General features: G+C 42.8%; 55 protein-coding genes (1 of these 55 running past the window's edge). 47 read left to right on the top strand and 8 right to left on the bottom strand.

The genetic code is table 11. The features are described from left to right. The 7 genes in view from phoB to phoU are tightly spaced (at most 60 nt apart) and all read left to right on the top strand, a layout consistent with a single transcriptional unit that may run on beyond the window. Positions 1-129, top strand: the final stretch of a protein-coding gene (phoB, locus tag HC723_RS09650) for a phosphate regulon transcriptional regulator PhoB (protein WP_153447666.1). 561 nt of this gene lie to the left of the window's left edge; 129 of the gene's 690 nt are visible here — the last part of the coding sequence; its start codon lies beyond the left edge, outside the window; its stop codon occupies positions 127-129. Between the two features lie 29 nt (positions 130-158). Further along, positions 159-1,478: a phosphate regulon sensor histidine kinase PhoR gene (gene phoR / locus HC723_RS09645; protein ID WP_153447665.1), complete on the top strand. Its 1,320-nt coding sequence runs from the start codon at positions 159-161 to the stop codon at positions 1,476-1,478. Beyond that, entirely contained in the window at positions 1,475-2,455 is a 981-nt protein-coding gene (locus HC723_RS09640) for a PstS family phosphate ABC transporter substrate-binding protein (RefSeq protein ID WP_190338918.1), read from the top strand. Before phoR ends, HC723_RS09640 begins: the two co-directional genes overlap by 4 nt. A 60-nt stretch (positions 2,456-2,515) precedes the next feature. Then, positions 2,516-4,786 carry an ABC transporter permease subunit gene (locus HC723_RS09635; protein WP_190338917.1) on the top strand — a complete coding sequence of 757 codons (2,271 nt, stop codon included), beginning with the start codon at positions 2,516-2,518 and terminating at the stop codon, positions 4,784-4,786. A gap of 45 nt (positions 4,787-4,831) precedes the next feature. Next, entirely contained in the window at positions 4,832-6,535 is a 1,704-nt protein-coding gene (gene pstA / locus HC723_RS09630) for a phosphate ABC transporter permease PstA (protein WP_190338916.1), read from the top strand. Between the two features lies 1 nt (position 6,536). Then, the gene (pstB, locus tag HC723_RS09625; RefSeq protein ID WP_153447661.1) at positions 6,537-7,355 is read left to right on the top strand and encodes a phosphate ABC transporter ATP-binding protein PstB; all 819 of its coding nucleotides are present in this window, start codon (positions 6,537-6,539) and stop codon (positions 7,353-7,355) included. 10 nt (positions 7,356-7,365) lie between these two features. Further along, positions 7,366-8,067, top strand: coding sequence for a phosphate signaling complex protein PhoU (gene phoU / locus HC723_RS09620; protein WP_153447660.1), 702 nt, complete (start codon positions 7,366-7,368; stop codon positions 8,065-8,067). A gap of 139 nt (positions 8,068-8,206) precedes the next feature. On the opposite strand, the gene HC723_RS09615 is transcribed toward phoU, so the two are convergent. Then, complete coding sequence (locus tag HC723_RS09615) at positions 8,207-8,944, bottom strand: copper homeostasis protein CutC (protein WP_190338915.1); 738 nt, start codon at positions 8,942-8,944, stop codon at positions 8,207-8,209. Between the two features lie 149 nt (positions 8,945-9,093). Next, positions 9,094-9,705, bottom strand: a complete 612-nt coding sequence (locus HC723_RS09610) for a peroxiredoxin (RefSeq protein ID WP_153447658.1) — start codon at positions 9,703-9,705, stop codon at positions 9,094-9,096. Between the two features lie 198 nt (positions 9,706-9,903). On the opposite strand from HC723_RS09610, the gene HC723_RS09605 reads away from it, so the two are divergent. Continuing rightward, complete coding sequence (locus HC723_RS09605; RefSeq protein WP_153447657.1) at positions 9,904-10,809, top strand: hydrogen peroxide-inducible genes activator; 906 nt, start codon at positions 9,904-9,906, stop codon at positions 10,807-10,809. A gap of 19 nt (positions 10,810-10,828) precedes the next feature. Here HC723_RS09605 and HC723_RS09600 read toward each other — a convergent pair whose 3' ends face one another. Beyond that, complete coding sequence (locus HC723_RS09600) at positions 10,829-11,284, bottom strand: CBS domain-containing protein (RefSeq protein WP_190338914.1); 456 nt, start codon at positions 11,282-11,284, stop codon at positions 10,829-10,831. A gap of 304 nt (positions 11,285-11,588) precedes the next feature. On the opposite strand from HC723_RS09600, the gene queA reads away from it, so the two are divergent. The 5 genes from queA (at position 11,589) to secF (ending at position 17,261) form a co-directional block, all read left to right on the top strand. Further along, on the top strand, positions 11,589-12,641 hold the full coding sequence (gene queA / locus HC723_RS09595) for a tRNA preQ1(34) S-adenosylmethionine ribosyltransferase-isomerase QueA (protein ID WP_190338913.1): 1,053 nt from the start codon (positions 11,589-11,591) through the stop codon (positions 12,639-12,641). Positions 12,642-12,729: 88 nt separating this feature from the next. Next, positions 12,730-13,875: a tRNA guanosine(34) transglycosylase Tgt gene (gene tgt / locus HC723_RS09590; RefSeq protein ID WP_153447655.1), complete on the top strand. Its 1,146-nt coding sequence runs from the start codon at positions 12,730-12,732 to the stop codon at positions 13,873-13,875. 135 nt (positions 13,876-14,010) lie between these two features. Then, a complete protein-coding gene (gene yajC, locus HC723_RS09585; RefSeq protein ID WP_153447654.1) occupies positions 14,011-14,346 on the top strand; it encodes a preprotein translocase subunit YajC in 336 nt (111 codons plus the stop codon). Positions 14,347-14,450: 104 nt separating this feature from the next. Further along, the gene (secD, locus tag HC723_RS09580; RefSeq protein WP_190338912.1) at positions 14,451-16,301 is read left to right on the top strand and encodes a protein translocase subunit SecD; all 1,851 of its coding nucleotides are present in this window, start codon (positions 14,451-14,453) and stop codon (positions 16,299-16,301) included. A gap of 9 nt (positions 16,302-16,310) precedes the next feature. Then, positions 16,311-17,261 carry a protein translocase subunit SecF gene (gene secF / locus HC723_RS09575; RefSeq protein ID WP_190338911.1) on the top strand — a complete coding sequence of 317 codons (951 nt, stop codon included), beginning with the start codon at positions 16,311-16,313 and terminating at the stop codon, positions 17,259-17,261. A gap of 283 nt (positions 17,262-17,544) precedes the next feature. On the opposite strand, the gene suhB is transcribed toward secF, so the two are convergent. After that, positions 17,545-18,348 (bottom strand): inositol-1-monophosphatase, encoded by an 804-nt coding sequence (gene suhB / locus HC723_RS09570; RefSeq protein ID WP_153447651.1) that lies wholly within the window; start codon positions 18,346-18,348, stop codon positions 17,545-17,547. 195 nt (positions 18,349-18,543) lie between these two features. Between suhB and trmJ the strand changes: the two genes are divergently transcribed. The 20 genes from trmJ (at position 18,544) to HC723_RS09470 (ending at position 36,992) form a co-directional block, all read left to right on the top strand. Continuing rightward, a complete protein-coding gene (gene trmJ, locus HC723_RS09565) occupies positions 18,544-19,284 on the top strand; it encodes a tRNA (cytosine(32)/uridine(32)-2'-O)-methyltransferase TrmJ (RefSeq protein WP_190338910.1) in 741 nt (246 codons plus the stop codon). Between the two features lie 104 nt (positions 19,285-19,388). Then, positions 19,389-19,913 (top strand): Fe-S cluster assembly transcriptional regulator IscR, encoded by a 525-nt coding sequence (gene iscR, locus HC723_RS09560; RefSeq protein WP_190338909.1) that lies wholly within the window; start codon positions 19,389-19,391, stop codon positions 19,911-19,913. A 32-nt stretch (positions 19,914-19,945) separates the two neighbouring features. Beyond that, entirely contained in the window at positions 19,946-21,160 is a 1,215-nt protein-coding gene (locus HC723_RS09555; RefSeq protein WP_190338908.1) for an IscS subfamily cysteine desulfurase, read from the top strand. A 74-nt stretch (positions 21,161-21,234) separates the two neighbouring features. Next, a complete protein-coding gene (iscU, locus tag HC723_RS09550) occupies positions 21,235-21,615 on the top strand; it encodes a Fe-S cluster assembly scaffold IscU (protein WP_153447647.1) in 381 nt (126 codons plus the stop codon). A 92-nt stretch (positions 21,616-21,707) separates the two neighbouring features. Then, a complete protein-coding gene (iscA, locus tag HC723_RS09545; RefSeq protein WP_153447646.1) occupies positions 21,708-22,031 on the top strand; it encodes an iron-sulfur cluster assembly protein IscA in 324 nt (107 codons plus the stop codon). Between the two features lie 126 nt (positions 22,032-22,157). Next, on the top strand, positions 22,158-22,673 hold the full coding sequence (hscB, locus tag HC723_RS09540) for a co-chaperone HscB (RefSeq protein WP_153447645.1): 516 nt from the start codon (positions 22,158-22,160) through the stop codon (positions 22,671-22,673). Between the two features lie 30 nt (positions 22,674-22,703). Further along, positions 22,704-24,554, top strand: a complete 1,851-nt coding sequence (gene hscA / locus HC723_RS09535; RefSeq protein WP_190338907.1) for a Fe-S protein assembly chaperone HscA — start codon at positions 22,704-22,706, stop codon at positions 24,552-24,554. Between the two features lie 49 nt (positions 24,555-24,603). Continuing rightward, the gene (gene fdx / locus HC723_RS09530; RefSeq protein ID WP_153447643.1) at positions 24,604-24,942 is read left to right on the top strand and encodes an ISC system 2Fe-2S type ferredoxin; all 339 of its coding nucleotides are present in this window, start codon (positions 24,604-24,606) and stop codon (positions 24,940-24,942) included. Between the two features lie 17 nt (positions 24,943-24,959). After that, positions 24,960-25,157 (top strand): Fe-S cluster assembly protein IscX, encoded by a 198-nt coding sequence (gene iscX, locus HC723_RS09525; RefSeq protein WP_153447642.1) that lies wholly within the window; start codon positions 24,960-24,962, stop codon positions 25,155-25,157. A 309-nt stretch (positions 25,158-25,466) separates the two neighbouring features. Next, positions 25,467-26,762 (top strand): aminopeptidase PepB, encoded by a 1,296-nt coding sequence (pepB, locus tag HC723_RS09520; RefSeq protein ID WP_190338906.1) that lies wholly within the window; start codon positions 25,467-25,469, stop codon positions 26,760-26,762. Positions 26,763-26,824: 62 nt separating this feature from the next. Continuing rightward, positions 26,825-27,256: a nucleoside-diphosphate kinase gene (gene ndk / locus HC723_RS09515; protein WP_153447640.1), complete on the top strand. Its 432-nt coding sequence runs from the start codon at positions 26,825-26,827 to the stop codon at positions 27,254-27,256. 192 nt (positions 27,257-27,448) lie between these two features. After that, the gene (locus tag HC723_RS09510) at positions 27,449-28,567 is read left to right on the top strand and encodes a bifunctional tRNA (adenosine(37)-C2)-methyltransferase TrmG/ribosomal RNA large subunit methyltransferase RlmN (protein ID WP_153447639.1); all 1,119 of its coding nucleotides are present in this window, start codon (positions 27,449-27,451) and stop codon (positions 28,565-28,567) included. Positions 28,568-28,621: 54 nt separating this feature from the next. Then, complete coding sequence (gene pilW / locus HC723_RS09505) at positions 28,622-29,383, top strand: type IV pilus biogenesis/stability protein PilW (protein ID WP_190338905.1); 762 nt, start codon at positions 28,622-28,624, stop codon at positions 29,381-29,383. Further along, positions 29,373-30,386 (top strand): cytoskeleton protein RodZ, encoded by a 1,014-nt coding sequence (gene rodZ, locus HC723_RS09500; RefSeq protein WP_190338904.1) that lies wholly within the window; start codon positions 29,373-29,375, stop codon positions 30,384-30,386. Before pilW ends, rodZ begins: the two co-directional genes overlap by 11 nt. 7 nt (positions 30,387-30,393) lie before the next feature. After that, entirely contained in the window at positions 30,394-31,530 is a 1,137-nt protein-coding gene (ispG, locus tag HC723_RS09495; protein WP_190338903.1) for a flavodoxin-dependent (E)-4-hydroxy-3-methylbut-2-enyl-diphosphate synthase, read from the top strand. A 33-nt stretch (positions 31,531-31,563) separates the two neighbouring features. Then, positions 31,564-32,832 (top strand): histidine--tRNA ligase, encoded by a 1,269-nt coding sequence (gene hisS / locus HC723_RS09490; protein WP_153447635.1) that lies wholly within the window; start codon positions 31,564-31,566, stop codon positions 32,830-32,832. A 35-nt stretch (positions 32,833-32,867) separates the two neighbouring features. Further along, positions 32,868-33,485, top strand: coding sequence for a tetratricopeptide repeat protein (locus tag HC723_RS09485; RefSeq protein ID WP_190338902.1), 618 nt, complete (start codon positions 32,868-32,870; stop codon positions 33,483-33,485). A gap of 11 nt (positions 33,486-33,496) precedes the next feature. Further along, complete coding sequence (bamB, locus tag HC723_RS09480) at positions 33,497-34,669, top strand: outer membrane protein assembly factor BamB (protein WP_190338901.1); 1,173 nt, start codon at positions 33,497-33,499, stop codon at positions 34,667-34,669. Positions 34,670-34,852: 183 nt separating this feature from the next. Further along, positions 34,853-36,355: a ribosome biogenesis GTPase Der gene (der, locus tag HC723_RS09475; protein WP_190338900.1), complete on the top strand. Its 1,503-nt coding sequence runs from the start codon at positions 34,853-34,855 to the stop codon at positions 36,353-36,355. 397 nt (positions 36,356-36,752) lie between these two features. Beyond that, on the top strand, positions 36,753-36,992 hold the full coding sequence (locus tag HC723_RS09470; protein WP_190338899.1) for a YfgJ family double zinc ribbon protein: 240 nt from the start codon (positions 36,753-36,755) through the stop codon (positions 36,990-36,992). 24 nt (positions 36,993-37,016) lie between these two features. Here the strand turns inward: HC723_RS09470 and HC723_RS09465 are convergent, their stop codons facing one another. The 3 genes from HC723_RS09465 to xseA all read right to left on the bottom strand — a co-directional run bounded on the left by HC723_RS09465 (position 37,017) and on the right by xseA (position 40,245). After that, entirely contained in the window at positions 37,017-38,639 is a 1,623-nt protein-coding gene (locus HC723_RS09465; protein WP_190338898.1) for a sensor domain-containing phosphodiesterase, read from the bottom strand. 14 nt (positions 38,640-38,653) lie between these two features. Continuing rightward, positions 38,654-38,845, bottom strand: coding sequence for a hypothetical protein (locus tag HC723_RS09460; protein ID WP_190338897.1), 192 nt, complete (start codon positions 38,843-38,845; stop codon positions 38,654-38,656). Between the two features lie 68 nt (positions 38,846-38,913). Then, positions 38,914-40,245, bottom strand: coding sequence for an exodeoxyribonuclease VII large subunit (xseA, locus tag HC723_RS09455; RefSeq protein WP_190338922.1), 1,332 nt, complete (start codon positions 40,243-40,245; stop codon positions 38,914-38,916). A 362-nt stretch (positions 40,246-40,607) separates the two neighbouring features. On the opposite strand from xseA, the gene guaB reads away from it, so the two are divergent. The 3 genes from guaB (at position 40,608) to HC723_RS09440 (ending at position 44,917) form a co-directional block, all read left to right on the top strand. Then, positions 40,608-42,071, top strand: a complete 1,464-nt coding sequence (guaB, locus tag HC723_RS09450; RefSeq protein WP_153447628.1) for an IMP dehydrogenase — start codon at positions 40,608-40,610, stop codon at positions 42,069-42,071. A 219-nt stretch (positions 42,072-42,290) separates the two neighbouring features. Further along, entirely contained in the window at positions 42,291-43,868 is a 1,578-nt protein-coding gene (gene guaA / locus HC723_RS09445) for a glutamine-hydrolyzing GMP synthase (RefSeq protein WP_190338896.1), read from the top strand. Positions 43,869-44,074: 206 nt separating this feature from the next. After that, positions 44,075-44,917: an ion transporter gene (locus HC723_RS09440; RefSeq protein ID WP_342365708.1), complete on the top strand. Its 843-nt coding sequence runs from the start codon at positions 44,075-44,077 to the stop codon at positions 44,915-44,917. On the opposite strand, the gene HC723_RS09435 is transcribed toward HC723_RS09440, so the two are convergent. After that, positions 44,914-45,768 carry a LysR substrate-binding domain-containing protein gene (locus tag HC723_RS09435; RefSeq protein ID WP_190338894.1) on the bottom strand — a complete coding sequence of 285 codons (855 nt, stop codon included), beginning with the start codon at positions 45,766-45,768 and terminating at the stop codon, positions 44,914-44,916. The genes HC723_RS09440 and HC723_RS09435 overlap by 4 nt on opposite strands. A 178-nt stretch (positions 45,769-45,946) precedes the next feature. Here HC723_RS09435 and HC723_RS09430 point away from each other — a divergent pair, with 178 nt between their 5' ends. The 11 genes from HC723_RS09430 to cyoE all read left to right on the top strand — a co-directional run bounded on the left by HC723_RS09430 (position 45,947) and on the right by cyoE (position 57,103). Beyond that, the gene (locus tag HC723_RS09430) at positions 45,947-47,071 is read left to right on the top strand and encodes an S-(hydroxymethyl)glutathione dehydrogenase/class III alcohol dehydrogenase (protein WP_194704525.1); all 1,125 of its coding nucleotides are present in this window, start codon (positions 45,947-45,949) and stop codon (positions 47,069-47,071) included. A gap of 14 nt (positions 47,072-47,085) precedes the next feature. Further along, positions 47,086-47,946, top strand: a complete 861-nt coding sequence (fghA, locus tag HC723_RS09425) for an S-formylglutathione hydrolase (RefSeq protein WP_153447623.1) — start codon at positions 47,086-47,088, stop codon at positions 47,944-47,946. 552 nt (positions 47,947-48,498) lie between these two features. Next, positions 48,499-49,245 carry an amino acid ABC transporter ATP-binding protein gene (locus HC723_RS09420; RefSeq protein ID WP_342365706.1) on the top strand — a complete coding sequence of 249 codons (747 nt, stop codon included), beginning with the start codon at positions 48,499-48,501 and terminating at the stop codon, positions 49,243-49,245. Between the two features lie 7 nt (positions 49,246-49,252). Next, on the top strand, positions 49,253-50,041 hold the full coding sequence (locus tag HC723_RS09415) for an amino acid ABC transporter permease (RefSeq protein ID WP_446751401.1): 789 nt from the start codon (positions 49,253-49,255) through the stop codon (positions 50,039-50,041). A gap of 8 nt (positions 50,042-50,049) precedes the next feature. After that, positions 50,050-50,868: a transporter substrate-binding domain-containing protein gene (locus HC723_RS09410; RefSeq protein ID WP_190338891.1), complete on the top strand. Its 819-nt coding sequence runs from the start codon at positions 50,050-50,052 to the stop codon at positions 50,866-50,868. After that, positions 50,868-51,749, top strand: coding sequence for an amino acid ABC transporter permease (locus HC723_RS09405; protein WP_153447619.1), 882 nt, complete (start codon positions 50,868-50,870; stop codon positions 51,747-51,749). The genes HC723_RS09410 and HC723_RS09405 overlap by 1 nt, the downstream gene beginning before the upstream one ends. A gap of 516 nt (positions 51,750-52,265) precedes the next feature. Further along, positions 52,266-53,210, top strand: a complete 945-nt coding sequence (gene cyoA, locus HC723_RS09400; RefSeq protein ID WP_190338890.1) for a ubiquinol oxidase subunit II — start codon at positions 52,266-52,268, stop codon at positions 53,208-53,210. Positions 53,211-53,212: 2 nt separating this feature from the next. Continuing rightward, positions 53,213-55,255 carry a cytochrome o ubiquinol oxidase subunit I gene (cyoB, locus tag HC723_RS09395; RefSeq protein WP_190338920.1) on the top strand — a complete coding sequence of 681 codons (2,043 nt, stop codon included), beginning with the start codon at positions 53,213-53,215 and terminating at the stop codon, positions 55,253-55,255. Further along, positions 55,245-55,859 carry a cytochrome o ubiquinol oxidase subunit III gene (cyoC, locus tag HC723_RS09390; RefSeq protein WP_190338889.1) on the top strand — a complete coding sequence of 205 codons (615 nt, stop codon included), beginning with the start codon at positions 55,245-55,247 and terminating at the stop codon, positions 55,857-55,859. Before cyoB ends, cyoC begins: the two co-directional genes overlap by 11 nt. After that, entirely contained in the window at positions 55,859-56,203 is a 345-nt protein-coding gene (gene cyoD, locus HC723_RS09385; RefSeq protein ID WP_190338888.1) for a cytochrome o ubiquinol oxidase subunit IV, read from the top strand. Before cyoC ends, cyoD begins: the two co-directional genes overlap by 1 nt. A 9-nt stretch (positions 56,204-56,212) precedes the next feature. Continuing rightward, complete coding sequence (gene cyoE / locus HC723_RS09380; RefSeq protein WP_190338887.1) at positions 56,213-57,103, top strand: heme o synthase; 891 nt, start codon at positions 56,213-56,215, stop codon at positions 57,101-57,103. Positions 57,104-57,671 lie beyond the last annotated feature (568 nt).

Here is a 57,671-nt window from a genome sequence, read left to right as displayed (position 1 = left end):
GTTTATGTCGAGGACCGCACGGTTGATGTGCATATTCGCCGCTTAAGAAAAGCATTAGAAAGCGCTGGGCACGATAAATTAGTTCAAACAGTACGTGGAGCGGGTTACCGTTTTTCTACTCGAGCTTAATAATATTAATGAGTGGAGCATGTGTTTGAATGGTTGAAAAATTAAGCTGGAAAAAGCTCGCTTGGTCGCTGGCTTTTTTTTACCTTCCTTGGATTGTGATTGGCTGGTTTTTTGGTTATATGAGCTGGCTATTGCTGGCTGCGACCGCTATGCAACTGGTGTGGCAATTCTATAATCAAATTCGTTTATCAGAATGGTTATGGGATGAAAAACGCTTAAATCCTCCAGCGGGAACGAATAGTTGGGAGCCTTTATTTAACGGTATTTATCGACTGCAGAAAAAGCAACGCCAGCGTCGTAAAGAACTGGGTAGCTTGATCCGCCGTTTTCGTCATGGCGCTGAAGCTTTGCCCGATGCGGTGGTGGTATTTCGTCGTGAAGGCAATATCGTTTGGTGTAATAAACTGGCGCAATCTTTATTAGGCTTTCGCTGGCCTGATGATTCTGGTCAACCTATATCTAATTTGCTACGCACCCCTGATTTTATTAAATATCTCACCAAAAATGATTTCTCTGAACCGCTTGAGATGCTTTCTCCGTTAACGCCGGAAAATATTTTAGAGTTGCGTATTGTGCCTTACTCGCAAGGTGAGCACTTGATGGTGGTGCGCGATGTGACTCAATTGAAGCAACTCGAAGGTATGCGTCGCAATTTCTTTGCCAATGTATCGCATGAATTAAGAACCCCAATGACGGTACTGCAAGGTTATTTAGAAATGACCGAAGATCCCGATGTTTTGGTTGGACCTATGTGGCCCAAAGCGCATGGGGTGATGACTGAGCAGTTATCTCGTATGAACGCTTTGGTTGAGCAGTTACTGACACTGTCTAAAATTGAAGCGTCCACCACCAATCAATTAGTGGATGTGACTAATATTCCATTAATGTTGGAGGCATTGGAAAAAGAAGCTCAAGCACTGAGTGGCGATGATCAACATAAATTGGTTTTCGATGTGGATAAAACCCTGCATGTTTATGGCGATCACGATCAACTGCGCAGTGCGATTTCGAATCTGGTTTATAACGCGGTTAAGTACACCCCAGCTGGCGCCGATGTGGTGGTGGCATGGCATGAAACCGCCAACGGAGGGGCGAGTTTATCGGTTAAAGACAGTGGTGATGGGATTGAAGCGCAACATATTCACCGCTTAACCGAACGTTTTTATCGGGTCGATAAAGCGCGCTCTCGTGAAACCGGTGGTAGTGGCTTAGGTCTTGCGATCACTAAGCATGCGTTAAGTCATCATGAGTCGCATCTTGAGATCGCCAGTGAAGTCGGCGTGGGCAGTTGTTTTTCTTTTGTCTTACCGGCGAAACTTGTTTGCCGAATAGATGAGGATGCACAATGAGTTGGCTTAAGTATGGGGTGTCATTAGTGGCATTATTTAGTTCACTTGGCCAAGCTTCAAGTGATGTAAATTCAAATGGTACAAAAGCTTTGCCTGACTACCATAAAGTGTCTGGCGTGGCGGGGAACTTAACTTCGGCAGGCTCTGATACTTTAACTACATTAATGAGTATGTGGGCGGAAGACTTCCAACATATTTATCCTAATATCAATATGCAGGTGCAAGCGTCTGGATCATCGACTGCACCCACCGCATTAACTGAAGCGACTTCTCAGCTCGGCCCAATGAGTCGGCTGATGAAAGTGAAAGAAGTTGAATCCTTTGAACAACAATATGGCTATCCGCCAGTACGCTTAAAAATTGCGATTGATGCGATTGGCATTTTTGTGCATCAAGACAATCCGATCAAAGGGTTGAATTTCGAGCAGATAGATGCGATTTTTTCATCCACACTACAATGTGGTGCCACTCAAAGATTACACAGTTGGCAACAGTTGGGAGTACAAGCGGATTGGGCTAAACTGGGCTTTCAGTTATTTGGACGAAATTCAGCTTCCGGCACCTATGGCTACTTTAAGCAAAATGCCTTGTGCGGAGGCGATTTTAAGCGAGAAGTGAATGAGCAACCTGGCTCGGCAGCGGTGGTGCAATCGGTGGCTTCTTCGGTCAATAGTATTGGATACTCAGGCATTAGTTATCAAGTGTCTAAAGCGCGTTTGATGCCGATCGCGATACAGGGTGATCACTATATTGAGGCTACGAGAAATAATATTCTATCGGGTCAATATCCATTATCCCGTTACTTATATTTGTATGTGAATAAGAACCCATTAAAACCATTGCCGCATAATCAAGCTGAATTCTTAAAGTTTATTTTTTCTCAGCAAGGTCAGAAAAGTGTCGAGAAAGATGGTTATGTTTCGTTATCAACCCAGTTAGCGGAACAACAACTAAAAAAGGTTGGATTAACGCCTTAATTGAGTCAGGATCTTTTCGGCAACTTCAACTAGACAACACAATAAGGATAATGATCGTACATGACTCAAATCGCTCACTCACTTAAACCTCGAGATAAACGACGCTGGGCGATGGATCGTCTCGTTCGTGGTTTGATCAAGGTTGGCGGAGTCAGTGTATTAATAACGTTAGTGTTGCTGATTGTTTATCTCATTTGGGTGATTGTGCCTATTTTTTCCTCCGCTAGTCTTAAACTGGTTAACACCTTTGAGGTTAGCCATTCTTCACAACATCAAGCTAACGCGATTGGAATTGATGATAAAGGCAGTAGTGCTTTTGTTTTTCGTCGCAATGGTGAGTTTCAATTCTATTCACAAGGCAATACTCCTCCGGCTAATAAACGGGTTTCAACACAAACTCTTCTCCCATCATCACAACAAACTATATTGGCCGATCCTACTGCATTTCGAGCAACGATGGCGGAAAGTGGTTGGTATGGTTACGCCAATGGACAAGGGCAAGTGGTGGTGGTTAAGCCCAGCTTTACTACTCATTATGAGCGTAATGGCAATCAAGTCGCGGCCAAGTTAACTTACTTCCATCCTCAACAGATCACTTTGTCGAAGCAGCAACAAGCGATCGTATCATTCGATTTTGCGATTAATCAGCATCAAGCGTTATTTATTGGGCAAGATAAGCAACATCAATGGCAAGCGATCGGTTTTGATAAGAAAATCTCGCTGCTTGATGCGGATTCAGAAGCGGATGAGAAGGCGCAATGGCAGGCTTATCGGCTTTCTATCCCTGAGGTTGGTGCCAAGATAAACGATTATCGCTTAAGCCCAGATGGTCGGACATTATATGTTCTTTCCGATACCCAACTCTCTGTTTTTAAACGTCACGCGCATCAATTTAGCCTACGTGAGAGCGCTGATCTCTCTGCATCATCGAACTCACCCGCTAAGCATTTATCGTTTCTCGCTGGTGGTAAATCCTTATTGATCAGTTACCAAAACGGTCAAGTGTCACAATGGTTTGATGTATTAAAAGATCAGCAACGCACTCTTACTCATATTCGAGATTTCCAGTTAGGAAATGTACCAAGTGTATTGTTGCCCGATTATTTTCGTAAAGGCTTTTATAGCTTTCAAGCTGATGGGGTAATTCAGAATTTTTATACCACCACCAATAAAAAGGTATTATCCGAACCATTATTGGCCCAAGCACCACAAGCGGCTGGGGTTTCTCGCAATGAGCGCTACCTTGCCACTATTTCAGATTCTTCTTTACGCACCTTTGAAATCAGCAATTACCATCCTGAAATTTCGCTATCTTCATTATGGAGTAAGATCTGGTATGAAGGTTATGACCAACCTAAATATGTGTGGCAATCCACCTCGGCCAGTAATGATTTTGAAGCTAAGTTTAGCTTGGCACCGATCGCTTTTGGTACTTTAAAGGCGGCGTTATTTGCGATGTTGTTTGCGGTGCCGATTGCCATTTGTGGCGCGATTTATACCGCTTATTTTATGACGCCAACCATGCGTCAATATGTTAAACCGACCATCGAATTGATGGAGGCTTTACCCACCGTCATTATCGGTTTTATCGCTGGACTTTGGCTGGCGCCTTGGGTGGAGATGAATTTATTTAGTGTCTTATTGTTATTTGTCACCTTGCCTGTGGTGATTATTGGCATAGCGCTGGTTTGGCATGGATTGGCCAAAATCCAAAATAGAGCCTCAAGAAATGATTGGTTAGCATTAGTGCTGATCCCGATATTATTAGCCAACAGTTACTTAGCGATACATTTTGGCCATACGATTGAATCGGCATTATTTGACGGAGATGTGCGTTTATTTTTAATTCAGTACGGGATCGGTTTCGACCAACGTAACGCCTTAATTGTTGGTTTTGCTATGGGGTTCGCAGTGATCCCGACCATCTTCACTATCGCAGAAGATGCGATTTTCTCGGTGCCAAAGCATTTATCCGACGGCGCTAGCGCTTTAGGGGCGACACCTTGGCAGTGTTTGACCTCTGTGGTATTAGTGACCGCAAGCCCTGGGATTTTCTCTGCGGTGATGATGGGGCTAGGGCGAGCGGTGGGCGAAACCATGATTGTATTAATGGCAACGGGAAATACCCCAATCATGGATTGGAACGTATTAGAAGGAATGCGCACTTTGTCGGCTAATATCGCGATAGAAATGTCGGAATCTCAAGTGGGTGGTTCACATTTCAGATTACTGTTTTTATCGGCCTTTTTACTGTTTGCCTTTACCTTTGTAGTCAACTCGATTGCGGAAGTGATCCGCTTGCGATTAAGGGAGAAATATCGTGCCATGTAAGGTTTATGACGGTGCTGATAATGCCTTTCTTTATCGAGGCATCACATGTTAGGTCAAGCGAAGCGTTGGCTAAAAGCTGGCAACCCATGGGTGTGGCTGACGGCTGGCGCGGTGAGTATCTGTTTAATTTCAGTACTGGGATTATTGTTATTGATTGGTTGGAAAGGAATGGTCTATTTTTGGCCGACGCCTGTTTATCAATGGCAGGACGCACAAGGAAATCGCTTAATTGGACAAGTGTATCAACGTGATTGGGTATCGTTAGATCAACTCTCATCCTCCCATAAGGTTTCTTCAAAGCTTTCTCCGCACGAGCGGTGGCCAGCTAAAACGTTGGCAAAAGGTGAAGCTGAGCGTTTATCAATTAAGGTCGCTAATCGCGATATTTATCCCAAAGATTTCATTTCTGTTTTGACACTAGAGTTAAAACATCAAACTCAACCACACGATGTAGCGGTATTTGAACGCAACCGTAACGGCGCTTTTTTTGCCACCCCGATCGGTTATCAAATTGGCTCTGATATTAAGCAAGATGACCTGCCGCAACGCATTCAGACTGGGATAGAAAAAGCCAAGCAAATCCGTGCTGAAATTGCCGATATTCGAGCGGATAAACTAAGTTCATTAAGCCAAGATATTGCTAATATTAATCGTAAACTAAAATCGTCATCGTTACAGAAAACGCACTCTGATCGCACTCAAGCACCCTCTGGGTTAGACACTTCGTTACTCACCGAGAAGAAAAAGCTACAACAGAAATTTAACCAACAAGAGCAAGCGATAGTCGAGCGACAAGCGCTGCTCACCAATCAACAAATCATCGTACAAGACATGCAAGGGAAAACCTATCACTTGCCATTAGAGTCGGTGCTTGATATGTGGTATCCCAATGCCATGAGTCCCATGCAAAAGGTGCAGCATTGGTTTGTTCAAGTCGGTAAATTTTTAACCGATAGTCCGCGTGATGCCAATTCTGAAGGTGGCGTTTTTCCGGCTATTTTTGGTACGGTATTATTGGTGATCATTATGTCGATTGTGGTGATGCCATTAGGGGTGATCGCAGCGGTGTACTTACACGAATACGCCCCCAATACTTTATTGACCAAATTGATCCGCGTCTCGGTGGTGAACTTAGCGGGTGTTCCGTCCATTGTTTATGGCGTGTTTGGTTTGGGGTTTTTTGTCTATACCATAGGTGGCACCATAGATAGCTTGTTTTATTCGGCTAGCCTACCAACCCCTACTTTTGGTACCCCCGGCTTATTATGGTCGGCATTAACATTGGCCATTTTGACGCTGCCAGTGGTGATAGTGGCAACCGAAGAAGGGCTATCGCGGATACCGAGTTCTTTGCGTAATGGTTCTTATGCACTGGGGGCGACTAAGTTTGAAACCCTATGGCGGATCGTTTTGCCTATGGTGAGCCCTGCCATTATGACCGGTCTTATTTTAGCGGTCGCAAGGGCTGCGGGGGAGGTCGCGCCATTAATGCTAGTCGGGGTAGTGAAGCTCGCGCCAAGTTTGCCGATCGATGGCAGCTTTCCTTATTTACACTTAGATCGTAAATTTATGCATCTTGGATTTCATATTTACGATCTTGGTTTTCAAACACCGAATATTGAAGCCGCAAGACCTTTAGTTTATGCCACTTCATTTTTATTGATTACCGTCGTGATAGGGCTCAATATAACCGCCATAATGATCCGTAATAACTTACGTGAAAAATTCAAAATTCTAGGAAGTGATTAACATGTTTTCGATGCACGCGGCGCTAGGTTATGCCGAGCCTTTAGATGTGAATCAACTGAGCGACAGTCAAACCGCGATCAGTATTGAGAACTTGGATCTGTATTATCAGCAAACCCAAGCGTTAAAATCGATCAATATGAAGATCCCTAAAGGGCATGTAACGTCATTTATTGGACCGTCTGGTTGCGGTAAATCGACCTTATTGCGTTGTATTAATCGGATGAATGATCTGGTAGATGGTTGCCGAGTTGAAGGTCGTGTGTGGTTAGATGGACAAGATATTTACCAACCTAATGTTGATGTTGCTCGTTTACGTCGCCGAGTGGGTATGGTATTTCAAAGGCCGAATCCATTCCCGAAATCGATTTATGAAAACGTGGTGTATGGGTTACGGTTGCAAGGAGTAAAAGATTCACGCACTTTAGATGATTCCGTCGAACGTTCATTACGAGCGGCTGCGCTATGGACTGAAGTGAAAGATCGCCTGCATGATAATGCTTTTGGTTTATCCGGCGGGCAACAACAACGCTTAGTGATCGCCAGAGCCATCGCCATTGAACCGGAAGTGCTATTGCTCGACGAACCCACCTCGGCGTTAGATCCACTCTCCACTTTAACCATTGAAGAATTGATCAGTGAATTAAAGCAACACTATACCGTGGTGGTGGTGACACATAATATGCAACAAGCCGCTCGAGTGAGTGATTACACCGCGTTCGTGCATATGGGGCAATTAGTCGAATATGGCGATACAGATTCGATGTTTACCTCGCCGAAAAACAAGCAAACAGAAGATTATATAACCGGACGCTACGGTTGAGGGAAAAAAGATGAAAACGCAATTGGGGCGTCATATATCAGAACAATTTAATCTTGAGCTTGAATCCCTTCGAACCCACGTTTTGGCAATGGGCGGGCTGGTGGAAGAGCAGTTCTCATTGTCACTACAAGCTTTGTTAAAGCAAGATATGCAACTGGCAAAAAAAGTCCATCAAGACGATCAAAAAGTGAATCAAATGGAAATGGCGATTGATGAGGCTTGCACTCGAGTCATCGCTAAACGTCAGCCAACCGCGCGTGATTTACGTTTGGTGCTCGCCATTATTAAAACCATTTCAGATTTAGAACGAGTAGGTGACGCGGCTAAAAGAATCGCTCGGGTGGCGCAAGATGCGTTTTCACACCAACAATCGGAATTATTAATTGCAGTAGAAGCCTTAGGCCGGATTGCGGTTAATATGCTGCACCAAGTATTAGATGCCTTTGCGCGCATGGATATCAAAGCCGCTGCTCAAGTTTATCAAATGGATCAACATATCGAGCAGCAATATAAAATGTTGCGCCAACAACTGATCGAATTTATGCAGCAAGATGCTGAATCAATTTCTAAAGTGATGTTAATTATGTCAGGTGTCCATACCATTCAAAGAGTGGGGGATCGTTGTCAAAATATCTGCGAATACATTGTGTATTTTGTCGAAGGTAAAGATGTCAGACATGATCCGCACTACCTGATGTCTCTTTTGGATTGATAGTATGAATCTCGAACCATAATGGTTAATGACGAAAAGCCGTTTAAACCATCGATGGGCACTTGGAAAAGAACATCCATGTTCTTTGACACTTTTCGCCATCAACAATATGAATAGAGTGATACTTTTGGGTGGTAGCCTAACTAACTATGCTTTTGACTGCTTTAATCGCTTGTGAACTGGTGACTGGAATCGCAAAGTCATCGACATTATCTGCGCCCATTTTGGCCGCGTCTGCCATTAATTGCATGTGACTGGCACGAGTGGTTTTACCCGAAAGATGTATTTCATTAATGCCGGTTACTTGAATCATTTTTGCTGCATTATCGGCGTTCATCCCAGCGCCTGCCATAATTGAAAATCTGCCATTGGCTAATCTCACCATCTCGGCAATCACATCCATACCTTGTGGCGCAGTGGTAGCCAATCCTGACGTTAAAATCCGTTCACAACCTAATGTTGCTATGGCTTCAATTGCCGCTTTATAATCTTGGCATTGATCGATGGCGCGATGGAAAGTGGTTCCCATACCTTGGGCTGCGGTCATTAATTGTTGCGCTATTGCGATATCGACATCGCCTTGCGCGGTAAGAACCCCAAACACCACACCATCAAGCCCCGCCTGCTTTGCGCTGGCAATATCATCAAGCATAATCTCAAGATCTTGTTGGCTATATAGAAAGTCTCCTTGGCGTGGCCTTATCATGGCATAAACGGGGACGCTGGATAATTGAGCGGCGGCTTTCATAAAACCAACGCTTGGGGTGAGGCCGCCTAAAGCCAGAGAAGAGCACAATTCAATCCGAGTGGCGCCGCCTTGAATGGCATTATGCAGAGATTCAATATTGTCGATACAAACTTCAAGTTGGATGGTCATGGGAATACTTAATCAAGAAACAAGGTTGGGGATTATAAATCAATTAAAGCGGAGAAAAGAGGGGCGAGTTAAAAGTGTGAAAAAAAAAACCTCGCACTGGGCGAGGTTTAGGATAAAATTAATCTTAGGTTAAATAACGTTAGATTTAATTATTTTTTACCTAGATCTTCTGAGTGCTCAGAAAGGTATGCAGCAACACCTTCGGTAGAACCCGTCATGCCTGCTTTACCTTCTTCCCATTGCGCTGGGCAAACTTCACCGTTTTTCTGGTGGAAGTTTAGAGCATCAACCATACGTAGCATTTCATCAATGTTACGGCCAAGTGGAAGATCGTTCACAACTTGGTGACGTACAGTGCCGTCTTCGTCAATTAGGAAAGAACCACGGAAAGCCACGCCAGCTTCTGGATGCTCAACATCGTAAGCTTTTACGATTTCGTGCTTAACATCAGCAACTAGTGGGTATTTTACTTCACCGATACCGCCATCAGCGATAGCTGTTTTACGCCATGCGTTATGTGAGAATTGTGAATCGATAGAAACACCGATCACTTCAACGCCTTTCGCTTTAAAATCTTCAAAACGCTTATCAAAAGCAATCAGCTCAGATGGGCAAACGAATGTGAAATCTAGAGGGTAGAAGAACACAACCGCTTTTTTACCTTTAGTGAAATCTGCAAAGTTGAATGCATCAACAATCTCACCGTTACCTAGAACTGCTGCTGCTGTAAAGTCTGGGGCTTGACGACCTACTAGTACCATTATATTGCTCCTAAATTTTGCTTAATTTAAACATCCACATTAAACGTCAGTGTTTGAATGTGTTTCAACGAGACAAACTATAGTACAAGTTGTAGTATGAAAAAAAGCGAATTAAACCGATTAACTTAATCGAAAAAAACGATGATTGAAAATTTGTGATCATCGTTCAACTTATCCTCATTATGATTGAAATTTACTATGACGAAATGGCCAAGTTTAAAACAATTACATTATTTAATTACTCTGCATGAGACCCATCATTTTAGTGAGGCGGCTGAACGCTGCTTTGTCAGTCAATCAACCTTAAGTAAAGGTATTCAAAATATTGAAGAATTAATTGGCTGCCCTTTGTTTGAAAAAAAAGATAAAAAAAGTCCGTTGATTTTTACTCTCGCGGGAGAAAAAGTCGTGCGCCAAGGGCGTGAATTACTCGCCAAAAGCCAAGACTTACTTGAAATTGGATCGCTGTGCCAAAGTGGCAATATGCAAGGGCAGTTAAGAGTCGGTTGTATTCCGACCATCGCGCCTTTTTTACTCGGAGACTTAGTTCAAGAGATCAACCAAGGTTTTCAACAGCTCACCTTGTTGCTGCGTGAAGATACCACCACCAACTTATTAAAAGCGCTGCGTAATGGAGAGTTGGATGTGCTAATACTGGCGATGCCGGTCGATATTGCGGAAATGGAATGTCAGATTGTTGGGCAAGATCCGTTTCGGATGATCATGAGTCGCCAACAAGCCGATGTGATAAGAGCGCCTATTCGTTATGACGATTTGCCCGATGAATCGGTATTCTTATTAGAAAATGAGCATTGCTTAACCGAGCACGCAGTTTCAGCGTGTAAACTTACTAAAAGAGAAAAAATAAACCCGTTTTCAGCTACCAGTTTGCACACGTTGGTACAAATGGTCGCCAATGGTTTAGGGACCACTTTCATTCCACAAATGGCGATTGAGCATGGTTTATTAAACAACCAAAATTTAGTGGTGATAGAGCCGCCGGGCCGCAGTGCCTACCGTGAAATTGGCCTAGTATGGCGTCCGAGTTCCAATCGTATTGAAACCTTTAAAGCACTTGCAACCGTGGTTGAAGGCTTATTATAAAGGCCGTAATCAAAAGACGTTATAAATCGTCAAACTCTTCTATCGGTTCTAAGATGCTGTCTTCTTGGATTTCGAGCAAATGAATCGCCACCGTCACAAAGTCGGTGTCGGTAATAATGCCAATTAATTTATGGTTCAGCGTGACCGGTAAACAGCCGTATTTTTGCGTTTGCATATAACGGGCGGACTCTTTAAGTCCTGCAGTGGCACTGATGGAAGTGACTTTTTTATTCATGATCCGCTCAAGAGGGGTGGATAATGTATAAGAAATCTGTCCGGTGGATTTTTTCAAATTTGAGTCTTGCGCGGCAAGGATATCTCTTTGGGTGATGAGGCCTAGTAAGCGCATATCGTTATCAACAATAGGAAGGTGCCTAATATCGTGCTCTTTCATCAAGTTTTTTGCATCTTGTAATGTGTTCGAGCGCTTTAAATTATAAGGCTTTTCGGTCATAACATCGGCGACAGTAAACATACCAGACTCCTTTTGTTTCAGTCGATAATTCATCATAAGTGAACCATTAAACAAAAACTGCGAGCAAGGTGACCTTTTGTATAAAGTAACCTTTCAAAAGTTATGGTTTTATTGGGGTTAATATATTGAAATGATAAAAGGTAAATACATTGAGTGTTTAACCTTATGTTATATCGTTAGATGCTGACTTGTTTTCAAAGGATAGCACCGAACAAACCTTGATATTACTGGTGGTAAGCCTATACTAGCGCTTTATTTTTAAGCCCCTCGTTTGTTTAATAAACTGCCTTCATAAGTGATCACCATGCAAGTATCTGATTTTGATTTTGACCTTCCGAATGAGTTAATCGCTCGTTATCCTCAGCCGCAACGTACTGCTAGTCGTTTATTGCAATTAAATGGTGATAGCGGGCAACTGATCGATGGACAATTTACCGATGTACTGGATCTGGTCAATGAAGGTGATTTGATTGTGTTTAACAACACGCGCGTGATCCCGGCTCGAGTGTTCGGTCGTAAACAATCTGGTGGTAAATTTGAGTTGTTAGTTGAGCGCGTGGTGGATGAAAAAACCATCCTTGCTCATGTGCGTGCGTCTAAATCGCCTAAACCGGGTAATATCCTTTTTTTAGGTGAGAATGAACAATACCAAGCTGAAATGATCGCCCGTCATGATGCCTTATTCGAAATTCGTTTTGATGGTGATAAAGGGGTGTTGGAAGTATTAAATGAGGTGGGGCACATGCCACTGCCACCTTATATTGACCGTCCCGATGAAGACTCTGATAAAGAACGTTATCAAACCGTCTATAATAAAAAACCTGGCGCGGTCGCCGCTCCTACTGCGGGTTTGCATTTTGATAATCAACTTTTAGACAAAATTGCTGCCAAAGGGGTGGAGTTTGCTTATGTCACCTTGCATGTTGGCGCTGGCACATTCCAGCCGGTGCGAGTGGATGATATTAACGATCACCACATGCATTCTGAATACGTTGAAGTGCCGCAAGAGGTGGTTGATGCTATCGCCGCCACTAAAGCGTGCGGTGGACGAGTGATAGCAGTCGGGACTACATCGGTGCGCTCACTTGAAAGCGCGGCTCAAGATGCCAAACAAAAAGGCACCGAGCTGGTACCATTTTTTGGTGATACCGAAATTTTTATTTTCCCAGGTTATGAATATCAATTAGTCGATGTCTTAATCACCAATTTTCATTTACCTGAATCAACTTTGATCATGCTCGTTAGTGCTTTTGCCAATTATGATAATGTAATGGCCGCCTATCAGCATGCTGTGCAACAACAATATCGCTTCTTCAGTTATGGTGATGCGATGTTTGTCACTAAGCGAAATTCGTAATTCTTGCTGAATCGTCACTTGAATGGCGAAACAAATGAACATGTAATGAGTATCCGTTGGACTGTTTTTCCGACATTTTGGAGGTTTCGTGAAATACGAACTAATTAAAAAAGACGGTGTTGCCCGCCGTGGACGTTTAACGTTTGAACGTGGCTCTGTAGAAACCCCTGCTTTTATGCCGGTTGGCACTTATGGCACCGTAAAAGGGATGACACCGGAAGAAGTGAAAGATACCGGCGCTGAAATCCTACTGGGTAATACTTTTCACCTTTGGTTACGTCCTGGTCAAGAAATCATGAAATTGCATGGCGACTTGCATGACTTTATGAATTGGCAAGGCCCGATCTTAACCGATTCAGGCGGCTTCCAAGTATTTAGCTTAGGTAAAACACGCAAAATCACCGAAGAGGGCGTGCATTTTCGTAACCCTGTAAATGGTGACCGCATTTTCATGGACGCTGAAAAGTCGATGGAAATTCAAAAAGATTTAGGGTCTGACATCGTGATGATTTTCGATGAATGTACCCCATATCCAGCCACTCACGATGAAGCTAAAAAATCGATGGAAATGTCATTGCGCTGGGCACAACGCAGCCGCGATCATTTCGATAAACAAGCTAATCCGAATGCTTTATTTGGCATTGTGCAAGGTAGCGTGTATGGCGATTTACGCGATGCATCTGTTAAAGGCTTAACCGATATTGGCTTTGATGGTTACGCCGTCGGTGGTTTAGCGGTTGGTGAGCCGAAAGATGATATGCACCACATGCTGGAGCATACTTGCCCACAACTTCCACAAGACAAACCTCGTTACTTAATGGGAGTTGGCAAACCAGAAGATTTAGTGGAAGGTGTACGCCGCGGTATTGATATGTTTGATTGTGTAATGCCAACTCGTAACGCGCGTAACGGGCATCTGTTTGTCACAGGTGGCGTGGTTAAAATCCGAAATGCATTCCACAAAACAGACACTTCGCCGCTTGACCCAGAATGTGACTGTTACACTTGTAAGAATTACTCTAAATCATATTTGCATCATCTCGATCGTTGTAATGAGATCTTAGGCGCTCGCTTAAATACCATTCACAACCTGCGTTATTATCAACGTTTAATGGCAAGTATTCGCTTAGCGATTGATGAAAACCGTTTTGATGAATTTGTGGAAGCATTTTATGCACGACGTGATCGTGAAGTGCCACCGATGCAAAAAGAAGTAAGAGAAAATCAAAAATAAGTGAGATTGTTCGCTTTTTTAGTCACTTAGTTACTTTAAATGTCACTAAGTTTGCCCTTTGTATTGAAAAACACTTAGGGCAACCCAATTACTGATTCAATTATCTAATATCTATCTATAAGAAGGAAAATTTTAATGAGCTTATTTATTTCTCAAGCACATGCAGCCGGCGGCGCAGCACCAGCTGGTGGTGGTATGGAAATGTTTATCATGCTAGGCATGTTTGCCGTGATCTTCTACTTTATGATTTACCGTCCACAAGCAAAACGTGCGAAAGCCCATAAAACACTGATGGCATCAATGTCTAAAGGTGATGAAGTGCTTACCAATGGTGGTTTAATTGGTAAAATCGTAAAAGTTTCTGATGAAAATGACTACATCCTATTAGCATTAAACGAGAACAATGAAGTGACGATTAAAAAAGACTTCATTACTGCGGTACTGCCTAAAGGTACGCTTAAGTCTCTTTAATTGATCATTCTATAGCATCGATGATTATAACCAACAATAATGGTTATCTTGATCGATGCTTTATGATATTGATTATTCTTTATAACAGCTAAAGGATACCTGCTGTGTTAAACCGTTACCCGTTATGGAAGTATTTGATGGTGGTCGCTGCCATCCTCATTTGTGCATTATATGCCCTTCCAAATATTTACGGTGAAGATCCTGCAGTACAAGTCACAGGGGCGCGTGGTGCCTCGGTTGACATGTCAACGCTAGACTCTTTAAATACCGTATTAAAAGAAAATAAGCTCGAAACCAAATCAATTGGTCTAGAAAATGGCTCAGTTTTGATCCGTTTTAAAAGTACCGATACTCAAATTAGTGCTCGTGACTTGATCTCTCAAGCCATGGGTAAAGATTTTATTGTGGCTTTAAACCTTGCACCGGCAACTCCGGGATGGCTTGATTCTATTGGTGCGACTCCAATGAAACTCGGCCTTGATTTGCGTGGTGGTGTTCACTTCTTAATGGAAGTGGATATGGACGCGGCAATGGAGAAACTGGTTGGGCAACAAGAAGAATCTTTCCGTAGTGAATTACGTGAAGATCGCATTCGTTACCGTGCTATTCGTCCTGCTGGTAAAGATGGCGTTGAAATTGTTCTACGTAATGAAGAACAACGCGATCAAGCCAAAACATTATTAACAACAAAACATCGTGATATGCAATTTGCTGAAGGGGACAACAATGCGTTAGTCGCGACCTTCACCGAAGCGCGTATGACTGAAATTCGTAACTACGCCGTTGAGCAAAATATCACTATCTTGCGTAACCGTGTAAATGAATTAGGTGTTGCTGAACCATTAGTTCAACGTCAAGGTGCAAGTCGCATCGTGGTGGAATTGCCAGGTGTGCAAGATACCGCTCGTGCTAAAGAAATTTTAGGCGCGACCGCAACACTTGAGTTCCGCGAAGTGGACGACAAAGCCGATTTAGCCTCAGCAGCCGAAGGTCGTGTGCCACCAGGCAGTGAAGTTAAATTCGACAAAAATGGTCGCCCTGCCGTAGTGAAAAAACGCGTTATTCTTGGCGGTTCAAGCATCACTGATGCAAGTTCAAGCACCGATGAATATGGTCGTCCTCAAGTGAATATTTCTTTAGATAGTGAAGGGGGCAGTAAAATGTCTGACTTCTCTAAAAAGAATATTGGCAAGTTGATGGCAACCATCTTTACCGAATACAAAGATAGCGGACGCCGCACGCCGGAAGGCAAAGTGGTATTAGCGAAACATGAAGAAGTGATCAACCAAGCGACGATTCAATCTGCGTTAGGCCGAAGCTTCCGTATTACCGGTATTGATTCACCTGCAGAAGCGCACAACTTAGCCTTGCTACTTCGTGCTGGTGCTTTGATTGCGCCAATCTCGATTGTTGAGGAACGCACCATTGGTCCATCTATGGGTCAACAGAATATCGATATGGGTATTCAAGCGTGTGTTTGGGGTATGGTTGCAGTAATGCTATTTACGCTGCTTTACTACCGCGCATTTGGTCTGATTGCCAATATGGCATTGATGGCAAACTTAGTACTTATCATTGGTATTATGTCATTAATCCCAGGAGCAACTATGACCTTGCCAGGTATAGCAGGTATTGTCTTAACGGTGGGGATGGCGGTTGATGCCAACGTTCTGATCTTTGAGAGGATACGTGAAGAGCTAAAAGAAGGACGCAGTCCTCAACAAGCGATTCACCAAGGTTACGCTAATGCATTTAGCACCATTGCCGATGCCAATATCACCACCTTAATCACCGCAATCATCTTGTTTGCTGTGGGTACCGGTGCGATTAAAGGTTTCGCGGTTACGCTATCGATTGGTATTTTGACTTCAATGTTTACTGCCATTATCGGTACTCGTTGTGTGGTTAATTTGCTGTACGGACGTAAACGTAATCTTAAGAAACTGTCGATCTAAGGAAAAGTTATGTTTCAAATATTGAAAGCAAACAAAGCGATCGACTTTATGCGTTGGTCAAAGTTTGCCTTTGCATTCTCAGGATTAATGATCGCCGCGTCGTTATACTCGATTGCAACTAATTGGTTCAACTGGGGTTTAGACTTTACTGGCGGGACTCTGATTGAAGTGACCTTCCAACATCCAGCGGATTTACCTAAAATTCGTGAAGCTTTGACCAATGATGGTTTTGCCGATGCTACGGTGCAAAATTTTGGTTCGGCGCGCGATGTAATGGTTCGTTTACGTCCGCGTGAAGGTACTAAAGGCGAAGTGATTGGTAATCAAGTTCTTGCTTCTGTTAAAAAAGGCAGCGGTGATGAAGTTGAATTAAAACGTATCGAATTCGTAGGACCTAATGTCGGTGGTGAATTAGCAGAAGCGGGTGGTTTAGCGATTTTAATCTCATTACTTTGTATCTTGATGTATGTTTCTATGCGTTTTGAATGGCGTTTATCAGCGGGTGCGGTATTAGCATTGGCGCACGATGTCACCATCACGTTAGGGATATTCTCAGCGTTGCAAATTGAAATTGATTTAACCATCGTGGCAGCGTTGCTGACCGTGGTCGGTTACTCACTCAATGATACCATCGTAGTATTTGACCGGATCCGTGAAAACTTCCGTAAAATGCGAAATGGTATTCCGGGTGACATCATGAACCATTCCATCACTCAAACATTAAGCCGTACCTTAATTACTTCTGGTACCACTTTGTTTGTGGTTATCGCCTTGTTTACTAAAGGCGGCGCTAATATTCATGGTTTCGCACTGGCGTTACTATTGGGTATTACCGTTGGTACTTACTCTTCTATCTATGTTGCCTCGTCTCTTGCATTGAAACTGGGTCTAACGCGTGAGCATTTAATGCCAACGCAAATAGAGAAAGAAGGTGCCGATCAAGATGAGATCATGCGTTAAGCATTGACTTAGCTAGATTGAGACTTGATGAAAAAAGGCTTTGAGAGCGATCTCAAAGCCTTTTTTATAGCCATTCCATAAATTTAATGATCGTTCAAAATTGAGTACAGAGAAAAGTGTCAAAGGCCATGGATGGCCTTTTCTCAAGCGACCAAGGACGGATCAGCGTCTTTTCGGCGTATTCAAATAGATCAAATATTAATTATTACCTGATATTAAGCATAAAAAACGCCGAGGCTTCTAATTGAAGTCTCGGCGTTATGATGTTTATTTTAGAAGTTGATTACTTCTGCATGCCTTCGTTAGCATGTTCACGGATGTGCTTAAGAATGCTCTTCACTCCGCGTGGGCTTGAAGCAACAATGTTACCCGTTGCAAGGTAGTTAGTGCCGCCAGCAAAATCAGTTAAGATTGCGCCAGATTCGCGAGCGATCAACTCAGCAGCAGCCATATTCCAAGGCTTAAGACCTAGCTCGAAGTAACCGTCAACACGGCCAGCGGCTAAGTAACATAAATCAAGAGCAGGAGAGCCTGTACGACGGAAATCAGAACACTCATTAAATAGAGCGCCAACGATTTTAATGTAGCTTTCAGCGTGTTGTTTTTGTTTAAACGGGAAACCTGTTGCAAGAACAGCACCATTTAAATCTTTAATTGGATTGATACGTAGACGAGCGTTGTTTAATTGTGCGCCAGAACCTCGTTGAGCTGTGAATAGCTCATTACGAATTGGATCGTAAACACAAGCGACTTCTGTTCTGCCGCGCATACGAACTGCGATAGAAACTGCAAAGTGTGGTAAACCTTTTACAAAGTTATTGGTGCCATCCAGTGGGTCGATAATCCATTGTACATCAGTGTCTTTACCTTCGATAGAACCCGTTTCTTCACCCACGATGCAATGATCTGGGTAAGATTTTTTAATGGTATCGATGATCAGTTGCTCTGCTTCTTGATCGATATTGGTGACGTAGTCGTGTTGACCTTTTTGAGTCGCCTCAATTTTATCGGTGTTTTCTGCAGATTTAGCAATATGATTGCCAGCTATTCGTGCAGCACGAATCGCAATGTTTAGCATAGGATGCATAAGATTTTCCCAACGGATGTTAAAGAACGAAAAAGCGGCGTGAAGTATACCAGAGTTTTTACAAATAGAAAGTGTCTATTTTTTGCGCTGCCAGAGTGAATCCTTAGATTCAGCAATCACAATGTAATGCAAGCGAGTATATTTCAGACCGAGTGTGGTATGATTTGCACAAAATTTTAAAGGGTGAATAGAGTCATGTTAGAGAACGTTAAAGTCATTTTAGTTGGTACTTCCCATCCAGGCAATATTGGTTCAGCTGCTCGTGCAATGAAAGTCATGGGGCTAACAGAAATGGTTTTAGTCGCGCCGCAATGCCAGGTGGATGAACAAACCCGTTCGCTGGCTTCTGGCGCCGCCGATGTGGCTCAAAATGCCGTAGTGGTAGAAACACTAGAAGAAGCGATCGAAGATTGTGTGCTGGTGGTAGGGTCAAGTGCCCGTTCTCGCACCCTGGAATGGCCAATGCTTGAACCACGAGAGTGTGGTAAGAAATTTGTCGAAGAAGGCCAAAAAGGCAAAGTGGCGATTGTGTTTGGCCGTGAACGTACTGGGCTAACCAATGAAGAGCTACAAATGTGTCATTTCCATGTTTGTATTCCAGCTAACCCTGAGTACAGTTCGCTTAATCTTGCGATGGCGGTGCAAACCATCAGCTATGAAATTCGAGTTGCATTTTTAGATTGGCAAGCGTCGGCTTACCCGCAATCAGAACAGGAAGCCTACCCGCGTAATAAAGAATTAGAAATGTTTTATCAGCACCTTGAAAAAGTGTTGTATAGCACCCAATTTATATCTAAAGATAAGCCTAATTTAGTAATGAATAAATTCCGTCGCTTATTTAGCCGTGCTCGCCCAGAGCAACAAGAGTTAAATATGTTGCGAGGAGTATTAACCGCGATCGAAAAATCGACCTCAAATGATGATAAATCTAATTAAATCATAGCGCCAATACCTGAGTGAATTAGTCAAATAAATAGTTGACTGATTTACTCGGGTATGTGACTATATTATCCACATGCTTACTGTGGGTACGAGGCAATATGAGACTGACATCAAAAGGAAGATATGCGGTAACGGCAATGCTGGATGTAGCATTACATTCTAGCGATGGACCGGTTCCGCTGGCTGATATTTCAGAGCGACAAGGGATTTCATTATCTTATTTAGAGCAACTATTCTCTCGCTTGCGTAAAGCCGGATTAGTAGCCAGTGTTCGTGGCCCCGGTGGCGGTTACCGACTTGGGATCAATGCTGACGATATTGCGGTTGGCGCAGTGATTGCCGCGGTTGACGAATCGGTCGATGCGACTAAGTGTCACGGTAAGGGCGATTGCCAAGGTGGTGTGCGCTGTCTTACTCATACGTTATGGCATGATTTAAGTGCCCGTATTAGTGACTTCCTTGATGGGATCACCTTAGGCGAATTAATGAAGAATAATGAAATTCAAGATATTACAGAACGCCAAAACATAGAGCTGGTAGTCAATAATGGCTTTGGTAATAAGAATATTAATGCCAAAGAACAGATAAAATCTAAAACTATCGGTATGAATGCTCGCGTCTAAGTGAGCAATACGTTTTTACATTGGAGTAAAGAATGAAACTGCCTATTTATTTTGACTATTCAGCAACTTGTCCAGTTGATCCTCGCGTCGCCGACAAAATGGTTCAATGTATGACGATGGATGGCAATTTTGGTAATCCAGCCTCTCGCTCGCACCGTTTTGGTTGGCAAGCAGAAGAAGCTGTCGATCATGCGCGTGACCAAATCGCCGAGCTTATCAATGCAGACCCGCGTGAAATTGTCTTTACCTCGGGCGCAACTGAATCAGACAACTTAGCGATTAAAGGTGCGGCGCACTTTTACGGTAAGAAAGGCAAGCACATCATTACCTGCAAAACCGAGCACAAAGCCGTGCTTGATCCATGCCGCCAACTAGAGCGTGAAGGTTTTGACGTGACGTATCTTGAGCCTGAAACCAATGGCTTAATTGATCTGAAAAAACTGCAAGCGGCACTGCGTGAAGATACGGTATTAGTGTCTATCATGCATGTGAATAATGAAATCGGTGTGGTGCAAGATGTTAACGCGATTGGCGACATGTGTCGTGAACGCAAAATCATCTTCCACATGGATGCAGCACAATCTGCGGGTAAATTACCCATCGACGTACAGCAGTTGAAAGTGGATTTGATCTCATTCTCAGCACACAAAATTTATGGCCCGAAAGGCATTGGCGCATTATATGTTAGCCGCAAGCCTCGCGTTCGCCTTGAAGCGCAAATGCACGGTGGTGGTCATGAGCGTGGTTTCCGTTCAGGCACTCTTCCTACTCACCAAATCGTGGGTATGGGCGAAGCCTTTGCGATTGCTAAACAAGAAATGCAACAAGATTACGATCACGCATTAATGCTGCGTACCCGTTTGCTTAATGGCTTGAAAGACATGGAGGCGTTAACCATTAATGGTGATTTAGAACAGCGCTTACCAAACAACCTCAACATTAGCTTTGCTTTCGTTGAAGGTGAATCATTGTTGATGGCATTAAAAGACTTAGCAGTATCATCGGGCTCTGCTTGTACTTCAGCTAGCCTAGAGCCATCGTATGTTTTACGTGCACTTGGTTTAGAAGATGAATTAGCGCATAGCTCAGTTCGTTTCTCATTTGGTCGCTTCACTACCGCAGAAGAAATTGATTACGCGGTTGAGCAGATCATTGTTGCCGTAACAAAGCTCCGTGATATGTCCCCACTTTGGGATATGTACAAGGAAGGGGTTGATTTGAACACGGTTGAGTGGGCACATCACTAATACTAATTATCGACTTAGGTTGGATATGGTATCGATCATTCCAACCTCAGTAGCAAGGATTTGAGGACAATATTATGGCGTATAGCGAAAAAGTAATTGAACATTATGAGAACCCACGTAACGTCGGTTCTTTTGATAAAGAAGATCCATCTATCGGTAGCGGTATGGTTGGTGCTCCAGCTTGTGGTGACGTAATGAAACTGCAAATTAAAGTATCACCAGAAGGCATTATCGAAGATGCGAAATTCAAAACTTATGGTTGTGGTTCTGCTATTGCATCAAGCTCACTGGTCACTGAATGGGTGAAAGGTAAAAGTTTAGATGAAGCAGCATCAATCAAAAACTCTGAAATTGCTGAAGAATTGGCACTACCACCAGTGAAAGTACACTGCTCAATTTTAGCAGAAGATGCGATCAAAGCAGCGGTATCCGATTACAAAAAGAAACATCAGTAAGACTGGTTTAGTGAGGGAAGGTGATTATCTTCCCTTATTCTTTACTCGTTTTATTTTTACTTATATTGATTGAAACTACACAAGGTTGAAGTATGGCCATTACCATGACAGATGCGGCAGCAGGTCGCGTAAGAACATTTTTAGAAAACCGCGGGAAAGGTCTAGGTTTACGCTTAGGAGTAAGAACCACGGGATGTTCTGGTATGGCGTATGTACTTGAGTTTGTCGATGCACTCAATGAAGAAGATCAAGTATTTGAACATGATGGTGTTAAAATCATTATTGATCCAAAAAGCTTAGTTTATCTTGATGGTACTGAACTCGATTTTGCCAAAGAAGGCTTAAATGAGGGCTTTAAGTTTAATAACCCGAATGTAAAAGGTGAGTGTGGTTGTGGCGAAAGCTTTAATGTCTAGCAGCTTCTAACATCTAAAAGCTTGAACATTTAACTGTTTTTATCCATCTTATTATGACAGCCGGTAGTTTATGATGACAACGAGCGGCGGTTTGGTTTTATCTCTCAGTTCAAAAGAAGCCGCATTATGAATCACTTTGAATTATTTGGCCTATCTAATCAGTTCGATTTAGATAAAAATCAGCTATCGGATAAGTTTAGAGATCTGCAACGCCAATTCCACCCTGATAAATTCGCGTCTGCCTCCGAGCGCGATCGTCTGATGTCAGTGCAAAAAGCAACTGAAATAAATGATGCTTATCAAACCTTAAAACACCCTTTAAATCGCGCCGAATACATACTCGCTTTACAAGGCGTAGATATTCGTGGCGAACAACAAACGATGAGTGATCCCGCTTTTCTAATGGAGCAAATGGAATTACGCGAAACACTTGAAGATATTTCGCATTCTCGTGATCCTGATAGCGCATTAGTTGATTTTGATAGTAAAATTCAAGCCATGTATCAGCAGCAAATCGAACAATTACAACAACAATTAATTAATCAAGATTGGAATGTTGCGGCTGATAGCGTAAGAAAACTTAAGTTTGTCAATAAATTACGCCTCGAAATTGAGCAGTTAGAAGATAAGCTGCTGGGTTAATAGGCCAAGATAAAAGGACCGAGTAATACCATGTTACTTCAAATTGCCGAACCAGGACAAAGCGCTGCACCTCATCAACATAAATTTGCTGTCGGTATCGATCTAGGTACCACCAATTCATTAGTTGCCGCTGTGCGCAGTGGAAGTTGCACCCCTTTAGCCGATGAAAATCAGCAAACCATTCTTCCTTCTGTTGTCCATTACGGTGAGCAAAATATTGTAGTGGGCCATGCGGCTAAAGCATTGGCGCAAAGCAACCCTATTCATACTATTAGCTCGGCAAAACGTTTAATCGGTCGTTCTTTGGCGGATATTCAAACACGCTACACCACCTTACCTTACCAATTTAAAGCCAGCGACAATGGCTTGCCTTTAATTGAAGTACCAACTGGTCAGGTAAATCCTATCCAAATCTCGAGTGAAATATTAAAGTCATTAGCAGCGCGAGCAGAGAAAGTCTTAGCTCATGAATTAGAAGGCGTGGTGATTACTGTTCCCGCTTATTTTGATGATGCCCAACGTGCCGGTACCAAAGATGCGGCTGAATTAGCGGGTCTCAAAGTTTTACGCTTACTCAACGAGCCGACAGCGGCGGCAATCGCTTATGGTTTAGATTCAGGTCAAGAAGGTGTCATTGCAGTCTACGATCTTGGCGGTGGTACCTTTGATATTTCATTATTGCGTTTATCTAAAGGCGTATTTGAAGTGCTAGCCACAGGTGGTGACTCTGCGCTTGGTGGTGATGATTTTGATGATCTTATTGTCGATTTTTTCAAGCAACAGGCTGATATTAAACAGCAGTTAAGCGCCGAGCAACATCGAGTTCTACTGGATGCGGCGACCCAAGCCAAAGTTGAATTATCACAACAAGCCCAAGTTCAAGTTGATGTGCTTGGTACTTTCATTACCTTGACTCGTGAGCAATTTGAACACTTGATCCAACCGTTAGTGAAAAAAACACTTTTATCATGTCGCCGCGCTTTAAAAGATGCTGAAGTTAGCGCCGATGAAGTTGCCGAAGTGGTGATGGTCGGCGGTTCGACTCGCACATTATTGGTGCGGAATATGGTCGGTGACTTCTTTGGTCAAACGCCATTAACCAGCATTAATCCAGATGAAGTGGTCGCGATTGGCGCCGGTATTCAAGCGGATATCTTAATCGGTAATAAGCCCGATTCTGACATGCTATTATTGGATGTGATCCCATTGTCACTTGGGATCGAAACCATGGGCGGTTTAGTGGAGAAAATCATTCCACGTAACACCACTATTCCGGTTGCCAAAGCACAAGAATTTACCACTTTTAAAGACGGTCAAACCGCAATGTTGGTGCATGTAGCTCAAGGTGAACGTGAAATGGTCGGGGATTGTCGCTCTTTAGCGCAGTTTACTTTGCGTGGTATTCCGCCAATGAAAGCGGGCGCAGCGCATATTCGCGTAACTTATCAAGTCGATGCCGATGGCTTACTATCGGTCACCGCGATGGAAAAAAGTACCGGCGTGCAAGCGGATATTCAAGTTAAACCATCGTATGGTTTAAGCGACAATGAAATCGCCGACATGCTTAAAGCATCAATGACTCATGCTAAACAAGATATGCAGACTCGAGCGCTAGCGGAACAAAAAGTCGAAGCAGACCGCGTGATTGAAGGCTTGCTGGTGGCATTACAAGAAAACGGCGAGCAATTACTCAGTGTTGAAGAATATCAAGCGATTGAAGGCTCATTGAAAGTGTTGATTGGTTTGCGTAATGGCACCGATGCGGATGCGATTGAACAAGGTATTAAAGATACCGATAAAGCGAGCCAAGATTTTGCTTCTCGTCGTATGGATGTATCAATTCGAGCGGCGCTGTCTGGCCAATCAGTGAATAACCTATAACACCAATTGAATAATAAATACCAATTAAATAATTAGAGTAGGATGGATTATGCCTAAGATTGTTGTACTACCACATGAAGAATTATGCCCAGAAGGCGCGGTATTAGAAGCGAAAAAAGGCGAGTCAGTACTGGATGTGGCGTTAAAAAATGGAATTGGTATTGAGCATGCGTGTGAAAAATCTTGTGCCTGTACCACTTGTCACATCATTATTCGTGAAGGTTTTGATTCATTAGAAGAAAGCGAAGAACTTGAAGACGACATGCTAGATAAAGCATGGGGTTTAGAGCCTGAGTCTCGTTTAGGTTGCCAAGCATTAGTCGAAGATCAAGATCTGGTGGTTGAGATCCCTCGTTACACCATCAACCTAGCATCAGAAAAACATTAAACCAAAAGGATAGGGTTATGGGATTAAAATGGTCTGATTCACAAGATATCGCGATCGAACTGTATGAGAAGTTTCCGGATTTAGATCCAACCACAGTTCGTTTTACCGATATGCATCAATGGATCACCGAACTTGAAGAGTTTGATGATCAGCCTAATAAGTCAAATGAGAAAATTCTCGAAGCGATTTTATTGTGCTGGTTGGATGAAGTTTAAGTTTTATTCGCTGGATAGTCACTTCAATGACTTTGATTGTCGTTGATTGCTGATTTTGCTGGTCATTGATTAGTTGTCGTTGAAAGGTAATCCATTTTGATGGCACTTTAATCAATCATTGCATGAGTCAATATCTTGTTACGCCAATTAAAGCCTCTTCGGAGGCTTTTATGCTATTTAGTGCACAAGTCTCTTGCCGTTTTCATGTTAAATCAGTAAAAATCCATTATGATAGTTCTCAGTTTTTTTACATTCACCTATTAATTCTCTTGGCTACTCAAGCCACATTAAAGTGAGAAAGGAGTCGAAATGTCTACATCTATGTTGGTTTCAATTACACAACAAGCCGCTTTGCCACAATGGGGTGAAAAAGCGCTGCTATCTTTTGATGAAAATGGCGCAGTTATTCACATAACTTCTGCAACCGATATCGATGCGGTGCAGCGTGCAGCACGTAAATTAGACGCTCAAGGTCTTAAGCACATTGAACTTAGCGGTGAAGGTTGGGATTTAGAGAAAATCTGGGCATTTGTACAAGGTTACCGTTCATCGAAACAAGGTAACCCAATTACTTGGCCTGCATTAGACGCTGCTCAACAAACCGAGCTTGAAGCGCGGATCAAAACTACCGATTGGGTGCGCGATATTATCAATAAAAGCGCTGAAGAAGTGGCGCCACGTCAATTGGCGACCATGGCTGGCGAGTTGATTAAGTCTATTGCACCACAAGGCAGTGTAAGCTACCGCATCGTGAAAGATAAAGATCTGCTGACCGAAGGTTGGAATGGAATTTATGCTGTAGGTCGTGGCTCTGAGCGCACCTCTGCCATGTTGCAACTGGACTTTAACCCAACCGGTGATGACAACGCACCAGTGTTTGCTTGTTTAGTCGGTAAAGGGATCACGTTTGATTCCGGTGGTTACAGCATCAAAGGCTCTGGCTTTATGGATTCAATGAAAGCCGATATGGGCGGAGCGGGCACCATTGCGGGCGGTTTAGCGTTAGCGATTACTCGCGGCTTAAACAAGCGTGTCAAACTGATCTTATGCTGCGCAGAAAACATGATCTCTGGTCGCGCGTTAAAGCTGGGTGATGTGATCACATATAAGAATGGTAAGACGGTTGAAGTGATGAATACCGATGCCGAAGGTCGCTTGGTGTTAGCCGATGGTCTCATGTACGCCAGCGAGCAAAACCCTAAGCTTATTATTGATTGCGCCACCTTAACCGGCGCAGCTAAAAATGCACTTGGCAATGACTATCACGCTTTATTATCGTTTGATGATAAATTGGCGCAAAAAGCACTGAAACAAGCCAAAGTAGAATCAGAAGGTCTATGGCAATTACCGGTGGAAGACTTTCACCGCAAGATGCTGCCGTCTAATTTCGCCGATATGTCTAACATCTCAGCGGGAGGTTATTCTCCAGGCGCTAGTACGGCAGCCGCTTTCTTGTCGTATTTTGTTGAGGATTATAAAAAAGGCTGGTTGCACTTTGATTGCGCGGGTACTTACCGTAAAACCAGCAGTGACAAATGGTCGGCAGGCGCAACCGGTATGGGCGTAAGAACCTTAGCTGGGCTGTTAATTGAACAAGCGAAATAATTTTCTGACAAGGAGAGGAGCGATCCTCTCTTAACGATAATAAATTAAATAGGACATAAATTATGGCTACGGAAAGAACGTTTTCAATTATTAAGCCCGATGCGGTCGAGCGCAATTTAATTGGTGAGATTTATCATCGTTTTGAAAAAGCGGGTCTGTCGATTGTGGCGGCTAAAATGCTGCATTTGACCGATGCTCAAGCAAGCGGTTTTTATGCTGAACATGAAGGTAAACCCTTCTTTGATGGTTTAAAAGAGTTTATGACATCAGGGCCGGTTATGGTTCAAGTGTTGGAAGGCGAAAATGCGATCATACGTTACCGCGAACTAATGGGAAAAACTAATCCTGAAGAAGCGGCTTGTGGCACCATTCGTGCTGATTATGCACTTAGCATGCGTTATAATTCGGTGCATGGTTCCGATAGTCAGGAGTCAGCGGCGCGTGAAATTGAGTTCTTTTTTCCGCAAGCTGAAATTTGCCCGCGCACAAAGTAGTCACTCAAACATGCACTATACTTAAAGAGGCCAATGGGTCTCTTTTTGTTTTTTAAGCGGTACTCGACCTGCTTTAAAGTTGCAAACCAACCGTTTTTAAGTTGCAAGCAAAGAGTACAACAAGCCTTGTTGTTAATGGCTAAAGCCTGTACAATTCGCGCCCTAATTTATTGTTCCATTAGTGAGAAAAACATGACCATCACAAAAGTAAATCTTATGGATTTTGATCGTAAAGGTCTACGCAAATATTTTGCCGAAGAGCTGAATGAAAAAGCCTTCCGCGCCGATCAGATCATGAAATGGATCTATCACTTTGGTTGTGATGATTTCGCACAAATGAACAATATCAATAAAGTGCTACGCGCTAAGCTAGAGCAACGCTGTGAGATCCGCGCTCCTTATGTATCAGAAGCGCTACACTCAAAAGATGGCACCATCAAGTGGGCGATGCGTGTTGGCGATCAAGACGTAGAAACTGTCTATATTCCAGAAGATGATCGCGCGACGTTGTGTGTCTCATCTCAAGTCGGTTGTGCTTTAGAGTGTAAATTTTGCTCAACCGGTCAGCAAGGCTTTAATCGTAATTTGAAAGTGTCGGAAATTATCGGTCAAGTATGGCGCGCAGCACGCGAAATTGGCTTACAAAAAGAAACCGGACGCCGTCCAATTACCAATGTCGTGATGATGGGTATGGGCGAGCCTCTACTTAATATGAAAAACTTGATCCCATCACTTGAGATCATGCTTGATGATTTAGGTTTTGGTTTATCAAAGCGTCGTATTACGGTATCGACTTCTGGCGTGGTATCAGGACTGGATCAAATGACCGGAACCATCGATGTTGCTCTTGCTATTTCATTGCATGCACCAACCGATGAATTGCGTAGCCAAATCATGCCGATTAATGATCGTTGGAATATCGAAGCCTTTTTAGCTTCAGTTCAACGCTATATTGCCTCATCAAATGCTAACCGAGGTCGTGTCACCATTGAGTATGTTTTACTCGATCACGTCAATGATGATATGCAACATGCAAGACAGCTCGCAGAGTTACTAAAAGATACCCCTGCAAAAATTAATTTGATTCCCTTTAACCCTTATCCTGGGTCACCATATAAAAAACCAAGCAACTCGCGTATCGATCGCTTCCAGAAAACATTAATGGAATACGATTACACCGTGACGGTTCGAAAAACTCGTGGTGATGATATAGATGCAGCGTGCGGGCAATTAGTTGGCGATGTGATCGACCGAACAAAACGCACAAAGCAGAAACAACAAGGGGAACCAATCCCAATTAAAGCTATCTGATAATAGCAAGATAGATAACAGATTGGCCCTTGTTTTGAAAAAGGATGAGTGTCAATGTTATCAATTAAGAAGTTGGTCTTTATTTCGGTAGTTAGTTTCCTAACCGGTTGTGTTACAGTGACAGATAACCCCAAGATGGGGAAGTTTGACAATATTAAAGCCTCAGAAGGTCGAATTTCGCTCGGACTGGGGTATTTAGAAGATAACCACATGGTCAAAGCAAGGGAAAACCTTGAAATGGCGGTGCAATATGCCCCAACCTATTATCGAGCGTTAAACTCACTGGCGTATTATTACCAAAGAGTTGGGGAACCAGAATTAGCGGAAGATGCTTACGAGAAAGCGTTAAAGAGCTCACCTAAAAATGGTGATGTACTCAATAACTATGGTGCATTTTTATGTCGCCAAGGTGATTACAAAAAAGCCGATGAATACTTTAATCGCGCGATAGAACAGCCTTATTATTATCTGGTTGCGGCCAGTTATGAAAACGCGGGACTCTGTGCATTAAAAAGCGGTGGTAAAGATAAGGCAAGTAATTACTTCTCTCGGGCGCTTGCCCATGATCCAGACAGAGCAAAATCAGCGTTACACTTAACTGAATTGGAAATTGAAAAGGGTGAATTTTCCGATGCAAGGCTCCGTTTGTTTAAATTTAACAAGAGATATGGATATCACCCCGTCAGTTTAGGGCTGCTCATAAAATTAGAACATAAAGCAGACAACCCTGAAATGGTGTCTAAATATGGCAACATATTAAAGGCTAAATATCCAACCTCTGACCAATATCAGAAGTACGTGCAGAATGAGTACTGAAAATAAGATTGAAGTAGAAGAAATAACACAACATAAACTCAACACGTCACTCGATACGGAAACGTTATCTGCGGGTGAAATATTACGCCTTCGACGTGAAGAGCTCGGACTGACTCAACAAGATATTGCAAAACGATTGCGACTTAAAATAGCCGTAATTGAAAGCATTGAAAGTCACGAGTTTGAATCGCATCAAGTAGCCACTTTTATTCGTGGCTATTTTCGATCTTACGCCAAAGTGGTGGGAGTCAATGAGAAAGATATCTTGAAGGCATTAGAACTTTCAGGTGAAGGGCAACACCAGCATAAAGAACACAGCATGCAAAGCTTTTCTCAACAGACTAAAAAGCAAAAACATGACAATCATATTATGCGTCTCACTTGGGGGATCTTGGTAGTTATTCTCGGTATTTCGTCTATCTGGTGGTGGCAAAATCATCAACAAGATACGCTTTCTGCCATTTCTATTCAGCATGAACAGGCAGAACAAGCTAAGTTAGCGCTAGAACACCCATCGACACAAGAAAATACCGCTCAAACTGATGGTCAATTACAAGAGCCAACGTTAGCGGTGTCAGCAAGTGAAGATGCCCAAACCTCGACAACACCGCAACCGACGGATACAACGACGACAACTGGTGAGAATGCCAGTCAGCATGAGGCTACCCCTGTAGGCACAGAGCAAGCTCCACAAATATCAGATGCCAAAGAATCGGTAAGCACAGAACAAACTCAAATTAAAAACCTATCGCATGATGAAACGGCAAATAAGCCATTAGCGATGACGTTTAAACAAGATTGTTGGATCCAAGTAAAAGATAGCACCGGTACGATTTTAGCCACAGGGCTGAAAACATCCGGTCAATCAATCACTTTAACTGGCAAAACGCCTTACTCTATAATATTAGGTGCTCCGGAAGGGGTTTCTATTACATTAGCCGATGAACCTGTCGACCTTTCTCGCTATACTGCTGGGAAAGCCGCTAGACTGACATTACTGTAGATAAATTATGCATCACGAATCCCCTATAAAACGTCGAGCTTCGACCCGTATTTATGTTGGCAACGTTCCAATTGGTGACGGTGCTCCGATTGCTGTCCAATCCATGACCAATACCCGCACCACTGATGTGGCGGCGACGGTCGCTCAAATTAAAGCACTTGAAAATGTCGGTGCCGATTTGGTTCGCGTCTCTGTGCCTACTATGGATGCGGCCGAAGCGTTTAAACAGATCAAGCAACAAGTTAATGTACCGTTAATTGCCGATATTCACTTTGATTACCGTATTGCATTAAAAGTGGCAGAATACGGAGTAGATTGTTTACGTATTAATCCAGGCAATATTGGTAATGAAGCCAGAATTCGTTCGGTGGTTGATTGCGCCCGTGATAAAAATATTCCGATCCGTATTGGGGTCAATGGCGGTTCGCTTGAGAAAGAAATTCAATTGAAATATGGCGAGCCAACGGCGCAAGCATTAGTCGAATCGGCAATGCGCCATGTTGATATCCTTGATCGCTTAAACTTCGATCAATTCAAAGTCAGCGTGAAAGCGTCCGATGTTTTCCTCGCGGTCGACTCTTATCGTTTACTAGCCAAACAAATCGCACAACCTTTGCATCTTGGTATTACCGAGGCTGGTGGCGCACGTGCAGGTTCGGTAAAATCGGCGGTTGGTTTAGGCATGTTATTATCCGAAGGCATTGGTGATACCTTACGTATTTCTCTAGCCGCCAATCCGGTAGAAGAGATTAAAGTCGGATTTGATATCTTAAAATCACTACGTATTCGATCTCGTGGAATCAACTTTATCGCTTGCCCGACGTGTTCTCGCCAAGAGTTTGATGTGATTGCTACTGTCAATGCATTAGAAGAGCGTTTAGAAGATATAATCACCCCAATGGATGTTTCCATTATTGGTTGTGTCGTCAATGGCCCAGGTGAAGCAGAAGCTAGCCATATGGGTATTGCTGGCGGTAGTAACAAAAGTGCATTTTATGAAGATGGAAAACGCCAAAAAGAACGTTTTGATAACGACAATGTGATTGAACAGCTTGAAGCTAAGATCCGCGCCAAAGCCGCGATGTTAGATAGCGCTAATCGCATTGCGATCGATAACATTGACCCGGATAACGCTAATAAGTAGTCATCCCCTAGATAATATTGAATGGTAGAAACTGTGAGTAAAACAATTCAAGCAATTCGAGGCATGAACGACTGCCTACCGACTCAATCTCCTTTGTGGCACAAAGTGGAAGATGCAGTTAAGAATGTCGTCAGTTCTTATGGTTACAGCGAAATTCGCATGCCAATCGTTGAAGTGACCAATTTATTCAAACGCGCAATCGGTGAAGTGACCGATGTGGTTGAAAAAGAAATGTACACTTTTGAAGATCGTAATGGAGATAGTCTTACTTTACGTCCAGAAGGCACAGCTGGTTGTGTGCGCGCTGGAATTGAAAATGGCTTGATCTACAATCAAGAGCAACGTTTATGGTACATGGGACCAATGTTCCGCCATGAGCGCCCACAAAAAGGTCGTTACCGTCAATTTCATCAAGTTGGTGTCGAAACATTTGGTATAAATGGTCCAGATGTGGATGCAGAACTTATCATGATGACCGCGCGTTTATGGCGTGAACTCGGTATTGATAAGCATGTTCGTTTGGAATTAAATTCGATTGGTTCGATTGAATCGCGTGCTAATTACCGTACTGTTTTAATTGAGTTTCTTGAGCAGCATATCGACGTATTAGATGAAGATTGTAAGCGCCGTATGTACACCAATCCATTGCGTGTGCTCGATACTAAAAACCCGGCAGTGCAAGCTATTTTAGGTGATGCACCGCAATTAGCCGATTATCTTGATGATGATTCGCGTGAGCACTTTGCTGGTTTATGTGAATTATTGGATGCGGCGGGAATTGAATATCAAGTCAACCAACGTTTAGTACGGGGTCTTGATTATTATAACAAAACTGTCTTTGAATGGATCACCGAAAGCCTAGGCGCACAAGGTACCGTTTGTGCTGGAGGCCGTTATGACGGTTTAGTTGAGCAACTTGGTGGCAAACCTGCGCCTGCGGTTGGTTTTGCTATGGGGCTGGAACGTTTAGTTCTGATGATGGAAACCTTAGAGCTGAACGATGTTCGTAAACCGGTGGATGTTTACCTCGTTACTGCGGGTGAAGGGACATTGATCAACGGCATGAAATTAGCAGAAGAACTGCGTGAAAAGGTGTCAGGCTTACGCTTAATGACGCATTTTGGTGGTGGCAACTTTAAAAAACAATTTAAACGTGCAGATAAAGTCGGTGCTTCAATTGCATTGGTGCTGGGCGAGAATGAAGTCGCAGAGAAAACAGTGGTAGTGAAAGATCTAACCGGTGGTGAGCAACAAACGCTCGCTCAGTCTGAACTGGCCGCTTATTTAGCCAATGCTATTTAATTAATTATTTTTAGAATTTAAACAGAGGGCAGCACGTGAGTATCTACGACGCAGATGAAGAACAACAAGTAGAAGCAATTAAAGATTGGTGGGCAGCCAACGGTAAAGCGGTGATCATTGGTGTAGTTATCGGTATCGGTGGCATTATTGGCTGGCGTTATTACCAAGACAGCATTACTGCTGAGCAAGAAGCTGCTTCTCATGGTTACAATGCATTGATTTCAAATCTTGAAGCAAAAGGTTTATCAGCAGAGAAAACCACTCAAGAGTTTATTACCGCCAATGATAAAACTTCTTATGCGGTTTTAGCTTCTCTACAGCTAGCCAAAGCTCAAATTGACGCCAATAAATTGGATGACGCACTCACCCAATTAAAATGGGCTAAGTTGCATGCCAAAGATGAAACGTTACTGCCAATTATTTCTTACCGCATTGCTCGTGTCTTAGCGGCTCAAGCGCAATATGATGCTGCAATCAAAGAAGTATCAACTGTGAAATCAGAAGCATGGAAAGCGCGTAATCAAGAGTTGCTAGGTGATATTAACTTGCTAAAAGGCGATAAAGAAGCAGCCCAAAAAGCGTATATCCAAGCGCAGCAAGATGGTAGCCAGAACCAAGCTTTACAAATGAAAATTGATGATCTTGCCAAGTAGGGAATGCTTGAATGAAAAAATTGCTTAAACGTGGTCTTGCGCTTACTTTTATTACCTTAGGGTTACTTGGGTGTTCGAGTGAGGAAGATACGATAGTGATGTCGCCACTGCCTGTGGTGAAGAGTCAATTTACGCCGAAAACAATATGGACTGCGTCTATCGATGATGGCGTTGGGCATTATTTCTCTAAGCTTGCTCCAACCTATGCATACGATAAAGTGTTTGTTGCCAGCCGTGACGGTGATGTTAAAGCGCTTGACCCTAAAACAGGTAAAACCCTGTGGGAAAAAGACTTAGGCAAAGATGAACCGGCGCGTTTATCTGGTGGTGTTACCGCATTGTACGACAAAGTATTTATTGGCTCTGAAAATGGTCAAGTATACGCATTATCGGTCGATGATGGTTCCTTGGTATGGCAAAAAGATATTGAAGGTGAAGTACTCGCTAAGCCGCTTGCCGATCAAAATTTTGTGATGCTCAACACCGCCAAAGGCTCATTAATTGCACTAGACCAAGATACTGGTGAACAAGAGTGGGATATTAGTAATGAAGTGCCGAACTTAACCTTACGTGGTGATAGCTCCCCTGCCTCTGTTTCTGGTGGTGTTTTTTGGGGAATGTCGAATGGTCGCCTAGCTGCTGCTTTGATCCAAAAAGGTCAATTATTGTGGCAACAGCCGATTGGTACACCGAAAGGATCAACCGAGATTGATCGCTTAGTCGATGTCGATGCTTCGCCACTTATTATCGGTGCAAACCTTTATACTGTCGGAATTAATGGCCAATTAGTGGCAGTCGATTTACGCTCCGGTACACCAATGTGGAAACGTACTTATTCTTCCGCCACTGACTTAGCCACCGATGGAAGCAAGCTGTTCGTGGTAACAGATAAAGATCATCTCATTGGCGTTGATGTCCGTAGTGGTACTAAGTTGTGGGAAAATAATGATCTTCAATATCGTCAACTATCAGATCCAACGGTGATTGGTGATTATTTGGTGGTCGGTGATAACGAAGGTTACTTACATTGGATTGACCGTGATACAGGCGCATTTGTGGCGCAACAATTAATCGGTGATGATGATGATGGCATTGCGGTTGCTCCAATCGCGTTGGACGATGGCTTTGTAGTCATAACACGTGAAGGGGAAATAAAGAAAATGCAGATCCCCGACGGATCGTGATATAATCCGCCACCCTGATTTATCAGAACTAAAAACGGCTCCTATTGCAGGGGCCTTTATTCATTCTTAATGAGGGAAATTTTTCCGTCATTTTGTTTTTAAATCAGTAGTTATAGGTAATGGTAATAATGATATTCATTACCTATAACTACTCTGGTTATTTTAAGATTTGTTGAGGTATATATGATTCCTGTAGTGGCTTTGGTTGGACGCCCAAACGTTGGTAAATCAACGTTATTTAACCGTCTTACACGTACACGCGATGCACTGGTTGCTGACTTTCCAGGCCTAACCCGCGATCGTAAATACGGTCAAGCGAAATCCGGTGAGCATGAATTCATCGTGATCGATACTGGCGGTATTGATGGCACTGAAGATGGTGTTGAAACCAAAATGGCAGAGCAGTCATTAGCCGCAATTGAAGAGGCTGACGTGGTTTTGTTTATGGTTGATGGCCGTGCCGGATTAACCGTTTCAGATGAAGCAATTGCCCGTCACTTGCGTATGCGTGAGAAGCCAACCATGTTGGTAGTCAACAAAGTTGATGGTGTTGACGCCGACGCTGCTAGTGCGGAATTCTGGCAATTAGGTATGGATAAGATCTATCAAATTGCAGCAGCCCATGGTCGCGGCGTAATGAGCCTAATTGATAAAGCCTTAAAACCTTTCTCTGACCAATTAGCGGAAGAAGAAGCAAGACTGCAAGCCGAAATCGAAGACCTAACCGGTCAGGTTGACGCAGAAGACGAGCAATTAGAATACACAGAAGAAGAAGCGGAAGCCGAATTTAAACGTCTGCAAGATCAACCGATCAAACTGGCTATTATCGGTCGCCCAAATGTCGGTAAATCAACCCTGACTAATCGTATTTTAGGTGAAGAACGTGTTGTGGTTTACGATATGCCTGGCACCACGCGTGATTCGATTTATATACCGATGAAACGTGATGAGCGTGAATACGTCTTAATTGATACTGCGGGTGTTCGTCGCCGTAAGCGTGTTAATGAAGTGGTCGAAAAATTTTCAGTGATAAAAACCTTGAAAGCAATTGAAGATGCTAACGTGGTATTGCTGATCATTGATGCGCGTGAAAGTATCTCGGATCAAGATCTAAGCTTATTAGGCTTTGCGCTGAATGCGGGTCGCTCGATTGTTATCGCGGTTAATAAGTGGGATGGACTGGACACTGACGTTAAAGAACACGTGAAGAAAGAACTCGATCGCCGTTTAGGTTTTGTTGATTTTGCACGAATTCACTTTATCTCAGCTTTGCATGGTACAGGTGTTGGTCACTTGTTTGAATCGGTGCAAGAAGCGTATAAATCGGCCACTACGCGTGTTGGTACTTCTGTTCTGACTCGTATTATGAAAATGGCACAAGACGATCACCAACCACCATTGGTACGTGGCCGTCGTGTTAAGATGAAATATGCGCATGCGGGTGGCTATAACCCACCAATTATTGTGGTGCATGGCAATCAGGTAAAAGAACTGCCAGATTCATACAAACGTTACTTAATGAACTATTTCCGTCGTTCATTAGAGATCATGGGTACCCCAATCCGGATCCAATTCCAAAACAGTGAAAACCCATTTGAAGGTCATGTGAATAAAGCCAGTGTTACTGAAGCTCAAAAGCGTAAACGTATGGTTAGCTTGATTAAACGTGGTCGTAAGAAGCAATAATTACATAGTGTAATTGAATAAATAAAAACAAAAATACCACTCTTGCAGTGGTATTTTTTTGTCTATTGATCTGCATAGCTCAGATCGTAATATATCGGATCGGGTCGTTTATTAATGATTGAGTGGATTATTATGTCGATTTAAATTGAAATGCAGCATATGTAACTTATGCTTTCGGGTTGTGGTGATATAAATATTCTTAATGGGGTAGATCGCTGATCAAAATGGATAAAGCAGGAGATCATCAAAGATCATACTATATCACCCACGAACTATTAGTTTTGATTTTTTGCCATTTAAGTATATAGCTATATCAGAAAGTGAATGGTATTGGTATAAGGGTAAAGTTAGCGCTAAAATATAGCAGTAACCCTCAGTACCGATTAAAAAGGAACTTATGTCTACCGATTGCCCTCAATGCCAGAGCCTAATGCAATGGCAAAAAAAAACTGACAAAAATCAGCCTGTTTATCAGTGTGATTATTGTCAGCTTAGCTTTGTAAAACTCGCGATTTGTCCAACTTGTGACAGTGAGCTTACTTATTTAAATGCGTGCGGTTCAAGCAGCTTGTTTTGCCCGCAGTGTAACGAGCTTAAATCTAAATCAACGGCAATGACAAAACTCGCTCAACGTTGAAGCGAGTTTAGACGAGCATTGAATCTATTTCTCTATGTTGTTTTGCTTAACCGAAGGTAAGTATTGAATTTCAAAGTCTTGTTGTAGCATTGGGCGGTTCCAATAATCACAACGCAGATGCTGCAGCTGCTCACATACGTCTTGATTTTCGACCCCTTCCGCCACAATAGTCAGATCGAGTAATTTACCTAAAGATAAAATACCTTTGACCAATTGATTTGAGCGTTCAGATTTATCTAAATTTAAGATAAAGCTCTTATCAATTTTTACCACATTGATTGGGAAATCATGTAAATGACTGAGTGATGAGAAACCAGTACCAAAATCATCCAACGCCATACGGATACCAGCCTCGGCTAATTTCTGACAATGTTTAAGTACTAAAGGCCCGTGGCCTAAAAATGCGGTTTCGGTAAACTCAAGTAAAATACAAGTAGGATTAACATAAAATGCTCGGATCTTTTTAATGATCTGATCTGAGAAGTCTTCTTGCGCTAATTGGTTGCTGGAAATATTAATACTGATATAGAAATTCTTGTTATCTTCTTCTTGCTGCCAGCGCTTTAAACTGCTTAATGCTTCATCTAATATCCAATCGCCAAGTTGCAAAATAGCACCTGATTTTTCCGACAGAGGGATAAACTCATCAGGAAAAACCATGCCTAATTTTTCATTCTTCCAACGAACTAATGCCTCACAACCAACTACTTGATTGTCGCTACCTGAGATAATTGGCTGGTAGTTAAGATAAAACTCATTATGTTCGAACGCATAAGCAAATTGCTGCGTGACTTCATAATGACGACGATGTTTTTTCTGTTGTTCAGGATTGAAAATATGGAAATGTTTACCTGACTTAGTACCTTGAGTACAAGCTACGGTTGCCATATCCAATACTTCAGCAAAGGAAAATTCATTTTTGTAAGATAGTGCACAGCCAATTCCGGTAGGCAGAATAATATTTTTATTATTCATCTGAATTGGTTCAGCAAAAACCTGCTGCACCGCGTTAGCAAGATCTTGTGCGGTTACTTCTAGTAATTCAGCTTGCTCGACATCATGCACCAAGATCATCTCAGAATTGCTGATGTAATAAAGCGCAGCACCTTCAGGTAGAATGCTCTTTACTTTGGAATAAAATACTTTGGTAAACCGTTGAACATCAAATAAGCCAAGGTTATCGCGAATTTCATAAGCCTGAACATTACGAATAAATAAGATCAGTAGATTTTCGTGTGCTTTACTTGAATAGTATTCGTTAGCATTAAATTGAGTTGGCAAGTTGGTGAGCGAATGAAATTGGTCAAGCTCTTCGATTTCAAGTGACAGCTTGTCTTTTTCAAGGCTAATTTCTTCAAACTCATGCACTAAGCTTAATGAGATCTCAATCGATTTACGCAGCAGGTCGATTAAATCTTTTACTTTTTGGTCAAATTCTCTTTCATGATCGTCAAGAATACAAAAAGTACCAAAATTTTCGCCATTAGGCAGATTTAAAGGCACGCCGTAATAAGCCACCATGCCTAATTTGATATCTGGGTTGCTATCCCATTTTGCAGAGGTTAAAGCGTTATTGACTTCTAATGCTTGATTACTCTGTACTACGTTATAACAGTACAAGTCATCAGAGACTGCTTCTTTCGCCAACGTTATAAGGATTGTTATCCGTGGTTTGACTGCTGACTACTGACTAACACTGCCATATTGGTGGTGTTATTGCGCATAATTAAGGCTGCGGATGCATGCGAAATTTCGGCAACTAAATCGACAATATCTTGCCATAGTGTTGGCCAGATACTGGTGGATTTATCCGAGAATAATTTATCTGATGCTGCATTTGATTTTCTAGTCATATTTATAATTTTATTCAGTTGTTGATCTCTTTGACTATCACTAAGATCCGATACAAATGGACTTTTATCTATTCAACTACAGAGTATACATCACCGTCAACGAATGAAATGACAATTCTTTGTCCATTTTTCAAACTAGAGGCCTGAGATACCACCTTATTTTTATCATCTTTTACAATACTATAACCCCTCTTTAACGTTGAAAGTGGGCTCATGGTCTCTAATTTCTCAGTTTTTAAAATAAATTGATAACGATGATTGGTTAACTGCTTCTCAATCGCTTTATTTAAGCGTAGTCGTTTTTGGGTTAATTGATCTTTTTGATGACTAAGTTTTCTCACCGGTGAGTTGCTATTTAATTGATGAGTTAGCTTTTCTACCTGATTATTTTTATTGCGTAAATAGTGATATATAGCACGCTGAAAACGTTGAGTTAAATCATCAAGTTGTTGCGCTTGGTGATTTAATTGGTAGCGAGGATGACGCTTATCTAATGCATGACTGAGTTGAACCACGCGGGATTTTTGTTGCGCTAAGTAATAACGACTGGCATTGATTAAACGTTGATAGTGATGATGCAAAGTTTGGTGCTTATGACTGTTATCACGGCTAACCAGTTCGGCCGCCGCTGATGGCGTTGGCGCGCGCATGTCGGCCACAAAATCGGCAATGGTGACATCAATTTCATGTCCAACCGCGCTGACGATCGGGATCTGACTGGCGGCAATGGTGCGGGCCACGATCTCATGGTTAAAGCACCATAGATCTTCTAATGAGCCGCCACCGCGACCGACGATCAAAATATCACATTCATTACGGCTATTAGCGCGGCCAATGGCTTGCGCGATTTTAAACGCTGCTTCGCTGCCTTGCACTACGGTAGGGTAGACAATCACCGGCAAGCTGGGATCACGACGTTTTAATACATCCAGAATGTCATATAAAGCCGCACCCGTTTTGGAGGTGATCACGCCTATGCGTTGTGGATTTTCAGGTAGCGGTTGCTTTAAGTGCTGCGCAAATAAACCTTCACCGGCTAAACGCATTTTCAACTGTTCAAATTCTTGTTGCAAGCGACCGTCGCCTTCTGGCTGCATGCTTTCAATAATTAATTGATAGTCACCGCGTGGCTCGTACAGTGACAATCTTGCCTTCACTAACACTTGATTGCCGTTGATTGGCTTAAACGTAACGCGGCGATTATTGCCTTTGAACATCGCACATTTGACTTGGGCGCGAGCGTCTTTTAATGAGAAATACCAATGGCCCGACACCGGCGCGGAAAAGTTGGATAGTTCCCCCACCAACCACACAATCCCCATCTCATTTTCAAGCAACATTCGCACTTCGGCATTTAAACGCGAAACAGTAAATATATTGAGGTTAGAGTTTGGGGGCATTGGCACAGTGAATCTCACTAATCTAACGAAAAAGAATGGGCTAAGTATAGCCGGATCTGAGTTTAAATTGTGAATAGACTTCACCTTGAAGTGAGAAAAATCTAGCGGTGTAACGCTATTACTATGATTTATCGATATTTGGTACGTCTTGATAAGGATTCATTAAATTATGATAAAAAACACATGAAAACGGCTAGTCAAACGATTGCGCGAGGCGTATAATCCCGCTGCAATATCAAATCTCAAATTCATTTTGTTATGCGAAACGACAAAATGCGTTTATCGCTAGTGGTTTTAGTGCTTTTTAGCTTAATTCCAACAGTGAGATTTATCCTTCTAACACTCTTATGTGAGATATTGCAATGTTACGAATCGCTAAAGAAGCTCTAACGTTTGACGACGTTTTATTAGTCCCAGCACATTCCACCGTTCTTCCTAATACAGCTGATCTTCGCACTCAGTTGACTAAAAAAATCACGCTTAATGTTCCGATGATTTCTGCCGCGATGGATACGGTGACAGAAGCTCGTCTGGCGATTGCGCTTGCCCAAGAAGGCGGAATTGGCTTTATTCATAAGAATATGTCAATTGAACAGCAAGCCGAAGAAGTTCGCTTAGTGAAGATTTACGAAGCGGGCGTGGTAAGCAACCCTGTGACTATTCGTCCAACCGCAACCATCCTTGATGTAAAAGCATTAACCGATAAGCATGGCTTTGCTGGCTTCCCTGTCGTGACTCAAAATAATGAATTGGTGGGTATTATTACCGGCCGTGATGTGCGCTTTGTAACCGATTTAAGCAAAACGGTTGAACAAGTGATGACACCAAAAGATCGCCTCGCTGCGGTTAAAGAAGGTGCTTCACCTGAAGATGTACAACAATTAATGCAAGAACGCCGTATTGAGAAAGTATTAGTCGTTAACGACGCTTTCCAACTTTCAGGCATGATCACCGCAAAAGATTTCCAAAAAGCGGAAAACAAACCCAATGCTTGTAAAGATGAGCAAGGTCGTTTGCGTGTTGGTGCTGCAGTTGGCGCAAGTGCTGGCAACGAAGAACGCGTAAAAGCGTTAGTCGAAGCGGGGGTTGATGTGCTACTTATCGATTCTTCTCACGGCCACTCTCAAGGCGTATTGGATCGTATTAAAGAAACTCGCGCACTTTTCCCAGATCTTCAAATCATTGGTGGCAACGTCGCAACAGCTGCGGGTGCTCGCGCATTGATTGATGCTGGCGTAGATGCAGTTAAAGTCGGTATCGGCCCTGGTTCAATTTGTACTACTCGCATCGTAACGGGTGTTGGGGTACCACAAATCACCGCTATTTCAGATGCAGCAGCAGCGGCAGCGGAATTTGGTGTTCCGGTTATCGCCGATGGCGGTATTCGTTTTTCTGGCGATATCTGTAAAGCCATTGCCGCTGGCGCATCTTGTGTGATGGTTGGCTCTATGTTTGCGGGTACAGAAGAAGCACCAGGCGAAATCATTTTATACCAAGGTCGTTCATACAAATCGTACCGTGGTATGGGATCACTTGGCGCGATGTCACAAGGCTCATCGGATCGTTACTTCCAATCTGATAACGCTGCCGACAAACTCGTGCCTGAAGGTATTGAAGGCCGTACCGCTTATAAAGGTCGCCTAAAAGAAATTATCCATCAGCAGATGGGCGGTTTACGTTCAAGCATGGGCTTAACGGGTAGCGCGACGATTGAAGAAATGCGCACTAAAGCGGAGTTTGTTCGAATCTCTGGCGCGGGCATGCAAGAGTCGCATGTGCATGATGTACAGATCACAAAAGAAGCACCGAATTACCGTCTAGGTTAATTTGGGTTTCTGAGCAGAACGCCCAGTTTTAGCGGTAAAGGTGCTGATTGACTATCGTCATTTGTATTGGTTAATAAGATTTAGCACCTTTACCTTAACTGGAACTTTCTGCTTTGAAATATGAAGTTGCGCTACATAAAATTTTAAATGATGAGTGTTTGAGTCACTTGATGATAAGCACCCATTAATTTCACTTTAATTAGATTTTAGAGAAAAAGAATGACAACCAATATTCATGCTGAACGCATTTTAATTTTAGATTTTGGCTCACAATACACGCAACTGATTGCTCGCCGTATTCGTGAGATCGGTGTTTATTGTGAACTGTGGAGTTGGGATGTTGAAGAATCGGATATCCGTGAATTCAAACCAGATGGCATCATTCTTTCTGGTGGTCCTGAGAGTGTGACGCTTGAGAATTCTCCTCGCGCACCGGAATATGTATTTAACGCTGGTGTGCCAGTATTTGGTATTTGTTACGGCATGCAAACCATGTCTGAGCAACTTGGTGGTAAAGTTGCCGGCTCTAACGAGCGTGAGTTTGGTTACGCACAAGTTAAGATGATGGAAGACTGCGCCTTGTTCGCTAACATCGAAGATGCCATTGCCGAAGATGGTAAGCCTCTGTTAGATGTCTGGATGAGCCACGGTGATAAAGTGGTCGAGATCCCAAGTGATTTCACCAAAGTTGCTCAAACCGATACTTGCCCATACGCGGCGATGGCTAATGATGAGAAACGTTTCTACGGCGTGCAATTTCACCCAGAAGTGACGCATACTCGTCAAGGCTTACGCATGCTTGAGAACTTTGTACTTAACATTTGTGGTTGTAGCAAACTGTGGACACCATCTTCTATCATTGAAGATTCAATCGCGCGCTTAAAAGATCAAATTGGTGATGATGAAGTGATCCTTGGCCTATCTGGCGGAGTGGATTCTTCGGTGGTCGCTATGCTGCTGCATCGCGCTATTGGCGACAAATTAACCTGCGTATTCGTTGATAACGGTTTATTGCGTTTAAACGAAGCAGAGCAAGTAATGGATATGTTTGGCGATCACTTTGGTCTTAATATCATCCATGTTGACGCTGAAAACCGTTTCCTAGATGCACTAGGTGGCGAAGCAGAACCGGAAGCAAAACGTAAAATTATTGGTCATGTCTTTGTTGATATCTTTGATGAAGAATCGAAGAAACTGAAAAATGCCAAATGGTTAGCACAAGGTACCATTTACCCAGATGTGATCGAATCGGCCGCATCGAAAACCGGTAAAGCGCATGTGATCAAATCTCACCATAACGTCGGCGGTTTGCCAGACGATATGGAAATGGGCTTGGTTGAACCGCTACGTGAATTGTTTAAAGATGAAGTGCGTAAGATTGGCTTAGAGTTAGGTTTGCCTTATAACATGCTTTACCGTCACCCATTCCCTGGGCCTGGTCTTGGTGTACGCGTACTAGGTGAAGTGAAAAAAGAATACTGTGACTTACTGCGTCGCGCCGATGCTATCTTCATTGAAGAGCTTCATGCTGCCGATCTTTACAACAAAGTCTCGCAAGCCTTTACGGTATTCCTACCAGTACGTTCAGTTGGCGTAATGGGCGATGGCCGTAAATACGATTGGGTTGTGTCGCTACGCGCAGTAGAAACCATCGACTTTATGACCGCACATTGGGCGCACCTGCCTTATGACTTCCTAGGTAAAGTATCAAACCGTATCATCAATGAAATCGACGGTATTTCGCGTGTGGTTTACGACATCTCAGGTAAGCCACCAGCCACGATTGAGTGGGAATAAGTTTAATATAATCGGCCTGTAAAGCCTCAATAATGAAATGATAAGAGCTACTGATATTGTTCAGTGGCTCTTTTTTTTATCTGAAACGATTCAAACCCTCCAATGTAATACTCTGTTACTTCAAACACCTTCTCAGTATCCATAAAAAGAATATGATATTGGCTTATTTTGCTCTAAATCAATAATGAGATATTTTCTATTTAAGGGTGACACCATTGCAGCAGGTTACAACATTTCGCCATTTACAAAATGCGTTCAAGCGAATAGATCAGAGTAAGACGTTTCAAATTTTCGTAATTGCCGTGATTCTAATTTCCGCGCTAACAGTTGGCGCACATACTTATGAATTACGTCCCTCGATAAATTCCGCTCTCAATATCATGGACACTGCGATTACGATTTTCTTCTTAGTTGAGTTGATTATCCGCTATTTCGCCAGCGATGGTATTCGTGCTTTCTTTAAAAAAGGTTGGAACGTTTTTGATCTGGTGATTGTGTTGGGGAGCTTATACCCTGCGGCAGGCTCAACCATGTTTGTGGCGCGTTTATTACGAATTTTCCGAGTACTGCGTTTGGTATCAATGGTGCCGGAATTACGGGTGCTGGTGAATGCGTTAATCAAAGCGATCCCGCAAATGGGCTATATTGGTTTACTGATGTTCGTGATCTTCTATATTTACGCCGCCATTGGCAGCATGTTGTTTGGGGATATTAACCCAACATTGTGGAGTGATGTATCAATCTCGATGCTAACGCTATTTCGAGTGGCCACTTTTGAAGATTGGACCGATGTGATGTATGAAACTATGGAAGTGTATTCATTAAGTTGGATTTACTACCTAACTTTTATTTTCTTAACCGCCTTTATCTTCTTAAATATGATGGTCGGTACCATTTTAGAGGTGATGTCAGAAGAGCATAAACTGTTGCGAGAAGAGCAAAATCCCGATGCCGATACCTTCGCAACATCGAGTGAGATCCAAGCTTTGCATCAAAAAATTGATCAACTACAAAGCTCGTTAAGTGAGATGAATAAAAATCGTCATTAAGCTAAATGTTGATCTAAATAGTCGAGCAATAAGCGTACTTTAGTTGAAACGTGGCGGTTGTGTGGGTATATAGCCCATACACCGTCATCTTTGGGTTGGTGCTGCTCCAGTAATGATATTAGCTGCCCTGATTGCAGATAACTTTCCACGTAGTAATCAGGTAATTGCACAATCCCAATCCCTTTCAATGCCGCATCTAACAAACCATAACCATTATTGCATTTCAAACTACCAGTTACCGTTAATTTACGGGAATGAAAGCGCCAGTAATCTAATGTGCCTAATAAACAATTATGCTGTTTGAGTTCGATTAAGTTGGTTGGACTGCCATGCTTGCGGATATAACTGGGTGCGGCGCATAAGTATTGGGTTCGTTGTCTTAGCTTTTTCGCCATCATGCTGGAATCTTCTAATGCGCCCAATCGAATCGCCATATCGACTTTCTCTTCAGTTAAATCAACCATTTGATTGGTCAGCCATAATTCAAGAGAGAGTTCGGGATACCGCAAACAGAAATCATTAATCAAGGGCGCGACATGACTTTCGCCGTAAGCAATAGGCACTGATATTTTCAATTGTCCTTGCGGAGTATGGTGCAAATTGGTGACGGCGCGTTCTGCTTCTGCAAGATCATCTAAGATCACTCGACAATGCTGGAAGTACTCTTTACCAATGTCGGTGAGATTCACTTGGCGGGTGGTACGATACAACAGTTGCGTACCTAACCGAGTTTCTAATTGATTGACCTGACGACTTACTTGAGCGGTCGAAATCGCTAACTGTTTTGCTGCCAGAGTAAAGCTGCCGGTTTCGGCGACTGCAACGAATTCACACACACCTTGCCAGTTCATGGTTATCACCTATTTGTATTAATACTTAGTTTATTATGATGATTATTACCGATATGTAAAAGTGTTTTACCTAATGACGGGATTATCATTCGCCAAGATTGAACTATACTGATCTCAAATTAGAACAAGGGTGAACGTTCTTCACTCCTCATTAGTTTTTTGCATTAAAGGAAATATCATGACTGCACAAGTAATTAAATCACGCGCTGCGGTTGCGTGGAAAGCGGGCGAGCCATTGAAGATGGAAACGGTAGATGTCATGCCGCCGCAAGCGGGTGAAGTACGAGTTAAAGTTATCGCTACCGGTGTCTGTCATACCGATGCATTTACATTATCTGGTGATGATCCTGAAGGGGTATTTCCTGCCATTCTTGGTCATGAAGGTGGCGGTATTGTGGAATCGATCGGTGAGGGCGTGACTTCGGTTCAAGTGGGCGATCATGTGATCCCACTGTACACCGCAGAATGTGGCGTGTGCAAATTTTGTACCTCGGGTAAAACCAACCTTTGTTCATCAGTGCGTGAAACTCAAGGGAAAGGCTTAATGCCAGATGGCACCACGCGTTTCTCGATTAATGGTGAGCCGATTTACCATTACATGGGTACCTCGACGTTTTCTGAATATACGGTACTTCCTGAAGTATCATTAGCTAAAATTAACCCAGCTGCGGATTTAAAAGAAGTCTGTCTATTAGGTTGTGGCGTCACGACGGGTATGGGCGCTGTCACTAATACCGCTAACGTTCAACCGGGCGATACTGTGGCGATCTTTGGCCTTGGCGGGATTGGGTTATCGGCAGTGATTGGCTCTGCGATGGCAAAAGCTGGGCGTATTATTGCGATTGATATTAATGAATCGAAATTTGAACTGGCGAAACAACTTGGTGCCACCGACTGCATTAACCCGAAGGATTTCGATAAACCGATCCAAGAAGTGATTGTTGAAATGACGGACGGTGGGGTGGAGTACTCATTTGAATGTGTCGGTAATGTTCACTTAATGCGCAGCGCACTTGAGTGTTGTCATAAAGGTTGGGGTGAGTCGATCATCATTGGCGTTGCGGGCGCAGGGCAAGAGATCTCAACCCGTCCATTCCAGCTCGTGACCGGGCGAGTTTGGAAAGGCTCAGCATTTGGTGGCGTAAAAGGTCGCTCTCAGTTGCCAGATTATGTCGAGCGTTACATGCAAGGTGAATTCAAACTTAATGATTTCATTACCCATACCATGGGCTTGGAAGAGATCAATACGGCGTTTGATTTGATGCATGAAGGTAAGAGTATTCGAACCGTCATCCACTATTAATGGTTGGAGTTGTTATGGAATCACTCAGTTCAAATAAATCTTTTGGTGGGGTGCAGCAGCAATGTGAGCACCAATCAAAAGTGCTCCATTGTGCGATGCGTTTTTCGGTGTTTTTGCCACCTCAAGCGACAGACGATAATCCAGTTCCTGTTTTATATTGGTTATCAGGCTTAACCTGCAGCGATGAAAACTTCGTGCAAAAAGCGGGGGCGCAACGTATGGCGGCCGAGTTAGGTATTGCGATTGTGACGCCAGATACCAGCCCGCGTGGGGTTGATGTTAACGGCGATACCATTGCCGATGATGAAGCTTACGATTTAGGCCAAGGGGCGGGATTTTATCTTAATGCCACCCAAGCGCCGTGGGATAAGCATTATCAGATGTACGATTATATTGCCTACGAATTACCTGCTTTGATTGAGGCCAATTTTCCGGTTTCGGATAAACGTTCGATTTCGGGCCACTCAATGGGCGGGCATGGTGCACTGACGATTGGTTTGCGTAATGCGCCAAGGTTTAAATCGATTTCAGCGTTTAGTCCGATAGTTAGCCCGCTTAATTGTCCGTGGGGTCATAAAGCGTTAGCGGCTTATTTGGGCGATGACCAAGCATTGTGGGTTAAATATGATGCGGTTGAACTGATGAAAAAAATCAAAGGTGATACCGCGCATTTACCGCCAATTAAAGTATCGCAAGGGCTGGCAGATAATTTCCTTGAGCAGCAACTAAAGCCGCACTTATTGGAAAATGCCGCCAATCAAGTCAATTATCCATTTGAGATCAAGGTGCACTCTGGCTACGACCACAGTTACTTTTTTATCTCGAGTTTTATTGATGAGCATTTGATATTTCATGCGCAGCATTTATTAAAATAAACCATTGCAAGAAAATAACGGTTCTATTCATATTGCCGATGGAAAAAAGTGTCAAAGAACATGGATGTTCTTTTCCAAGAGCCCACGGATGGTTTAAACGTCTTTTCGGAATGGCGATATTGATTAGAACCTTAATGGGATAGATCTAACTTAAACAACAAGATTAATAAAGGGCAGCGATTAGGCTGCCCTTGGTTTATCTAACGTTTATGGCGCCAAAAAAGGTGGGTTTATCTATCAATGAAAAGGGATTTTTTTGCGTGTTCATGCTTACTCCTTAGCAAAGTACTACAATCCGTTACTAATAGATTACCAAAAAGAATGTATTTTAGAACATGACGTTAACATTTTGCGTCATCTTTATTGATCTAGATTAACTTTATATCGTATTAATTGATTATTTAACTCTGTTTTATTTTTGCTGTGAATTACTCGGCTGGTGGTATTTGTTGTGGTTATTGTTTTGAGTTGAAAAGTTTAATCAAAACCTGTGTTTATCGATAAAACAAGTTAATGTTATGATAAACAAAAGCATCAATGCCAAGGAATGTCGTGACTAGCCAAGCATCGGAACAAAATACTGTTATAAAATTTAATCAAGTGAATAAATTCTATGGTGATTTTCAGGCATTAACGGATATCAATCTGCAAGTCAGTAAAGGTGAAAAACTGGTGATTTGTGGTCCTTCAGGTTCTGGGAAGTCAACCTTGATCCGCTGTATTAACAGTTTGGAAACCATTCAATCTGGTGCGCTATCGGTATTTGGTCAAACAGTTACGCCTAGCCAACAATGGCAGGGGCGAATTGGCATGGTGTTTCAGCATTTTCATCTGTTTCCTCATCTCACTATTATTGAAAATTTGACGTTATCACCAATTAAAACCCTTAAGTTATCGAAAGCGAAAGCTGTAGAACGGGCGATGCATTATTTAGATCGAGTTAATATTGCCGAGCAAGCCTCTAAATACCCCGCGCAACTTTCGGGTGGTCAACAACAACGAGTCGCCATTGCTCGCTCGCTGTGTATGCAGCCGGAGATATTGCTATTTGATGAACCGACTTCGGCGCTTGACCCTGAAATGATCAGCGAAGTGTTGGATGTGATGTCACAATTGGCCGAAGAAGGCATGACCATGGTGTGCGTGACGCATGAAATGGGGTTTGCTAAAAAAGTCGCCGACCGAGTGGTATTTATGGATCAAGGTGAAATCGTTGAGATTGCTGCGCCGAGAGAGTTTTTTGCCGCGCCCAAGCATCAACGTACCCAGAATTTCCTCAATCAGATTTTGAGTTATTAACATGTCATTGATGCTTAAAATGGCTAAGCCTTTATTGTCGGCAGTATTGCAGATCGCGGTTTTGCTGATGGGGCTGAGCTGGATTTTGCATACTGGCGCGCAAGCGATGAATTATCAGTGGCAATGGCAGCGGGTACCAGATTACTTGTTCTTTTTCGAAGATGGTCGTTGGTATAGTGCTGAGCTTATTGATGGCTTATTGGTGACATTAAAACTCACGCTTATCAGTGGGATTGCGACCTTAATCTTGGCTTTATGTACCGCGTTATTGCGCTTGTCTGATTCCAAAGTCGGGCGATTTTTGTCTTTTATTTACATCGAAGTGATCCGTAATACGCCATTATTAGTACAAATTTACTTACTCTACTTTGTGTTTGGACCGTATTTAGGGATTGATCGATTCAGCACGGCAGTCTTGGCGTTAGCGTTATTTCAAGGCGCTTACACTGCCGAGGTGATCCGCTCAGGGTTACTTGCGGTCGATAAGGGGCAATTTGAAGCCTGTCGAACCTTAGGCTTGTCTCGTGTTAATGCGTATCGCTATATCATTTTGCCGCAAGTGATCAAAAAAACCTTACCGTCATTAACCAACGAAGCGATTTCTTTAGTTAAAAATACGTCTATTGTTAGTGTGATGGCGATTTTTGATCTTACTACTGAAGGGCGTAATATCGTCTCAGATACCGCCATGCCATTTGAAGTTTGGTTTACCGTGGCGGCAATTTATTTATTGATTACTTTAAGCTTGTCTGGATTAGCAGCATGGCTAGAACAACGAACCCGAAAAGGGCATTAGGAGCAACAATGAAACGTTTATGGATAACCTGTTTAACAACGCTATTGGGATTAGGTTTGGGGGGCGCGCAAAGTGCGTGGGCAAGTGATACACCAAACTTAGATAAAATTAATCAACGTGGCACTTTAAAAGTAGGATTAAGTACTTTTGTTCCGTGGGCTATGCGTGATGATCAAGGCGAGCTAGTGGGGTTTGAAGTCGATGTTGCTAAGCGTCTTGCGCAAGATTCAGGCTGGAAAGTCGAATTTATTCCTACTTCTTGGGATGGCATTATTCCGTCACTAATGGCGGGTAAATACGATGTGGTGATTGGTGGATTAACTATTACCGATGAGCGTTCAAAAAGCGTGTTATTTAGCGTGCCTTATTCTCACTCTGGGATTCAAATTGCTGCCAACCTTGATACCACCAAAGGTTTTAGCAAACAGGACTTCAACTCTCGCAAGATCAAGTTCGCCGCTCGTCGTGGCGCTTTAGGTATCACTATTTTACGTGAAAACTTCCCGAAAGCGAAAATCCTTCAATTTGATGACGAAGCACAAGCCTTCCAAGAAGTGTTAAATGGTAATGCCGATGCGGTGATTGCCTCAACCCCAAAACCAGAATTTGAAGCGTTAAAATACCCGAAAAAACTGTATATTCCGCTGCAAGAGCGTTTATATACCGGTAATGAAGGATTTGCGGTTCGTTTAGGGGAGCAAGATAAAAAAGCCTTTTTTGATAAATGGATTGATGCTCGCACACAAGACGGTTGGTTAGAGCAACGTTATAATTACTGGTTTAAGAGTGTTGACTGGCAAAAGCAAGTCTCGAATACCAACCAATAATGAAAATTAGTTCAGTAACGAAAATAGGTAAATTAAACCGCTTAGATATCTTTTTATTGATGCTAAGCGGTGGCTTTATTTTATGGCTATGCCTGAAAGACAGTGGTTCGTTGTCGTATCATTGGCACTGGCATAAAGCGCTTAATTTATTGTTTACCCCGAAATCGGATGGCAGTGTGTCGTATTTTATCCAAGGGATATTTGCCACGCTGCGTTTGACCTTTTGGGGGGCATTATTAGCATTAGTGTTTGGGGTATTGCTAGGCTTGGGGCGTCGTTCGTCTTATTTCATTATTCGGATGCTAGCAAATTGCTACGTCCAATTGGTGCGTAATATACCGCCGTTGGTGTTTATCTTTATTTTCTATTTTTTTATAGCCAACCAACTGGTGCCATTGCTGGGGCTGGAAGGAATATTGCGCGAACATAGTGGCGAGATCAATGGCTTGCAGCGGTGGTTGTTTGGTGATGCCAATTTATGGGAAAACCTCGCCTCTGGGGTGTTATGTATTGGCATGATCTCAGCGGCTTATATTGGTGAGGTGGTGCGTTCTGGTTTAGATAATATCGATCAAGGTCAGCATGAAGCAGCCAAAACATTAGGCTTATCTACTTGGCATCGTTATCGTTATATAATTGCGCCACAAGTATTAAAAGCGATTGTGCCACCACTGGCAGGGCAACTTATCTCGCTGGTGAAAGACTCTTCTATTATCTCTCTGATCTCGATTCAAGAAATGACGTTTGTCGGCACTGAAATTGCCAATTCAAGCGGTATGATCTTTGAAGTTTGGATCATGGTAGCGCTGTGTTACTTCATTTTATGTTTTAGCCTATCACAAGCCTTTGCATGGTTAGAGCGAGCGCAAAGGCAAATCTAAAATAGCCATAACCTCAAAGCAATATCCACTTAGTGATTTTTTGTAACGTGACTTGAGTTACATTTACATTAATCACTCAATCTGGTTACATTGAAATTCTAAATATTTAGACTACCGATTTTATCGCGATCCTAGTCTTGCTGTTTTCTATGTTCTCAAACCGTCCCTCTTGCCTTTATTTTCATTATCTTCGCTTAATGTTGGGTTTTTATGGCCTAAAATCCGACAATTCCTGCTAACTTCTTTCTGGTTAATTATCCATATTGCATTAGCTCTAAGCAAAAAAATGCTTACAACACTCGAAAAATAAATCGACACAAATGTTAATGACTTGTTTTTGAAATGGTAATTTTCATTTCTGGCGCGTGAGTTTATTTTAATATGTAAGCATAGTGTTGCAAATGTAATAATTTGTTGTTGCCTGTGGAATATGTAAGAAGCATCTAATCAGTGGTGTTTATATCAAGTGTATAAGCATGTGGTTAGTTACCTTTGACTTTAATATCGAGATTTAGAATGGAAGTATCAAGATATAAAAACATCTTGTCACGAGCAGGGTTGCTAAGCGTAATTTTGTTGTTGTCTGGATGTGATTTTGCTGTACTGGACCCTAAAGGGATCGTCGGCATTCAAGAAAAAGAACTGATCATCACTGCATTGCTATTAATGCTGGTGGTCGTGATCCCAGTCATATTGATGACGGTGTATTTTTCATTTAAATATCGCGCGTCAAATACCACAGAAAAATACGATCCTGAATGGGCACATTCCACCAAGATCGAAGTGGTGGTGTGGGCCGTTCCTATCGTTATCATTCTAATTTTAGGCACCATTACTTGGCGCACCACTCACGAACTGGAGCAATCCAAACCTTTAGTCACCCATGTTGAGCCGATGACGATTGAAGTGATTGCAATGGATTGGAAGTGGCTATTTATTTACCCCGAGCAAGATATTGCCACTATCAACTATGTGGCATTTCCTAAAGATGTTCCGGTGCAATTTAAGGTCACCGCTGACAATATTATGAATTCATTTTTCATTCCTCGCTTAGGCAGTCAGATCTACGCTATGCCAGGCATGATGACTCAAGTGCATTTAATGGCCAATGAAGCGAATGACTACAAAGGCATCTCTGCCAGTTACAGTGGTGGCGGCTTCTCTGGTATGAAGTTTACCGCACATGTAACCGATACTCGTGATGAATTTAACCAATGGGTTCAATCGGTTAAGCATAAAAAAGGCGCATTAATTATGGCTGATTTTGCGGGCTATCGTGAACTGGCAAAACCGACGGAACATGTTGCCGTGACGTATTATTCTCGCGTTCCTGACCAGTTATTTGAGGATGTGGTGAGGCAATATAAGGGCTCTTTAAACTCGATCGCTCAAGACAGCAATACTGAGGACCTGAGTAAAGTGCAGACTGCGGATGTGGCTAAATTAAAGGAAATAAAATGAGTATGTTAGGAAGACTTTCGCTCGATAGCGTGCCATATCATGAACCGATTATCGTGGTAACTTTATTGGCAATCGCCATCATCGGGATTAGCGTTGTTTCAATCATTACCTACTTTGGGGAATGGCAATATTTATGGACCGAGTGGTTCACTTCGGTTGATCATAAAAAAATTGGTTTTATGTACATTGCGGTGGCATTAATTATGCTGATCCGTGGTTTCTCGGATGCGGTAATGATGCGCAGTCAGCAATTGTTATCGTCCGCAGGTGAAGCTGGGTACTTACCGCCCGAGCATTACGACCAAATTTTTAGTGCTCATGGCGTGATCATGATCTTCTTTGTGGCAATGCCAATGATTATTGGGTTAATGAACATTGTGGTGCCTTTGCAAATTGGCGCTCGTGATGTGGCTTTTCCTTATCTTAATAATTTAAGTTTTTGGTTGTTTGTGGTCGGGGTGATCTTAACCAATCTGTCTCTCGGTGTGGGCGAATTTGCTCGTACTGGTTGGTTGGCTTATCCGCCACTGTCTGGCATTAAAGCGAGCCCTGGAACGGGAGTTGATTACTGGATATGGGCATTACAAATTTCGGGTATTGGTACTACGCTGTCTGGGGTCAACTTCTTTACCACCATTATGCGAATGCGCGCTCCTTCAATGCCAATGATGAAAATGCCGGTCTTTACTTGGGCCTCATTGTGCGCCAACGTTTTGATTATTATTTCTTTCCCAATCTTAACGGTCACCATTGCGCTATTAACACTTGATCGCTACATCGGCACCCATTTCTTTACCAATGATATGGGCGGCAACATGATGATGTACGTCAACCTGATTTGGGCATGGGGTCACCCTGAAGTGTACATTTTGGTGTTGCCTATTTTCGGTGTCTACTCAGAGGTGGTGGCGACGTTCTCGCGTAAAAAACTGTTTGGCTATACCTCTCTGGTTTGGGCTACGGTTGTTATCACCATTCTGGCGTTTGTGGTGTGGTTACATCACTTCTTTACCATGGGATCAGGCGCGAATGTGAATGCCTTCTTTGGTATCGCCACCATGATTATATCGATTCCAACAGGGGTTAAGATCTTCAACTGGCTATTTACCATGTATCGCGGCCGAGTGGAATTTACCTCACCGATGCTATGGACGATTGGCTTTTTAATTACCTTTACTGTGGGTGGCATGACAGGGGTATTACTGGCGGTTCCTGGCGCCGATTTTGTGTTGCATAACAGTGTGTTCCTTATTGCTCATTTCCATAACGTGATCATTGGCGGTGTGGTGTTTGGCTGCTTTGCCGGCGTGACGTATTGGTTCCCGAAAGCCACGGGCTTTAAGCTCAATGAAACTTGGGGTAAACGCGCATTCTGGTGTTGGATCATCGGTTTCTTACTGGCTTTCCTACCTCTGTATGCGCTTGGCTTTATGGGCATGACACGTCGTTTAAGTCAGCATATCGATCCTGAATACTTCCCACTGCTTGCGGTGGCGGCATTTGGTACTTTTGTTATTTTCTGTGGCGTTTTATGTCAAGCCATTCAGTACATTGTCAGTATTCGAGACCGTGAACATAATCTTGATTTAACGGGAGATCCGTGGGATGCACGCACACTGGAATGGTCTACCTCGTCACCTCCGCCGTTTTATAACTTTGCCACTATCCCGCAAGGCGATGAAATTGATGCGTTCTGGTATCAAAAGCAACGTGGTGAAGCCGGTGTAGAGGCCAGCTTACATGCCGAGCCTGAATACTCGCCAATCCACATGCCAAAAAATACTGCCACCGGCATGGTAATTTCTGCGCTGTCGTTGATCTTTGGCTTTGGCATGATCTGGTACATCTGGTGGCTAGCAGTGCTTGGGTTGGTTGGCATGATCGTGGTTGCTATTGTGCACAGCTTCAATGAAGACCGTGATTACTATGTTTCGGTTGAAGAAATTAAAGCGATTGAAGAGGCGAATAAAGCCAAATTAAGACAAGCAAAACAAGTTGTAGCCGCTGCAAGTGACGACGATATGGAGATTGATTATGCACGCTAATCCAGTAGTAGAGCATGCAACTGAGCATGGCCATGATGAGCACCACGATGCCAATGACATGAAACTGTACGGCTTTTGGATTTATCTTATGAGCGACTGCATTTTGTTTGGCAGTTTGTTTGCCACTTATGCGGTGCTGATGGATGGCACCGCGGGTGGGCCATCGGGTAAAGATATCTTTGAACTGCCATTTGTGTTTGTTGAAACCATGTTGTTATTGGTCAGCAGTATTACCTTTGGGTTTGGCATCATTGCCATGAAGCGTGAGGATATTGCGGGTCTAAAACGTTGGTTATTGCTCACCGGTTTGCTGGGCTTAGGCTTTATTGCGATGGAAGTGTATGAGTTTCATCACTTGATTGAAGAAGGCTTTGGTCCACAACGCAGCGCATTTTTATCGGCATTCTTTGCCTTGGTTGCCACGCACGGTTTGCATGTTACCTTTGGCTTAATTTGGCTTACGGTCTGTTATGTGCAACTCAACAGCAAAGGCTTAAATGAGTTAATGAAAGGGCGTTTTTACTGCCTTAGTTTATTTTGGCATTTCTTGGATATTGTGTGGATTTGCGTATTCACCATAGTGTATTTATTGGGAGTTATCTAATGTCAAATCAATCAACTTTAAATAAATTACAGCCAAATAATGGCCATCAAGATTCAGGTGCAAAAGGTTACATTACCGGTTTTATATTGGCGTTAGTGTTAACCATTATCCCATTTTATTTTGCTTATACAGGGGTGTTAGCGCGTCAACAAACCATTGAAATCTTAATTATTTGCGCGGTATTACAATTGGTGGTGCACTTATTTTACTTCCTACACATGGATAGCTCTGAGAAAGGGCGCTTCAATATGTTGTCGTTTGTGTTTACCGCGGTGATTGTGTTTATCGTGATCGCCGGATCGATTTGGATCATGTGGAATCTTAACCACAATATGTTGATGTAGGGGGAAGTGATGTCTAATTCCAAGTCTAGGTTTAAGCTTTATATCACTCTGACCAAGCCCGGCATTATTATGGGGAATTTGATTTCAGTATTAGCGGGCTATTTTCTAGCGGCTAAATCGGAATCGGTCACGTTGTCTTTATTAACTTATACCATGCTCGGTGTGGCATTGGTGATCGCATCGGGTTGCGTGGTGAATAATATTTTTGATCGCGATATTGATTCAAAAATGTCACGCACGCGGAATCGGGTGATGGTAGAAGGGCAGATCAATGTTGACCATGCCTTTTTATTCGCGATTGTGATGTTATTGGCCGGCACGGGATTGCTATACAAAATGGCCAACCCGTTATCTGCCGTGATGGTGTTACTCGGCTATGTGTTCTATGTGTTCTTTTATACCATGTGGTACAAACGAACCTCTGTCTATGGCACCTTGGTCGGCAGTGTATCGGGCGCGATCCCACCGCTAGTCGGTTATTTAGCGGTGACTAATTACATCAGCTTAGAAGCCGTTTTATTGTTTAGTTTATTCTGCTTATGGCAAATGCCGCACTCGTATGCGATTGCGATGTTTCGCATCAAAGACTATGAGCAAGCGGAGATCCCAGTGTTGCCGTTAGTCAAAGGGATCCAAAAAGCGCGCCACCACATGATGGCGTATGTGGCGGCTTTTTCGGTGGTGGCATTGGGGCTTTATGCGTTCGGCCACACCGGATATGAGTACTTAGCGGTTGCGGCGGTATCTTGTTATGGCTGGTCTAAGGTGACGTTTAGAAGTATGGATGAGAGTAATTATATTCAATGGTCGAAGTCGGTATTTAAAACATCTCTGCTGGTGGTTACCGCTTTTAGTTCGGTATTAGGGCTGGAGTTACTACCCTTAAGTGTTACATTTTAATAATTCTAACGTTACTGCAATGTTACATTTCAGTATTGGCCGTTTCGTTTTTTTTTAATCTAAGCATAATAAAACTCATGCAATCAACTATGCTTAAACAGTGTTAATGATTTCTTTGAAAGACTTAATACGACAGTAAACACAAAACCCTATCGCTGAGCCTTGGTGTACCGATACCCAAAAAGACGGGTATGATAACGAGAATAAGACACGTTATAAGGCTCAATTGGAATAGCGATATTGTTCTCCCTGTGTAGTCTGGCCTTACCTCCAAGTTTGCCAGACAAAATGAAAAAACACCAAGCCTCCCCAGCTTGGTGTTTTTTCATTTTATCTCGAATTTTTTTATTCACGCTAACTTATAGCAACTCCATAAATTTAATGATCGTTCAAAATTGAGTACAGAGAAAAGTGTCAAAGGACATGAATGGCCTTTTCTCAGAGCTATAGTGATTTCTGGTGTATGGAGGAACATTGCGATGTAATCTGTTAATTGGTCTCGGCAGATCAACAACTAATAGGAGATACATCGCAATGAATCAAGATTCTAATGTTATTTCAATTAATG

This window comes from Vibrio sp. S11_S32, assembly GCF_014694465.1.
GTDB lineage: Bacteria > Pseudomonadota > Gammaproteobacteria > Enterobacterales > Vibrionaceae > Vibrio > Vibrio algicola.
This window is presented reverse-complemented; position numbering and strand designations above follow the sequence as displayed.

Coding starts and splice junctions, on each gene's coding strand:
- phoR (WP_153447665.1), top strand. CDS start 159: ATGGTTGAAAAATTAAGCTGGAAAAAGCTCGCTTGGTCGCTGGCTTTT.
- HC723_RS09640 (WP_190338918.1), top strand. CDS start 1,475: ATGAGTTGGCTTAAGTATGGGGTGTCATTAGTGGCATTATTTAGTTCA.
- HC723_RS09635 (WP_190338917.1), top strand. CDS start 2,516: ATGACTCAAATCGCTCACTCACTTAAACCTCGAGATAAACGACGCTGG.
- pstA (WP_190338916.1), top strand. CDS start 4,832: ATGTTAGGTCAAGCGAAGCGTTGGCTAAAAGCTGGCAACCCATGGGTG.
- pstB (WP_153447661.1), top strand. CDS start 6,537: ATGTTTTCGATGCACGCGGCGCTAGGTTATGCCGAGCCTTTAGATGTG.
- phoU (WP_153447660.1), top strand. CDS start 7,366: ATGAAAACGCAATTGGGGCGTCATATATCAGAACAATTTAATCTTGAG.
- HC723_RS09615 (WP_190338915.1), bottom strand. CDS start 8,944: ATGACCATCCAACTTGAAGTTTGTATCGACAATATTGAATCTCTGCAT.
- HC723_RS09610 (WP_153447658.1), bottom strand. CDS start 9,705: ATGGTACTAGTAGGTCGTCAAGCCCCAGACTTTACAGCAGCAGCAGTT.
- HC723_RS09605 (WP_153447657.1), top strand. CDS start 9,904: ATGACGAAATGGCCAAGTTTAAAACAATTACATTATTTAATTACTCTG.
- HC723_RS09600 (WP_190338914.1), bottom strand. CDS start 11,284: ATGTTTACTGTCGCCGATGTTATGACCGAAAAGCCTTATAATTTAAAG.
- queA (WP_190338913.1), top strand. CDS start 11,589: ATGCAAGTATCTGATTTTGATTTTGACCTTCCGAATGAGTTAATCGCT.
- yajC (WP_153447654.1), top strand. CDS start 14,011: ATGAGCTTATTTATTTCTCAAGCACATGCAGCCGGCGGCGCAGCACCA.
- secF (WP_190338911.1), top strand. CDS start 16,311: ATGTTTCAAATATTGAAAGCAAACAAAGCGATCGACTTTATGCGTTGG.
- suhB (WP_153447651.1), bottom strand. CDS start 18,348: ATGCATCCTATGCTAAACATTGCGATTCGTGCTGCACGAATAGCTGGC.
- trmJ (WP_190338910.1), top strand. CDS start 18,544: ATGTTAGAGAACGTTAAAGTCATTTTAGTTGGTACTTCCCATCCAGGC.
- iscR (WP_190338909.1), top strand. CDS start 19,389: ATGAGACTGACATCAAAAGGAAGATATGCGGTAACGGCAATGCTGGAT.
- HC723_RS09555 (WP_190338908.1), top strand. CDS start 19,946: ATGAAACTGCCTATTTATTTTGACTATTCAGCAACTTGTCCAGTTGAT.
- iscU (WP_153447647.1), top strand. CDS start 21,235: ATGGCGTATAGCGAAAAAGTAATTGAACATTATGAGAACCCACGTAAC.
- iscA (WP_153447646.1), top strand. CDS start 21,708: ATGGCCATTACCATGACAGATGCGGCAGCAGGTCGCGTAAGAACATTT.
- hscB (WP_153447645.1), top strand. CDS start 22,158: ATGAATCACTTTGAATTATTTGGCCTATCTAATCAGTTCGATTTAGAT.
- hscA (WP_190338907.1), top strand. CDS start 22,704: ATGTTACTTCAAATTGCCGAACCAGGACAAAGCGCTGCACCTCATCAA.
- fdx (WP_153447643.1), top strand. CDS start 24,604: ATGCCTAAGATTGTTGTACTACCACATGAAGAATTATGCCCAGAAGGC.
- iscX (WP_153447642.1), top strand. CDS start 24,960: ATGGGATTAAAATGGTCTGATTCACAAGATATCGCGATCGAACTGTAT.
- pepB (WP_190338906.1), top strand. CDS start 25,467: ATGTCTACATCTATGTTGGTTTCAATTACACAACAAGCCGCTTTGCCA.
- ndk (WP_153447640.1), top strand. CDS start 26,825: ATGGCTACGGAAAGAACGTTTTCAATTATTAAGCCCGATGCGGTCGAG.
- HC723_RS09510 (WP_153447639.1), top strand. CDS start 27,449: ATGACCATCACAAAAGTAAATCTTATGGATTTTGATCGTAAAGGTCTA.
- pilW (WP_190338905.1), top strand. CDS start 28,622: ATGTTATCAATTAAGAAGTTGGTCTTTATTTCGGTAGTTAGTTTCCTA.
- rodZ (WP_190338904.1), top strand. CDS start 29,373: ATGAGTACTGAAAATAAGATTGAAGTAGAAGAAATAACACAACATAAA.
- ispG (WP_190338903.1), top strand. CDS start 30,394: ATGCATCACGAATCCCCTATAAAACGTCGAGCTTCGACCCGTATTTAT.
- bamB (WP_190338901.1), top strand. CDS start 33,497: ATGAAAAAATTGCTTAAACGTGGTCTTGCGCTTACTTTTATTACCTTA.
- der (WP_190338900.1), top strand. CDS start 34,853: ATGATTCCTGTAGTGGCTTTGGTTGGACGCCCAAACGTTGGTAAATCA.
- HC723_RS09470 (WP_190338899.1), top strand. CDS start 36,753: ATGTCTACCGATTGCCCTCAATGCCAGAGCCTAATGCAATGGCAAAAA.
- HC723_RS09460 (WP_190338897.1), bottom strand. CDS start 38,845: ATGACTAGAAAATCAAATGCAGCATCAGATAAATTATTCTCGGATAAA.
- xseA (WP_190338922.1), bottom strand. CDS start 40,245: ATGCCCCCAAACTCTAACCTCAATATATTTACTGTTTCGCGTTTAAAT.
- guaB (WP_153447628.1), top strand. CDS start 40,608: ATGTTACGAATCGCTAAAGAAGCTCTAACGTTTGACGACGTTTTATTA.
- guaA (WP_190338896.1), top strand. CDS start 42,291: ATGACAACCAATATTCATGCTGAACGCATTTTAATTTTAGATTTTGGC.
- HC723_RS09435 (WP_190338894.1), bottom strand. CDS start 45,768: ATGAACTGGCAAGGTGTGTGTGAATTCGTTGCAGTCGCCGAAACCGGC.
- HC723_RS09430 (WP_194704525.1), top strand. CDS start 45,947: ATGACTGCACAAGTAATTAAATCACGCGCTGCGGTTGCGTGGAAAGCG.
- fghA (WP_153447623.1), top strand. CDS start 47,086: ATGGAATCACTCAGTTCAAATAAATCTTTTGGTGGGGTGCAGCAGCAA.
- HC723_RS09410 (WP_190338891.1), top strand. CDS start 50,050: ATGAAACGTTTATGGATAACCTGTTTAACAACGCTATTGGGATTAGGT.
- HC723_RS09405 (WP_153447619.1), top strand. CDS start 50,868: ATGAAAATTAGTTCAGTAACGAAAATAGGTAAATTAAACCGCTTAGAT.
- cyoA (WP_190338890.1), top strand. CDS start 52,266: ATGGAAGTATCAAGATATAAAAACATCTTGTCACGAGCAGGGTTGCTA.
- cyoB (WP_190338920.1), top strand. CDS start 53,213: ATGTTAGGAAGACTTTCGCTCGATAGCGTGCCATATCATGAACCGATT.
- cyoC (WP_190338889.1), top strand. CDS start 55,245: ATGCACGCTAATCCAGTAGTAGAGCATGCAACTGAGCATGGCCATGAT.
- cyoD (WP_190338888.1), top strand. CDS start 55,859: ATGTCAAATCAATCAACTTTAAATAAATTACAGCCAAATAATGGCCAT.
- cyoE (WP_190338887.1), top strand. CDS start 56,213: ATGTCTAATTCCAAGTCTAGGTTTAAGCTTTATATCACTCTGACCAAG.